Raw genomic sequence first — 53,599 nt, 5'->3', positions numbered from 1 at the left:
GGAGGATCTGGTTGCCGAGGCGCTCGGTGAGCTGGCGGGCGGGCTGCAGCGGGGTTTCCACGGCGACGTCGTAGACGCGCGAGGTCAGGGTCTTCTTCACGTATTCTTCGAGCATCGCGGCTTCACTGGCGGCATTTCACGGGAGGACCGAGTCTACCGCAGGGATTCGTCGGGCGACCACAGAGAATGCGGGGTTTTGCCCCGGCGACGGGCTATAATTCGCGCCCTCGACACTCCTCCAATCGGACCTCCACAGCATGACCCAGGACCAGCTCAAGCAGGCCGTCGCCCAGGCCGCCATCGACTTCATCCTTCCCAAGCTCGGTGAAAAGAGCATCGTCGGCGTCGGCACCGGCTCCACTGCCAACTTCTTCATCGACCTGCTTGCCCAGCACAAGATGGCCTTCGACGGTGCCGTGGCCAGCTCCGAAGCCACCGCCCAGCGTCTGAAGGGCCACGGCATCCCGGTCTACGACCTGAATGGCGTCAGTGACCTGGAGTTCTATGTCGACGGCGCCGACGAGAGCAACGAGCGCCTCGAACTGATCAAGGGCGGCGGTGCCGCCCTGACCCGCGAGAAGATCGTCGCGGCGGTGGCCAAGACCTTCATCTGCATCGCCGACGAGAGCAAGCTGGTTCCGCTGCTCGGCACCTTCCCGCTGCCGGTGGAAGTCATCCCCATGGCCCGCAGCCATGTGGCGCGCCAACTGGTGAAGCTGGGCGGTGACCCGGTCTACCGCGAAGGCGTGCTGACCGACAACGGCAACATCATCCTCGATGTGTACAACCTGCAGATCGACAGCCCGGTACAGCTCGAAGAGCAGATCAACAACATCGTCGGCGTGGTCACCAACGGCCTGTTCGCCGCCCGCCCGGCCGACCTGCTGCTGCTGGGCACCAAGGATGGCGTCCGGAGCCTGACCGCCTGACGCGGACTCCCGGCCTGCGGGAAACCGTCTAGATTTGTTGGCTACGGCGCCGTTCGGCGCCGTCCACTGCCACGAACTAGGAGGTGCCCCATGGCTGGGAAATTCCACCTGAAGAAGGCCAACGATGGCCAGTTCCACTTCAACCTGAACGCCGGCAACGGCGAAACCATCCTCACCAGCGAGCTGTACAAGGCCAAGGATTCAGCCTTGAACGGTATCGAGTCGGTGCGCAAGAACGCCGCTCGCGACGGCGCCTTCGAAAACAAGACCGCCAGCAACGGCAAGTTCTACTTCGTGCTCAAGGCCACCAACGGCCAGGTCATCGGCCAGAGCCAGATGTACGCCAGCGCCTCCAGCGCCAGCGCAGGCATCGACTCAGTCAGAAACAATGCCCCCGGCGCCACCCTCAACGACGAAAGCTGATCAGTCGCTCGCCTGTTTGCGGAACACGTAGAACAGGTTCGGCTCGCTGACCAGATAGAGGTTGCCGTCGTTATCCATGGCCACCCCCTCGGCCTGCGGCACCCCCCGCTGCAGGCCGTGCATGCCGCGCAGCAGCGAAAGCGTGCTGATGGGGCGGCCATCGGCGTTCAGCTCCAGCACCAGCCGCGACTCGTCCGACAGCGCCAGCAAATGGCCGCTGCGCTCCTCGTACTGCAGGCTGGAAAGATCGCGCAGGAAGAGCCTGGCGTCACGCTTCGGGTCGTCCACCACGTGCACCGCGAAGGGCTTGTCCGGGTTGGTGTGGGGGAAACCGTGGATCTCGTAAATGCGCACCGGATCGCGCTCCTTGGCCACGAACAGGCGCTGCCCGACGGAATCGTAGGCCAGGCCCTCGAAACCTTTGTTTCCGGAAAGGCCGATACCCAGGGACAGCTGCTGCGACTCGCTGGCATCGATGGAGGTGGTGTCCTCATCGACACGCACCTTGATGAGGCGCTGCAGGCGCTCGTCGGTAATCACGTAGACGCCCTTGCTGATGTACTCGATGGCCTCGGGGTCGCCAAATCCCACCAACTGGATGCGGCGGATCAGGTGCCCGTCCAGGGACAGTTCGATGATCTCTGGGCGCTGGTTAGTGACGGTGAAGAGGCTGTGCCGGTCAGGGTCGTAAGTCAGCGCGGAGACGTCGTCCGACAGGCCCTCGATGGGCTTGGCCTCGATGGCCACCTGATAGTCCGGGAGCCAGAGGGATCGTTCCCGCCATTCGGAGGCGTGGCGCCATTCTTGCAGTGCGAACAGGCCGCGCTCGAACAGCCGGAACTGCTGGGCGGCAATTCCGAGCAGCACCAGCAGCAGCACCAGGAACGCGGTGACCAGGCGCCACGGGGTCAGGAATGAACGCATCGATCAGGACTCGGGGATTCAGGACGCGGCGAAGGATACAGAGCGCACCGGACTTCTACCTGAATTGAAGCTTAAAGCCTGGGCACATGCTGGAAGGACGTTACAAAAGGGGACGGACATGGCCACCGCGCTGCTACCGGAAGCACGTGCACTCACCACCTTGCACACCATCGCTCTGGCCGTGGCCACATTGGCCAGCAGCGGCACCGACCGCATGGTCCTGCTGGATGGCAGCGGCGTCTGCTGCGCCGATCTCGACACCCCCGATAAATTGATCTCGCATGCTCAGGAGCTGCGCGTCTTCGCCAATGCCCTGGCCAGCACCCGCGATCCGGCCCTGGGCCTGTCCCTCGGCCTGCGCATGCACGTATCCGCCTACGGCATGCTCGGCTACACCATGCTCGCCAGCCGCACCTTGCGCGATGCCCTGACCATCGCCCTCGGCCAGTCGGCATTGCTGGGCACCTACTTCAAGCTGAGCCTTGAGGAGGACCGCGACGAGGCGCGCCTCGTCGCAGTCGGCTACCGCTACGCACCGGAGCTGACCGTGTTCAACAGCGAGCTCTGCCTGACCTCGCTGCTCACGGTGTTGCAGGATCTGCTCGGCACCAGCATTCGCCCGATGCGTGTCTGCCTCTCCTATCGCCCGCCTCTGCACGCCGCTACCTATGAACAGATACTCGGCTGCCCGGTGGAATTCGGCGCCTCGCGCAATGCTCTCTGCTTCGACGCCGCCCTGCTCGACCGCACCCTGCCCCTGGCGGACCCGGTGACTTGCCACTACGGCCTGCAGCAATGCCTGAAACTGGACGCCCAACTCAACAGCCGCCATGACGTGCTCGACCAGATCCGCCATCACCTGGCCGGCAATCTGCGCGATGCGTGCGACCTGGACAGCGTCGCGCGCCAGCTGCACCGCTCCGAGCGCACCCTGCGCCGTCACCTGCGGCAGCTGAACACCAGCTTCCAGCGCCTGCTGGATGAAGTGCGCTACGACAAGGCGCGCCAGCTGCTGGTGCAGACCGACCTGCCCATCTACCTGATCGCCGAACAGCTTGGCTACAGCGAAACGGCGAGCTTCCGGCATGCCTTCCAGCGCTGGAGCGGGCAGTCGCCGAGTCTGTATCGGCGTTAGCTATTTCTCTGACCTGCCCTTTCTGTGGAGGCGAATTCATTCGCCAAAGACAGCGCAGCTGTCCCGGCTGACCTTGTAGGGCAGACCTTCGGCCTGCTTGGCGATTGAAATCGCCCCTACAGGCAAGCACCCAGCGCCGCTACTGCGACCTCATAACCACTCACAAATTGGCCGAAAATATCCCCTTTTGACCTGATCTATCGTTCTGCACCTACTAGGCTGCTGACAGAATCGCGACAAACAAGGGCCGCTTCACCAGCGAAAAAAGAAAAGCCCAATAAGAACAAATTCTTAGAGCTTGTGATCAGCATGACTAGCGCGATCAGCGTCGAACGTGTGTGCATGGAGTTCGGTGATCCGGGGCAGGGCGTGAAGGCCCTCGACGATGTTTCCCTGGAAATCCGCGCCAACGAGTTCTTCACCCTCCTCGGCCCATCCGGCTGCGGCAAGACCACCCTCTTGCGGCTCATCGCGGGCTTCGAGCAACCCAGCTCCGGCGCCATCCGCCTGTACGGCGAGCCCATGCAGGGCCTCCCGCCGTTCCGCCGCCCGGTCAACACCGTGTTCCAGAGCTACGCCCTGTTCCCGCACATGACCGTGGCGCAGAACATCGCCTTCGGCCTGGAGATGCGCGGGCTCTCCCGCAGCGACATCGAGCAGACGGTGCAGCGCATGCTGGAACTGGTGAAGCTGCCGGATGTGGGCAAACGCCGCGCCGACCAGCTTTCCGGCGGCCAGCAGCAGCGCATCGCCCTGGCCCGCGCCCTGGCCAACAAGCCCAAGGTGCTGCTGCTGGACGAGTCGCTCTCGGCGTTGGACCAGAAGCTGCGCAAGGACATGCAGATCGAGCTCAAGCGCCTGCAGCACGAGACCGGCATCACCTTCATCTTCGTCACCCACGACCAGGAAGAAGCCCTGACCATGTCCGACCGCATCGCGGTGATGAGCAAGGGCCGCATCCTCCAGGTCGGCACCCCGACGGAAATCTACGAAGCACCGCTGAACCGCACGGTGGCGGACTTCATCGGTGAAACCAACTTCCTCGAAGGCGAAGCGCTGGAACGTGGTGTCCTGCTGCCCGATGGCCAACTGCTCAGCGCCTACAGCCCCCGCCGTGGCGCCGTCACCCTGGCGATCCGCCCGGAGCGCACCTGCCTCGACGAACAGGGCAACCTGGCCGGCGAGATCGAGAACGTGGTCTACGTCGGCACCGACACCGTGTACCACCTCAACATCGCCGGACAGAGCGGCTTCCGCGTACGCCAGCAGAACCGCAACGGCGCACTGAACGCCTACGCGACCGGCGAGAAAGTGCGAGTGCAGGTACCCAGCGAAGCCATCCGGGTGCTGGTCGAATGAGCACCCTGCGCGCCCAGGCGGAACGCCGCCAGCTGCGCCGCCGCCTGGCGCTGACCAGCCCAGCGATGATCGCCCTGCTGGTGTTCCTGGTGTTGCCGCTGGGAATCATGTTCCTGGTGTCGATCCTGGCGCCGGGCGACTACGGCGGCGTGAAGTGGGACCAGTATTCGCTGGAGGCCTACGTCAACTTCCTCTACGAGCGTGACCTGGACGACAGCCTGGTGTTCAACACCGACTATCTGCAGATTTTCCAGCGCTCGTTCTGGCTGTCGGTACTGACCACGGTCGGCTGCCTGCTGATCGGTTTCCCCACCGCGCTCTACCTGGCACTGCAGAGCGAGCGCAAACGCAACCTGCTGCTGTTCCTGGTCACCGTGCCCTTCTGGACCAACCTGCTGGTGCGGGTCTACGCATGGATCCTGCTGCTGCGCAATGGCGGCCTGGTGGACAGCGGCCTCGGCGTGTTCGGGCTCTCGGACGGTGCCCTGGGTCTGCTCTACACCGACGTGGCGGTGGTAATCGGCCTGCTCTACACCTTCCTGCCGTTCATGGTGCTGCCCATCTACACCAGCCTCGAAAAGCTCGACTGGCGCTTGGTGGAAGCCGCCTTCGACCTCGGCGCCAACCGCTTCCAGGCGCTGCGCCGGATCATCGTGCCGCTGGCCATGCCAGGCATCGTCGCCGGCGCGATCCTGGTGTTCATTCCCTCGCTCGGCAACTACATCATTCCCGAGCTGCTGGGGGGCGGTAAGTCGCTGATGATCGGCAACCTGATCCAGCTGCAGTTCGGTGCATCGCACAACTGGCCGCTGGGCGCGGCGCTGTCGTTCGCCCTGCTCGGCTTCGTGCTGCTGGCGATGCTGCTCTATAGCCTGCGTTTCAAGCAGGCCGCCGGCGGAGGCCACCCATGAACATGCAGAACCCGCTCTGGCGATTCACCGGGGTACGGCCCACTGCCTGGCTGTTCTTCGCCTTCCTCTATGTGCCGATCCTGGTGCTGGTGGCGCTGAGCTTCAACGGCGGACAGTCGGCGACCATCTGGGAAAGCTTCAGCCTCAAGTGGTACTCGGTGGTGGCCAACGATCCGGAAATCGTCCGCGCGGCGAAGAATTCGCTGATCGTCGCCACCTTCGCCACCCTGATCGCCACCTCCCTGGCCACCCTCGCCGCCCTGGGCATGCGCGGTCGCGCCTTCCGTGGGCAGACGCTGATGAACGGGGTACTCGGCCTGCCGCTGCTGGTGCCGGAGATCGTCACCGCCGTGGCCACCCTGATGTTCTTCGCCTTCATCGGCCTGAAGCTCTCGCTGTTCACCATCCTCATCGCCCACGTGGTGTTCTGCATTCCCTTCGCCTACCTGCCGATCCGCGCCCGCCTGGAAGGCATGGACCCGCGCCTGGCCGAAGCCGCCGCCGACCTCTACGCCTCGCCCTGGAAAGCCTTCTGGAAGGTGACCTTCCCGCTACTGATGCCCGGCATCCTTTCCGGTGCGATGCTCGCCTTCATCATTTCCATGGACGACTTCGTCATCACCTACTTCGTCGCCGGTGCCGGGGCCACCACCCTGCCGGTGTACATCTTCAGCTCGATCAGGATGGGCATTTCGCCGAAGATCAACGCGATTTCCTCGATCATCCTCGTGATTTCTATAGCTTTCGTTGCATTGTCCTACTACGTCGGGCAGCGCAAGCGCTGACCCGAACTCGACCAGCAAGGAGCTTGACCATGACCCGTCGTACCCCGCTCGCACTTGCCATACTGCTCGCCTCCGGCCTTGCCGGCTCGGCCCAGGCGGCAGGGACCCTGCACTTCGCCAACTGGTCGGACTACTACCCGCCGGAGCTGTTGAAGAAGTTCGAGAAGGACACCGGCATCAAGGCCACCCTGGATGCCTACGACAGCAACGAGACCCTGTTGGCCAAGCTCAAGGCCGGTGGCGGTGCCTACGACGTGGTGGTCCCGTCTGACAGCTTCATCCAGATCATGGCCGGCGACGGACTGCTGCAGAAATTCGACAAGAGCAAGCTGCCCAACCTGAAGAACCTCAAGGCCAACTTCCAGACGCTCGACTTCGACCCCGGCCACGACTACAGCGTGCCTTACCTGTGGGGCACCACCGGCTACAGCTACGACAGCAAGCAGGTACCGGGCGGCAAGCTGGATGAGAGCTGGAAACCCTTCTTCGAGCCGCCGACCGAACTGAAAGGCAAGGTCGTCGCGCTGAACTCCATCGAAGACCTGTACATCGCCGCCTCCCACTACCTGTCCGTCGACCAGTGCACCGAAGACCCGAAGGAAGCGAAGAAGATCCAGGACCTCCTGCTGGCACAGAAGCCGCTCCTGGCGATGTACAACAGCGATGGCACCATTGAGCGCATGGCCGCCGGCGAAGTCGCCATGCACATGCAGTGGAACGGCGCCTTCCACCGCGCCCACGCCCAGCGCGATAGCCTGGTCTACGTCTATCCGAAGGAAGGCATCCACGTCTTCATCGACAACCTGGTGATTCCCAAGGACGCGGTGAACGTCGAGGAGGCCCACGCCTTCATCAACTGGATGATGTTGCCAGAGAACATCGCCGCCGCCTCCAACTTCGCCAAGTACAACAACGCCATCGAGGGCTCGGACAAGTTCATGGAGAAGGAACTGTTCGATGACCCGGCCATCAACACCCCGCAAGACAAGCTCGATCGCCTGCGCACCTTCAAACTCTGCTCGCCCAAGGCCCTGAGCCTGCGCAGCAAGGTGTGGACCAAGCTGAAGAAGTAAGCGACGCACTTGTCCCCCTCTCCCTCCGGGAGAGGGGCCGGGGGTGAGGGAAGCCTGGCTAAAGCACCAATGCCGCAGGATCGGACGGGTAGCATTCCTGCGGCCGAGGTGATGGGTTTCGCTGCGCTCTACGCCATCCTACGGATCCCCGCGCCACCAGAAAGTCTTCCACCCAATTGACAGAGACTAGAAAAAGCCGGCCAACCATGTTGGCCATTTCGATCCCTTTTTGACCCTTTGCGGGGTTCTGCGGCCTGCCGGGCGCTGACAGAATCGGAAATGCATGCCACTAGCAGGCGCCCCATGGCGGCGCCGATTCAACAAGAAAAATGGCTAGAGAGATACGACGATGTCCCGTGCACTTGCGCCTCGAATCACCCTTCCCCACTTCGTCCTGCGGACCCCGCAACTCCACCTTTACTGACTGCCCGCGCACAGCCGGATGCGCAACGGACCCGGCCTCGCACGCGCATGGATGGCTCGCATAGCGACCCAGGCGCCGCCCAGCGGCGCGCAGTAGATTGGAGAGAAGAATAAATGCCCACCCCGTCCGCCAGCCTCGAAAACAGCGGCAGCCTGCCCAACGATTTCACTCACAGCGCCCAGGGAACCGCCCTGCGCCGGATACTCGGGCTGCCCGCCCTGGTGTTCTTTGGCCTGGTCTACATGGTGCCGCTGACCATCTTCACCACCTACGGCGTGGTCACGCAGATGACTGGCGGCCGCACCGCCCTGGCCTATGTGGTGACTCTGCTGGCGATGATCTTCACCGCCCTGTCGTACAGCTTCATGGTCCGCCGCTACCCCATCGCTGGCTCCGCGTACTCCTATACCAGCCTGAGCTTCGGCGCTGGCGCGGGCTTCCTCACCGGCTGGTCGCTGCTGCTGGATTACCTGTTCCTGCCGATGATCAACTACCTGGTGATCGGCCTGTTCCTCAACGTGGCCTTCCCCGACGTACCGGCGTGGGTCTTCGTGGTCAGCGCCATTGCCCTGGTCACCGCGCTGAACGTTCGCGGCATCAATTCGGTGTCGAGCATGAGCAACCTGATCGTGGCCGCCCAGGTGGTGTTCGTCGTGGTGTTCCTGGCCATGGCCGGCAAGAGCCTGTTCGGCGCACCGATCGACTTCACCGCTCCCTTCATCGGCGACGGCAGCCAGCCGGGACTGGCACCGCTGATGGCTGGTGCGGCGGTGCTCTGCCTGTCCTTCCTCGGCTTCGACGCGGTATCGACCCTGGCCGAGGAAGCCCGCGATCCGCGGCGTGACATCCCGCGCGCCATCGTCATTACTACCCTGATTGCCGGTGCGCTGTTCTTCGTCCTGGCGCTGGTTTCCCAGTTGGTATTCCCCGGTAGCGTCTTCCAGGACGTCGACGCCGCTGCGAACGAAGTGATGCTGAAGGCTGGCGGGCAGTTCCTCGCTGCATTCTTCACCGCCATCTATGTCGCCGGCTCCGTCGGCTCGGCCCTGGCTTCCCAGGCCTCGGTGTCGCGCATCCTCTACAGCATGGGCCGCGACGGCATTCTTCCGCGCCGCCTGTTCGGCACCCTGTCTGGACGCTTCCAGACCCCGACCACCGCCATCCTGATCGTCTCGGCCGTGTCGCTGCTGGCGGTGGTGATCGACCTCGCTACCCTGGCATCGATGATCAGCTTCGGCGCCCTGGTGGCCTTCTCCGCCGTGAACCTGGCGGTGATCCGCACCCACCTGTTCGACGGCCGTCCGCGCCAGCCGGCTGACCTGCTGCGCTATGGCCTGATTCCGGCGATCGGTTTCGCCCTGATTGCCTGGCTCTGGACCAGCCTGTCGGGCCTGACCCTGGCCATCGGCCTCGGCTGGTTCGCCATTGGCCTGGCCTACCTGGCGGTTCAGACTGGCGGCTTCCGCCGCAAGGCGCCGCAGGTGCAATTCTCTGAGTTCGAATGACCCCGACTGACCCCTAGCCGCCCAGGAGACGCTGATGCTGACGATCTATTCCGACGACCACCACCTGCACCACGGCAAGCATGAGCTGATCGGTGGCCAGTTCACCCCCTGCTTCGAGAAACCGAGCCGCGCCGACATGGTGCTGGACCGCGCCAAGGCAGTGAACCTGGGTGCCATCCAGGCACCGACCGATTTTGGTCTGTCGCCCATCCTGCGGGTGCACAGCGAGGGGTTCGTAAACTTCCTGAAGACGGCCTGGAGCGAATGGCAGGCCAAGGGCCGCAGCCACGATATGCTGCCCATCGCCTGGCCGACCCGCCGCCTGCGCCAGGTGGAGCCGACCGATATCGACGGCCGCCTGGGCTATTACTCCTTCGATGCCGGTGCGCCGATCACTGCCGGCACCTGGCAGGCCATCACCAGCTCGGCCAATGTCGCCCTCAGCGGTCAGGCCGAACTGCGCAAGGGCGCCCGCGGCATCTTCTCCCTCTGCCGTCCGCCGGGCCACCACGCTGCCGCCGACTACATGGGCGGCTACTGCTACCTGAACAACGCGGCCATTGCCGTGCAGGCCATGCTGGACGCTGGCGCAAAGCGAGTCGCAGTACTGGACGTGGACTACCACCACGGCAACGGTACCCAGGACATCTTCTACGACCGCGCCGACGTGCTCTTCACCTCGATCCACGGCGATCCGCGCTTCGAGTACCCCTACTACCTGGGCTTCGCCGACGAGAAAGGCGTGGGAGCGGGAGAGGGCTTCAACTTCAACTACCCGCTGGCTTCAGGCATCGACTGGTCCGTCTGGAGCCTCGCCCTCGCCGACGCCTGCCGGCAGATCGCCGAATACGCCCCGGACGCGCTGGTGGTTTCACTGGGCGTGGATACGTTCAAGGAAGACCCGATTTCGCAGTTCAAGCTGGACAGCCCGGACTACCTGCGCATGGGCGAGATCATCGGCAAGCTCGGCCTGCAGACGCTGTTCGTGATGGAAGGGGGTTATGCGGTGGAGGAGATCGGCATCAACGCGATCAATGTGCTGCAGGGGTTCGATAGCGTGGCTTGAAGCGCTTTTCTTGTAGGGGCGAATTCATTCGCCAAGCAGGCCAAAGGTCTGCCCGGGCGTCCGCAGGGGGCTGCGTTGCAGCCCTTGGCGAATAAATTCGCCCCTACAGGTCCCGAGCAATTCCCTCTTGTCCTCGATCAGTTCACCCGCTCAACGAATTCCACATCCACTTCGCGGCCCATCAGGTCGCGGTCCACTTCGCCGGTCAGCTTGACCGTGGCCTTGTCGTCGATGGACATCGGCGGCCAGTCCTCATCGTCGATTTCCACCTTCATGGTGCCGGTGGCGTCCTTGAACTCGTAGATATCGCCCTTGATGCGGCGAACGATCTGCCCCTTCAGCACCACCGGAGCATCGTCGGTGGCTTCGAGGGCGGCGGCGACGGTACTGATCTGGGCATTGGCGCCCGGGCCTGTGTAGCTGTTGGCCATGACGGCGGTGGAGAACAGCGGTACGGCGAGCAGAGCGAGGTATTTGGCTTTCATGGAGATGATCCCGTGTGTTTGTAGATGACGGGATCAGGCTAAGGCGGCTAGCTGAAACGAGGCTTACAAGCGCCTTAAGCGAAGCTTAATGGCGCACCCTGCAGAGCGCGTCAGCTCGGATCGACGCTGGCGACCAGGTTCTTGCGGAATACGTAGAACAGGTTGGGCTCGCTGACGACGTAGATGTCACCGCTCTCGTCCATCGCCACGCCTTCAGCTCGGGGAATACGGCTGTCCAGGCCGTTCATGCCGCCGAGCAGGCTGATGAAGCTGACCGGTTCGCCCTGTTCATTCAGCTCCAGCAGCAGATTGGACTGGGCCGAGAGCACCAGCAGATGGCCGGTGCGCGGGTCGATGCTCAACGCCGAAAGGTTGCGCATGCCCAGGCCATAGCTGGGTAACGGACGCAGCGCTTCACCAAGGGTCTCGTTGCCATCGCTGCCCAGACTGAACAGGGCGACGGGGCCACGCTCCTTGCCGAGGATCAACTGGCCGTTGAGCGGGTCCCAGGCGATGCCTTCAAAGCCCTTGTTGCCCGAGTCCGGGAAGCCGAGGTCGAACTCGTTCGTCGCATCGGCGCTCAGTTCACGGGTTTCCGGGTCCAGTTCGAAGATCGACAGCGTACGGCGGCGCTCGTCGGTCACCGCCACATGGCCGCCTTCGAGTACGGCCACGCCTTCGGGGTTGGAGAAGCCCTTCAGCGGAATCTTGCGCAGCACCTCGCCCTCACGGCTCAGCTCCACCAGGGTGGGCGACTTGCCGGTGACGGTGAACAGGGTCCCGGTAACGGGGTTGTAGGCCAGGTCGGAGGTTTCGTCGTTCTCCAGACCGGCCAGGGGCTTGCCCTGCAGCACGGCCTTGTAGCCCGGCAGCCAGATGCTGGCGGCGCGCTGTTCCTGACTCGCCTGCTGCTCGCCGACCCACACCAGGGCACGGTCATCCCAGTGCATGTACCGGGTCAGCGCGGTGGCGCCGGCGGCAATGGCGACCAGGCCCAGCATCAGTCGGCGACGGCTAACGAACGACAGGAGGCGGCGCGGCATCAGGTACTACTCAAAAAAAGGGTCGGCAATAGATAGCCAAATGCCAGTGAAAGTTCCGTGAAACCCCGACCGGCGGTCGGCTGGGTCAGATGACCCGGCTTTCGAAGCGACTGTGCCCTACCAGTTCCAGCACAAGTTCGTCGCCCTGGTTCAGCGGGCCGACGCCCACCGGCGTGCCGGTGAGGATGACGTCGCCCGGCTGCAGGCTGAAGTGGCCGGCCATGTGCTGGATCAGCGGGAGGATGGCATTGAGCATGTCGCGGCTGTTGCCGTCCTGGCGGACTTCGCCGTTGACGCTCAGGCGGATGCCGATGTCGTCGAGACGCTCCGGGGCGTCGCCGGGCACGAAGGGCGCCAGTACACAGGCACCATCGAAGGACTTGGCGATTTCCCAGGGCAGGCCCTTCTCCTTCAGCTTCGCCTGCACGTCTCGCAGGGTCAGGTCCAGGGCCGGGGCGAAGCCGGAAATGGCGTCGCGCACTTCCTCTTCATCAGGACGGCGCGACAGCGGCTTGCCGATCAGCACGGCGATTTCCGCCTCGTAGTGCACCGAACCGCGATCCAGCGGAATGCTGAAGCCACCCACCAGCGGCACCGTGCAGGAGCCCGGCTTGATGAACAGCAGCGGTTCGGTCGGCACAGGGTTGTTCAGTTCCTTGGCGTGCTCGGCGTAGTTGCGACCGACGCAGACCACCTTGCCCAGGGAAAAGTGGATCGAGGTGCCATCGACATACTGGTGCTGGTAGCTCATTTACCGACTCCTGAACGGTGCATAAAGCAAACGGCGGATGATCCTTCCGGAGTCATCCGCCGCCTTCGCGCTTAATTAAAGATTTTCCCGGGGTTCATGATCCCGTTCGGATCAAACACCGCCTTGATCGCCTTCATCACCGCAATCTCAGGCTCCGAACGGCTGTAGCCGAGGTAATCGCGCTTGGTCATGCCCACGCCGTGCTCGGCGGAGATCGAGCCGTTGTACTTCTGCACGGTCTCGAACACCCACTTGTTCACGGTGGCGCACTTGGCGAAGAACTCGTCCTTGGACAGGTTGTCCGGCTTGAGGATGTTCAAATGCAGGTTGCCGTCGCCGATGTGGCCGAACCAGACCACTTCGAAGTCCGGGTAATTGGATTCGACGATGGCGTCGATGTCGTGCAGGAAGGCCGGCACCTTGGAAACGGTGACCGAAATGTCGTTCTTGTACGGCGTCCAGTGGGAGATGGTCTCGGAGATGTACTCGCGCAGCTTCCACAGGTTCTGCAGTTGTTGCTCGCTCTGGCTCATCACGCCATCCAGCACCCAGCCCTGCTCGACGCAATGCTCAAAGGTGGCCAGGGCGTCGTTGGCGATCTCCTCGCTAGCGGCTTCGAACTCCAGCAGCGCATAGAAGGGGCACTCGGTCTCGAAGGGCGCCGGCACGTCACCACGGGCCAGGACCTTGGCCATGGCCTTGTCGGAGAAGAACTCGAAGGCGGTGAGATCCAGCTTGCTCTGGAAAGCGTGCAGCACCGGCATGATGGAGTCGAGGTCCGGGGAACCCAGCACCATCGCAGTGAGGTTCTTCGGCGCGCGGTCAAGGCGCATCGTGGCTTCGACCACGAAGCCCAGGGTGCCTTCAGCGCCGATGAACAGCTGACGCATGTCGTAGCCGGTGGCGTTCTTGATCAGGTCGCGGTTCAGCTCCAGCAGGTCGCCGGCGCCGGTGACCACCTTCAGGCCGGCCACCCAGTTACGGGTCATGCCGTAGCGAATCACCTTGATCCCGCCGGCATTGGTGCCGATGTTGCCGCCAAGCTGGCTGGAACCTGCGGACGCGAAGTCCACCGGGTAGTACAGGCCCTTTTCCTCGGCGAAGTTCTGCAGCTGCTCGGTGATCACGCCCGGCTGGCAGACCACGGTGCGGTCGAACTCGTTGAATTCGAGGATCTGGTTCATGTAATCGAAAGCGACGACCACTTCGCCATTGGCCGCTACGGCCGCGGCGGAAAGGCCGGTACGACCGCCGGACGGTACCAGCGCCACCTTGTGCTGGTTGGCCCAGCGAACGATGGCCTGAACCTGCTCGATGCTCTTGGGAAAGACGATGGCGCTCGGCGCGGGGGCGAAATGCTTCGTCCAGTCCTTGCCATAGGCGTCCAGGGAAGCGGCATCGGTCAGTACCTTGCCGGGTTCAACCAGGGTCTTCAGCTCTTCGATCAGGGCAGCGTTGGTCATCAGCGAAACTCTCAAATCATTCATGGTCGCCCTGAGAACGTTTCAGGTCGCAACCGAGCAAGGAAAAAGGAGATCATGCTAGCATACGCACCCCGTGAATCGTGCGCTCCAGCCGATATTCCGGGTAGCAGCCCGCGCTCCCCCACGGCCCGCTTCTGACATTTTTACCGGGATACATAGGTACGCAGATGAGCAAGACCTCTCTCGAAAAGAGCAAGATCAAGTTCCTTCTCCTCGAAGGCGTCCACCAGAACGCCGTGGACACCCTGAAGGCCGCCGGCTACACCAACATCGAGTACCTCAAGGGCGCCCTCTCGGGTGACGAACTGAAGGAAAAGATCGCCGACGTGCATTTCATCGGCATTCGCTCGCGCACCCAGCTCACCGACGATGTGTTCGACTGCGCCAAGAAGCTCATCGCCGTCGGCTGCTTCTGCATTGGCACCAACCAGGTCAACCTGAGTGCCGCCCGCGAGCGAGGCATCGCCGTATTCAACGCTCCTTATTCCAACACCCGCTCGGTAGCCGAGCTGGTGCTGGCTCAGGCCATCCTGTTGCTGCGCGGCATTCCGGAGAAGAACGCCTCCTGCCACCGCGGCGGCTGGATCAAGTCCGCAGCCAACTCCTTCGAAATCCGCGGCAAGAAGCTGGGTATCGTCGGCTACGGTTCCATCGGCACCCAGCTCTCCGTGCTGGCCGAGGCCCTGGGCATGCAGGTGTTCTTCTATGACACCGTGACCAAGCTGCCGCTGGGTAACGCCACCCAGGTGGGCAACCTGCATGAGCTGCTGGGCATGTCCGACATCGTCTCCCTGCACGTGCCCGAGCTGCCGTCCACCCAATGGATGATCGGCGAGAAGGAAATCCGCGCCATCAAGAAAGGCGGCATCCTGATCAACGCCGCCCGCGGCACCGTGGTCGAGCTGGATCACCTGGCCGCCGCCATCAAGGATGAGCACCTGATCGGCGCCGCCATCGACGTGTTCCCGGTCGAGCCCAAGTCCAACGACGAAGAGTTCGAGAGCCCGCTGCGTGGCCTGGACCGCGTGATCCTGACCCCGCACATCGGCGGTTCCACTGCCGAGGCCCAGGCCAACATTGGCCTGGAAGTGGCCGAGAAGCTGGTGAAGTACAGCGACAACGGTACCTCGGTGTCCTCCGTGAACTTCCCTGAAGTGGCCCTGCCGTCCCACCCGGGCAAGCACCGCCTGCTGCACATCCACGAGAACGTGCCGGGCGTGATGAGCGAGATCAACAAGGTGTTCGCCGACAACGGCATCAACATCTCCGGTCAGTACCTGCAGACCGACGAGAAAGTTGGTTACGTGGTGATCGACGTCGATGCCGAGTACTCGGACCTCGCCCTCGAGAAGCTGCAGCACGTGAGTGGCACCATCCGCAGCCGCGTCCTGTTCTAACGCGGGGCTGCTGCGCGTCGGCGATCATTCGCCAGACATGAAAAAGGGAGGCCTCGGCCTCCCTTTTTCTTTTCCAGCGTCTTTACTTGACCGTCACGGTGATGGATTGCGAGATCACCGGCGGCTCCAGCGGTACGTGGTTCTTGTCCCCCACCAGCAGTTGCAGGGTGTGCTTGCCGGGCGGCAGGGTGACCTGGGTTTCGGTCTGACCCTTGCCGAAGTGGCGGATGCTGTCGGTCATGGGCAGCGGCCGGTCCATTTCCGGCTGTTCGGCGAGGCCGATCAACAGATGGTGGTGGCCGGTTGCGGGCACATCCACGCCAGCCGGCGCGACGCCCATGCCCTTGAGACCGAACTTCACGGTAAAGGTCTGGCCGACGGCGGCACCGTCAGCCGGTTCGATGAAGTACACCTGCGCGCCTTCGGGCGCCGGGGTCCGTGGAAGAGCGGCCAAGGTGGCGGTGGCGGCGCCAAGCAGCAGGGCGCCAAGGCTCAGGAAAGACAAAGTCCTCATTACACATCTCCATGTTTTGTGAGCCAGATACCAGACCCTATGCAACCAGTTAGGTTCACCTGCTGTCCGAGCAAGGCGCCGTATCTGCGCCAGCGGAAAAACCATAACGAATCGAGGAAGTCCCCCATGCGTCTGCTTTACTGCCTGCCCACCCTGTTCGCCCTGCTGAGCCCGCTGGCCCAGGCCGAATTGCTCGATGATGTCTGGGAGCGCGGCAGCCTGCGAATCGCCCTGGAGGAGAACAACCCGCCCTACAGCTACCGGGAGAACGCCAAGCTGACCGGCTTCGACGTGGCCTTGGGCCGCGCCCTGGCTGCGGAAATGAATGTGGATGCGGAGTTCGTCGTGGACGACGACGGCAAGATGCTCGAAGGCTTGCAGAGCGGTCGTTATGACATCGCCCTGGACCGGGTCGCCGCACCCGCCGATGGCGAGCAGACCCTGGAGTTCAGCGAACCCTACGTCTTTCCCGTGAGCGAGACCGAGGGCAATCTGGCGCAGCCCATGACGATTCCCTTCCAGAAAGGCAATCCCGCCTTCCGCGACACCCTCAACCGCGCCCTGATCAAGCTGCGCAGCGAGGGCAAGCTCGGCGCGCTGTCGACGCAATGGCTGGGCAAGGACCTGAGCCAGCCACCGACTGCCGCCAAGCGCTGAGGCTCAGCCTTCGTCCAGTTCGGCCAGGCGCGCAGCGGCCTGGGCCAGCTCCTCTTCGCTGAAGACCTCGACACCGGCGCGGCGCAGAGCTGCGGCGGTCACGCCTTCGCCGGCGACACGAACGCCGCTGAAACTGCCGTCGTAGTTCTCCCGATTACCGCACGAAGGACTGCGGGCCTTGAGCAACGCGATACGGATCCCGTTGCGCGCCATCAGATCCAGGGCAATGCGTGCACCGGCGACGAACTCGTCGGTCACGTCCTGGCCGTCGTCGGTGAGCACCGGCAGTTCGCCGTCCAGCACGGCGCCGCCGCGGCCACCGTCGATCTCGGCTGGCGCCCGGGGCGTCGGCAGGCCGCCGGCCACTTCCGGGCATAGCGGCACGATGCGCCCCTCCGCCTGCCAGCGCTCCAACAGGTCGAACGGCCCGTGGGCGCCGCCGTCATAACGGACCTTTTGCTCGAGCAGGCAACGGCTGACCAGGATCTTCTGCATCTTCATCTCCAGAGGGGAACCGTCGTAGTCACCCCGGGTAACACCGGTGGCGCCCGCGCGAATCGGCGCCTGATCGAAGGTAGGGCCTTGGCCCGTTAACTGCCAAGCCGTTCTCGGAGGCAGGCGACGAGCTTCCCCATCCTTCGGCTGGAAGCGCCCCGCGCCACTGGCTGTGGCGCCTGCGCCCCTCCAGACTGCGCGCAACCTGCACAGGAGCGTGCCATGCCCAGAACAACCCACAACCTGCGCCTCGCACTGGCTTGCGGCACCGCCCTGCTCAGCGGCACCGGCCAGGCCGCCCTCGAATCCCTGGACAACCAGGCCCTCAGCGAAATCAGCGGCCAGGCTGGAATCAACCTGCGCCTGGACGTCATGGCGCGCATCGACAGCATCAGCTGGAACGACGATGGCGGCAGCCTGTCATTGCGCAATGTGCGCATCGACAACGGCTGCCTCAAGCCCGGCGACTGCCCCAATGGTGCCGGTGGCAGCTTTCCCCTGGGAGCTGCGCAGCTCGGCCTCACCCTGCCCATCTTCGGCGTCGATCAACCGACCCTGAAGGTCGACGTGGTGAAGAATTCAACCGGTACCCAGCAAGTCCGCCTGGAGCTGCCCGACCTCACCACCATCAACGACCAGCTCCAGGGCAGCGGCATTCCGGCCCAACGCATCCGCGTACGGGTCGCCGCCGACATGCACATCGGCGAAAGCCGGATCGGCAGCCTGGAAATTCGCGATATCACCGACCTGCGCGGCAACTTCCGAGTCTGGGGCCACTGACGGACCCCGGCTTCAGAGCGGGCCGCCGCGGCGCCGGAACCACCCGGTGAGGGACAGCCGCTCGCGGTTCGCCGGCAGGACCTCGTGGGGCACTTCAGCAGACAGGAACACCACCAGGCTGCCGCCCTCGGGCAGCACATCTCGTTCACCTTGAGTCAGGTACAGGCGCAATTCACCGCCCTGCTCCGGCTGCCAGTCGGCGTTCAGATAGGCCACCACCGACACGGCCCGGCGGTCATCGTCGCGGAAACGGTCCAGGTGCTTCTGGTAGAAGGCCCCGGGCGGATAGCAGGCGAAGTGGCATTCGAAATCTTCCAGGCCCAGGTAGAGCTCACGGTTGAGCAGTTGGCGCAGCTCGTCCATCAACGCCAGATAGGCATCGCTGGCGGCCGACTGGCCGGGCTCCAGCCACTGGATACGGTCGCCGCGCACCCCTTCGCGAACCTGCTGCCCGTCTCCACGGCCGATGGAAGCCGGCGCGAGCGCGCCCGCTGCTTCGCGAGCGCGGCATTCATCGGCCAGGGCAAGGGTAAGGTCGGCAGGCAGCATCAGGCACTGGTGGGACCAGCCCTGGCTGGCCAGGTCGTCGGCGATCGGAGTGAGCACGGGGCGTTCTGCGGGTAGCGGCATGATCGCGGAATTCTACCAGCGAGCAGGAAATTACCTACATGCACTGATGAAGATTCCGACACCTCGACAATAAAGCCCGAGTCCGCTGAGAATAGCCGCACGCTCAACCCCGCAACGCCCAACCCGCCGCCACCGCCTTGCCCGCCGAACCGATGCCGTACGCGTGGGTCCGATACGAACAGCGGACTGCGTCATCAAGGAGACTCCATGCGCCTGCTCTTCGCCGTCACCCTCCTCCTCTTCGGTTTGCCTGCCCTGGCCGACGACCACGCCAGCCTCTACCAGGTGGCCGGCTGGCCGGAGCAACGCGCGCACTTCAACGACGCCCTGACGGCGGCCCAGCAGCGTTACCAGAAGACTTTGCCGCCGGCGGTCTACCAGGCACTGGTCGAAAACAGCAACCGTCGTTTCCAGCCCCAGGCCATCGACCAGCGCGCCCAGGTTGCGCTGCGTAATCAGCTTCAGGACCCGCGTCCGGCACTGGCCTTCTTCCAGTCGCCGCTGGGCAAGAAGATCATCGCTGCGGAAACCCTGGCGACCCGCCGCGACCAGCTGGCGAAGCATGCCAATGGCCTGCCGCGCATCGAGGCTGAATCCACCCGCCGCCTGCTGATCGGCCACCTGGCGCAAGCCCTGCCGGCCCGCGAAGCCGGCGCGGAAGTCAGCCTGGCCCTGGCCGGCGTTGCTGCCGACAGCCTGAGCCAGATGCTTCCCGGCCTGCTCGGTGGCGGCCAGGCCCAAGGCATGATCGATGGCCAGCGTCAGCGGCTGATGGAGCAGATCGGCAACGACCTGGATAACACCCTGCTCTACGTCTACCGCGACCTCTCCGATCCGGAGCTGGAAGAGTTCGTCACCTTTGCCGAATCCACCGACGGCAAGGCCTACTACCAGGCCGCCCTGGCCGCCGTGCGCGCCGGCCTCGCGGTGGGCCAGGACGCTTCCGCCCAGCAGGGGCTCTGAATGCTTTTCGTAGGTTGGTGCTGAGCGAAGCCCAACAAGGGGCCTTCAAGGCGGCTACGGATGTGGGGCCGGCTCCTACCTACGAAAACTACCCCAACCTTTCCCGCAAGAAGCCAAAGTACCGGTCCCGATAGGCCGGCGCCTCGTTCACCAGATGATGCCCGGCGCCTTCCAGCATCAGCACTTCAGGCTGATCGAACTTCTCCGCCAGCACGGCGAGGTTGTGCCGCCAGTCCACCGTCATGTCGCCATCGCCCTGGATCACCAGTGGCCGGCGACGGCTGCGTTGCGCCTTTTCGATCCGCGGCACCCAACGCGCCAGGGCCCCGACCCAGGCCGTAGGCAGGGTTTGCGGCTGCAACGGGTCCTTGTGGTGAACGAACTCGATGAACTCGGCATCGCTGGAATTGACGCTGAATCGACGGGGAATTCCCTCGACGAAGTGCCGTATCAATTGGTAGCTGAATTTCGACCAGGCCCAGGCGCGCGGCCGCACCAGTGGTGCGAACAGCAGGGTCTCGCCCAGCTCCGGACGTGGCGTGCCGGTGAGCAGGTAATCCAGCAGGATGGCGCCGCCGGTGCTCTGTCCGGCCAGATGCCAAGGCTGCGGCAAGTCCAGCGCCGCCGCCTCGCCCAGCAAGGCCTGGAGGGTGGCCTGATACTCGGCGAAATCACCGATGCTGGCCCGCGTGCCGCTGGACAGCCCATGGCCGGGCAGGTCGCAGGCGATCACCGCGAAGCCCATGCCCAGCGCCCAGTCCACCAGGTGGCCGTAAAGCCCCATGTGGTCGTAGTAGCCGTGCAGCATCACCAGGCTGGCCCGTGGCTCGGGCGGCAGCCAGAGCTGGGTCACCAGTGAATACCCGGCCGCCTCGACGCAGCCCAGACGTGCCTGAACGCCAGGATGGCGCGCAGCGAAGTCCAGCCGGTAGAAGGTCCGATAGGTCTGGGCCTGACGCAGGTCAGCGGCGCCTGCGGCCAAGGGTCGCAATAACGGACGCAGGAGATCGGGATGGAACTGGTCTGGCATCGGGCTTTCCCTGGAGGAGGCAAATCTGTCCACAGGACCGTACGGGGCCCTGACCGGCTGCCGATATTCTGCTGCCCGAGGCAACGTGGCAAGCTACGCGCCCCCGCACAGGCCCTTGATCATGCGTGCACTCAATCCCAAGACCCTGCTTACCAGCCTCGCCCTCCTCGCCTGCGTCGGCGCCATCCTGCTGGCTCTGCGCTGGTACGAGTCGCGCTATGTGCGCCCCTTCAATAGCCAGGCGACGGTGTTCTCCGGCGAACAGCTGCGCCTGCCGGCCGAACTGGCCGGCCCGGGCCCCATCCGCCTGGTGCACTTCTGGGACCCGGCCTGCCCCTGCAACGCCGGCAACCAGCAGCACCTTGCCGAACTGATCCAGCGCTTCGCGTCCCAGGGCGTGACCTTCCACGCCTTGCAGAAACCGGGCAGCAAGGGTCAGCTGCCGCCAGGCCTGGAAGCCCTGCAGCCGCTGGCCACGATGCCCGGCTCCGAGCAGTTGCCGGCGGTGCCCGCGGTGGGCATCTGGGACCGCGACGGCCGCCTGGCCTACTTCGGCCCCTATAGCGAAGGGGCGGTGTGCAACTCGGCCAATAGCTTCATCGAGCCGATTCTCGAAGCCTTGATCGACAATCGTCCGGTCAGCGCCAGCAGCACCCTGGCGGCAGGCTGCTTCTGCGCCTGGCGCGAGCCGACCTAGCCGACTCCGAGACGCGCCCGCCAGGCCTCCGGCGGCATTCCGTACCAACGGCGAAAGGCCCGGTAGAAAGGCGACAGCTCGGAGAACCCGCAATCCCGAGCGACCTCGCGCATGGTTCGACCCTCCTGCAACAGTTCGATGGCGCGCGCCTGCTGCACCGACTCACGTATCCGCCGCAGGTTGCTGCCCTGGCCGGCCAGCGCCCGCTGCAAGCCGCCAGCGCTGAAGCCCAATTCCGCCGCGCAGGCTTCCAGCGAGCATTCCGCCTTGCCCAGGCGAACACCCAGCAGGTAGCGCAGACGGTTGAGCAGGTCGTTGCCCACCAGCGCGTCCAGCTGCGCCTCGGCGTGCTGCCAGAGCAGTTGGTGCATCTCCGGATTGGCAGTGCGCGACGGGCGCTTCAGCAGGGCCGCCGGGAACAGCAGGGCGTCATGCTCACGGCCGAATACCGGCAGCAGGCCGAACAGCCGCTGGTGCTCGCTCACCCGCGCCGGGCGGGCATGGCGGAACTGCACGCCATCCAGGCGGAAATCGCCATCGGTGATAAATCCCAGCAGCTTGGTGAAGAGCAGCGCCAGGCATTCCATCTGCTGGCGCAGGGAAGAGAAGCCCAAATAGTTGAGGTCAATGACCAGGCGCGCCACCGCGCCCTCCACATGCAGCTGGGCGACGAAACCGCCGGACAGGATGTGTTGGAAACGCACGAAGCTGGCCAACGCCTCGCCGAGGTCACGGCTGGCCAGCAGCAGATAGCCCACCACATCGAGCAGGCGCGGCTTCATGACCTCGCCCAGGTGCAGGCCGACGTCGGGGTCGCCGACCAACGAGTCGGCGGCCAGCCAGAACTGCGGCGCATCGTCATGGCGCAGGCGGCCGTCCACCGGCGGCGGTCCCGGGCGACGGTGCTGGTTCACGCCGAGGTAGATTCGGCCCGGGTCCAGGCCGAGTTCCGCCAGCGCTTCGTAAAGCAGGCGGCGCAAGGTGGCGGAGTGGGTCAGCGGAACGAAGCTGTTGGTGTCTGGCTCGGTGGCGGACATGGCGATTCCTCGAAATTGACCGAAGACTTTCAGCTCGCGTGTATTTGGTCAATGCCTGCCACGCCTGCCTTGGGGAGAATGCCGCGACCAAAACAACAAGGAATTTCGTGCATGAAACGCACCCTGACTGTCCTGGCCGTGGTCATCGCAGCGGCCGCTGGCGGCGCCACCTGGTACAGCGAGAGCAAGAAGCCCGTGCGCGACGGCGAGCTTGCCATGGCCCACCTCCAGGCGCCGGTGACCGTACGCTACGACGAGCGCGGCGTACCCCATATCCAGGCCGCCAACGAAGCCGACATGTACCGCGCGCTGGGCTTCGTCCATGCCCAGGACCGCCTGTTCCAGATGGAAATGCTGCGCCGCCTCGCCCGTGGCGAACTGGCCGAAGTCCTCGGCGCTCGCCTGGTGGACACCGACCGCCTGTTCCGCACCCTGGGGATTCGCGCCCACGCCGACGAGTACGCCAGCAAGATGGACAAGGACAGCCCGGCCACCAAGGCCCTGCAGGCCTACCTCGACGGCATCAACCAGTACCAGGACAGCCGTCCGGCGCCGGTGGAATTCGACCTGCTGGGCATCGAGAAACGCCCCTTCACCATCGCGGACACCCTCTCAGTGGCCGGCTACATGGCCTACAGCTTCGCCGCCGCGTTCCGCACCGAGCCGGCGATCACCTACGTGCGTGACGAACTGGGCGCCGACTACCTCAAGGCCTTCGATCTCGACTGGCACCCCGAAGGGGTGATCGGCCAGCCGCTCGCCCAGGGCGACTGGCAGGACCTCAACCGCCTCGCCCAGCTCAGTCAGCAGGCGCTGGTCGAAGCCGGCCTGCCACAGTTCGAGGGCAGCAACGCCTGGGCGGTTGCCGGCAGCCACACCGCCAGCGGCAAACCGTTGCTGGCCGGCGACCCGCATATCCGTTTCGCCGTACCGGCGGTGTGGTATGAGGCGCAGCTGAGCTACCCGGGCTTCGAGCTCTATGGCCATCACCAGGCACTGAACCCGGTCGCCTCCCTCGGGCACAACCGCCAGTTCGCCTGGAGCCTGACCATGTTCCAGAACGACGATCTCGACCTGATCGCCGAGAAGAGCAACCCGGACAACCCGAACCAGGTCTGGTACCAGGGCCAGTGGGTGAATCTGGAAAGCCGCGAGGAAACCATCCAGGTCAAGGATGGCGAGCCGGTGAAACTGACGCTGCGCCGCTCGCCCCACGGCCCGATCATCAACGACGCGCTGGGCGCGGCGGCCGGCAAGACGCCGATCGCCATGTGGTGGGCCTTCCTGGAAACCGAGAACCCGATCCTCGACGCCTTCTACCAGCTCAACCGGGCCGACAGCCTGGACAAGGCCCGCGCCGCCTCCGAGAAAATCCACTCGCCTGGCCTGAACATCATCTGGGCCAACGCCAGCGGTGACATCGGCTGGTGGGCGGCAGCGAAATTGCCGCAGCGCCCGGAGGGCGTGAATCCCTACTTCATCCTCGACGGCAGCACCGGCGAAGCCGACAAGCCGGGTTACCTGCCCTTCAGCGCCAACCCCCACGAAGAAAACCCGGAGCGCGGCTTCATCGTTTCGGCGAACTACCAACCGCTGTCGCCGACTGGCGTGGCCATTCCGGGCTACTACAACCTGCCGGATCGCGGCGTGCGCCTGAACCAGCGCCTGGCCGAGCCGGGCGTGAAGTGGAATGTGCAGAACAGCCAGGCACTGCAACTGGATACCGCCACCGGCTATGGCCCGCGCCTGCTCGCACCGATCCTCGACGACCTGCGCGCTGCCGCCAGCGATGATGCCGAGCGCGCCCTGGTGGAGCAGCTCGCCAGCTGGCAAGGCGACCACCCGCTGGAGTCCACCGCCGCCACGCTGTTCAACCAGCTCACCTATGAACTGGCCAATGCGCTGATGCGCGACGAGCTGGGTGACTCCTTCTTCGACAGCCTGCTGCAGACGCGCATCCTCGACTCCGCCCTACCGCGCCTGGCCAGCGACCCGGCCTCGCCCTGGTGGGACAAGCGCGATACGCCGCAGAAGGAAAGCCGCACGGAGGTGGTCAAGACGGCCTGGCAGGCCAGCCTGGCGCACCTGAAGAAAACCCTGGGTGAGGACAGCTCGAAATGGCAATGGGGCAAGGGCCACACCCTGACCCACGCCCATCCGCTGGGCCAGCAGAAGCCGCTGAACCTGCTGTTCAACGTCGGCCCCTTCGCCGCTCCGGGTGGCCACGAGGTGCCCAACAACCTGTCCCACCGCGTCGGCCCGGCGCCCTGGGAAGTGTTCCACGGCCCCTCGACGCGCCGCCTGGTGGACATGGCCGACGCCGAACATGCCCTGGGCATCAACCCGGTGGGCCAGAGCGGCGTGCCCTTCGACCGTCACTACAAGGACCAGGCCGAGCCGTACATGCGCGGGGAGTACGTGCCGATGCACTACGCCGAGGATGAGGTGAAGGCGAATAGCCAGGAGACGCTGAAGTTGGTGCCAGCGAACTAACGGACCCACTCGGACACACTTGTAGGGGCGAATTCATTCGCCAAGGGCAGCAAAGCTGCCCCAGGGAGCTCGCAGGGCAGACCTTCGGTCTGCTTGGCGAATGAATTCGCCCCTACAGTGGAACCCTGTTGGATCAAACCCTCCCCAATGCCTGCCCCAGGTCCGCGCGCAGGTCGTCCACGTCTTCCACCCCCACCGACAACCGCACCAGCGAATCGCCAATGCCCAGCTCCGCGCGAATCTCCGCCGGGATGCTGGCATGGGTCATGATCGCCGGGTGCTCGATCAGGCTCTCCACGCCACCCAGGCTTTCGGCCAGGGTGAAGATACGCACCGCTTCGAGGAAGCGCCGGGTGCCCGCCAGGTCGGCGCGCAGGTCGAGGGAGATCATGCCGCCGTAACCCTGCATCTGCCGCCGCGCCAGGGCGTGCTGGGGATGGGATTGCAGGCCGGGGTAGTAGACCCGCGCCACCTGCGGCTGCTGTTCCAGCCAGTAGGCCAGTTCCTGGGCGTTGTGGCAGTGGCGCTCCATGCGCAGGGCGAGCGTCTTCACCCCGCGCAGGGTGAGGAAGGCATCGAAGGGCCCGGCGATGGCACCCACGGCGTTCTGCAGGAAACCCAGGCGCTCGCGCAACGGGTCGCAGCGGCTGTCGCTGGAAACGATGGCGATGCCGCCGATCACATCGGAGTGGCCATTGAGGTACTTGGTGGTGGAATGCACCACCAGGTCGAAGCCGAGTTCCAGGGGCCGCTGTACCCAGGGACTGGCGAAGGTGTTGTCGGCCACCAGGATGATGTCCCGGCCCTGGCACAGCTCCGCGATGGCTTCGAGGTCGGCCAGGCGCAATAGCGGATTGCTCGGGGTTTCCACCCAGAGCATGCGGGTGTCGTCCTGGATCGCGGCGCGAATTGCGCCGATATCACTGAAGTCGACGAAGCTGAAGCGATGCCCGGCGCTGACCCGGCGTACCCGCTCGAACAGGCGGAAGGTGCCGCCGTAGAGATCGTTACTGGCGACGATGTGCGACCCGCTGTCGAGCAGCTCCAGCACCGTGGAGATCGCCGCTAGGCCCGAGGCGAAGGCAAAGGCCTGGGCACCGCCCTCGAGGTCCGCGACGCAGCGCTCCAGCGCCCAGCGGGTGGGGTTGTGGGAGCGGCCGTAGTCCAGCCCCTTGTGCACGCCAGGGCTTTCCTGGGCATAAGTGGAGTTGGCGTAGATCGGCGGCATGATGGCGCCGGTGGACGGGTCGGGCGCCTGGCCGGCGTGGATCACGCGGGTGGCGAAGGCGCGCGCTTCGGCGTCTTCCTGCTGGCTCATGCAAGGGTCCTCCGCAGGTGGTTGAGCAGATCAGAGCGGGTGATCAGGCCGTGGAAGCCGGACGCGTCGGCAATGATGGCGACCAGTCCACGGTCGAGTTCAGCCTGCAGCTCCGCCAGGCTGGCATCGGGCGCCAGCGTCTCCAGGCGGGCGGTCATGACGCTCGCCACCGGCTGGCGGAAGTGCGTGGCATCGGCATGAACGCCGAGCAGGATGTCGGACTCGTCCACTACGCCCGCCAGGTGTCCATCGCGCAGCACCGGCAGCTGCGAGACATCCGCCAGGCGCATGCGCTGGAAGGCGGTGAGCAGGGTGTCGTCGGGGCCGACGCTGATCACTCGGCCGTCTTCGTAGCGCCGCGCAATGATGTCCCGCAAGTCGCCGTAACGCTTGCGCGCCAGCAAGCCCTGGTCGGTCATCCACTGGTCGTTGTAGATCTTCGAGAGGTAGCGGGTGCCGGTGTCGCAAACGAAGCTGACCACCCGCTTGGGTACCTTCTGTTCGCGGCAATAGCGCAGCGCGGCGGCCAGCAACGTGCCGGTGGACGAGCCGCCGAGGATGCCTTCGTTGCGCAGCAGTTCGCGGGCGTGGCCGAAGCTTTCCTCATCGCTGATGGAGTAGGCCCGGCCCACGCTGGAGAGATCGGCAATCCCCGGGATGAAGTCTTCGCCTATGCCCTCCACCGCCCAGGAACCGGGCGTGCCGAGGGTGCCGCTGCGGGTGTATTCGGCAACGATGGACCCCACCGGATCGGCCAGGACCATTTCCAGGTCGGGCTGCACCCGGCGGAAGTAGCGGGTCAGGCCGGTCAGGGTGCCCGCCGAGCCGACACCGACGACGATGGCGTCCACATCCTGGCCGGTCTGCTGCCAGATTTCCGGGCCGGTGGTGCACTCGTGAGCAAGCGGGTTGGCCGGGTTGTTGAACTGGTCGGCGAAGAAGGCGTCGGGAATCTGCGCGGCGAGACGACCGGCCAGGTCCTGGTAGTACTCCGGATGGCCCTTGCCGACGTCCGAGCGGGTGATATGTACCTCAGCCCCCATGGCCTTCAGGTGCAGCACTTTTTCGGTGGACATCTTGTCCGGCACCACCAGCACCACCCGGTAGCCCTTGGCGCGCCCCACCAGCGCCAGGCCCAGGCCGGTATTGCCGGCGGTGGCCTCGACTATGGTGCCGCCGGGTTTGAGCCGGCCGTCACGCTCGGCGCTGTTGATCATGGCGATGCCGATGCGGTCCTTGATGGAGCCGCCGGGATTCTGGGATTCGAGCTTGAGGAAGAGCGTACAGGGGCCGGTATCGAAGCGGGTGACCCGCACCAGTGGTGTGTTGCCGATCAGGTCGAGAACTGCAGGACGAACGTCTTTGACACTGTTCATGGCGTCACCTCCTTGCGCGACCAGGCAGGGGGCGAAGCGGGCGCCCCACGCTGGAACATAGGCTGCAAGGCGAGGTGCCGCCATGGGTTCCGACGAAGGGGGGGGTAGAACAGGCGATGCAATGATGTAGGGGCGAATTCATTCGCCAAGGGGTGCGCAGCACCCCCGATCAGGCCTCGCAAGTCGGACCTGGCGGCCCGATTGGCGAATAAATTCGCCCCTACAAGAAAAAACGCAGGATCAGCGGGCGTTGAGCACCGAAACCTGGGTGTTCAGGGTCCAGAAGTCGTAGAGCACGCCGAGCAGGAAGAAGCCGCCAGTCAGCAGGTAGAGGATGCCGCTGATCCATTTGCCCTGGTACATGCGGTGCACGCCGAAGACGCCGAGGAAGGTCAGCAGGATCCAGGCGACGTTGTAGTCGTACTGGCCGGCGTTGAAGCGCAGGGCGGCCTCGCGGTCCATGGAGGGAATCAGGAACAGGTCGATGATCCAGCCGATGAAGAACAGGCCCAGGGTGAAGAACCAGATAGTTCCGGTCACAGGCTTGCCGTAGTAGAAACGATGGGAACCGAGGAATCCGAAGATCCAGAGCAGGTAGCCGATGGCCTTGCTGTGGGTGTCCTGACGGGTGTTCATGCTGCCTCCTGCAGGGGTGATGTATCCGGTCAAGAAGAAGCCCGCCTAGGGCGGGCTTCTTCAGGGGGTGCGAGCTTAACGGAAGCGGCGCCCCGGGTCTTCTTCGGTCACCTGCAGCGACAGGCCGTCGCTCATGTGTTGCAGGTGCTCGCCATCGGTCTCGGAGCCGAGCTTGATCATCAGGCGCAGGTCGTTCGCCGAGTCGGCGTAGAGCAGCGCATCTTCGTAAGTGATCTCGCCCTGGGAATAGAGGTTGTAGAGCGCCTGGTCGAAGGTCTGCATGCCGTGTTCGGTAGAGCGCTTCATCAGGCCCTTGAGCTCGTGGACCTCGCCCTTGCGGATAAGGTCGGCGGCCAGCGGCGTGTTCAGCAAGACTTCGATCACCGCGCGACGGCCCTTGCCGTCAGGGGTCGGCACCAGTTGCTGGGCGACGATGGCCTTGAGGTTCAGCGACAGGTCCATCCACACCTGCTGCTGCCGGTCGGCGGGGAAGAAGTTGATGATGCGGTCCAGCGCCTGGTTGGCGTTGTTGGCGTGCAGGGTAGCCAGGCACAGGTGGCCGGTTTCGGCGAAGGCGACGGCGTGGTCCATGGTTTCGCGGGTCCGCACCTCGCCGATCAGGATCACATCCGGCGCCTGGCGCAGGGTGTTCTTCAGGGCCACCTCGAAAGACTCGGTGTCGATGCCCACTTCACGCTGGGTGACGATGCAGCTCTGGTGCTGGTGGATGAACTCGATCGGGTCTTCGATGGAAATGATGTGGCCGCTGCTGTTCCTGTTGCGGTGGCCGATCATCGCCGCCAGCGAGGTGGACTTGCCGGTACCAGTGGCGCCCACGAAGAGCACCAGGCCGCGCTTGGTCAGCGACAGCTTCTTGAGGATTTCCGGCAGCTTCAACTCTTCGATGGTGGGGATGGTGGTCTCGATCCGGCGCAGCACCATGCCCACCAGGTTGCGCTGGTAGAAGGCACTGACCCGGAACCGGCCGATGCCCCGCGCGCTGATGGCGAAGTTGCACTCGTGGTTCTCGGCGAAGTCGCGGCGTTGCTGTTCGTTCATCACGCCCAGCACGGTTTCCCGCGTCATTTCCGGCGACATGGGGTTCTTGGTCACCGGCATGATCTTGCCATTGACCTTCATCGACGGCGGCACACCCGCCGTGACGAAGAGGTCGGAGCCACCTTTTTCCACCATCAGGCGCAACAGTTTCTCGAATTCCATGATGTTCTCGCTGGCCGCTCAGGCGAATCAGAAGTTTTCCGGGCTCTTGGCCTTTTCCCGGGCGCTCTCGCGGCTGACCAGGCCCTTGGAAACGAGCCCCTTGAGGCACATGTCGAGGGTCTGCATGCCGAGCGAGCCGCCGGTCTGGATGGCGGAATACATCTGCGCCACCTTGTCTTCGCGAATCAGGTTACGGATGGCCGGGGTACCGATCATGATCTCGTGGGCCGCCACCCGGCCGCCGCCGATCTTCTTCAGCAGGGTCTGGGAGATCACCGACTGCAGCGATTCGGAGAGCATGGAACGGACCATGGACTTTTCCTCGGCGGGGAACACGTCGACCACCCGGTCGATGGTCTTGGCCGCGGAGGTGGTGTGCAGAGTGCCGAATACGAGGTGGCCGGTTTCCGCGGCGGTGAGCGCCAGGCGGATGGTTTCCAGGTCACGCATCTCGCCCACCAGGATGATGTCCGGGTCTTCACGCAGGGCCGAGCGCAGGGCTTCGTTGAAGCCGAGCGTATCGCGGTGCACTTCCCGCTGGTTGATCAGGCACTTCTTCGACTCGTGGACGAATTCGATCGGGTCTTCCACGGTGAGGATGTGGTGGTACTTGGTGCTGTTCAAGTAGTCGAGCATCGCCGCCAGGGTGGTGGACTTGCCCGAACCGGTGGGACCGGTGACCAGCACCAGGCCACGAGGAACGTCGGAGATCTTCTTGAAGATCTCGCCCATTCCCAGGTCTTCCATGCTCAGGACCTTGGAGGGAATGGTCCGGAACACGGCGCCGGCACCGCGGTTCTGGTTGAAGGCGTTGACCCGGAAACGTGCGACGCCGGGGACCTCGAAGGAGAAGTCCGTCTCGAGGAACTCCTCGAAGTCCTTGCGCTGCTTGTCGTTCATGATGTCGTAGATCAGCGCGTGGACCTGCTTGTGGTCCAGGGCCGGCAAGTTGATCCGGCGCACGTCGCCATCGACGCGAATCATGGGTGGCAGGCCGGCCGAGAGATGCAGGTCCGAAGCGCCCTGCTTGGCGCTGAAGGCAAGCAGCTCAGTAATGTCCATGGGGCTCCCCAATTCGAAGCAAACGGTTTGCAGACCGCTGAATGATCACTGCGCCGGGCTCGCGGCTGTCGAAGCCGACCGACCTGGCCGTCGCTCGCTACATTTTTCAGCGGCAGTTAGAATGCCGCAGACCCCACTCAGGCCGGGCTGTAGAGCGCAGGTAATGTCCACGATAGCAGACAATATTGCAAAGGTTCGCGCGCGTATCCGTGAGGCGGCGCAAGCCTCCGGGCGAGAATTTTCCAGTATCGGCCTGCTGGCCGTGAGCAAGACCAAACCCGCAGTCGCGATCCGCGATGCGTTCGCGGCAGGAATCGTAGATTTCGGCGAAAACTACCTGCAGGAAGCCCTGACCAAGCAAACCGAGCTGACTGACCTCGCGCTGACCTGGCATTTCATCGGTCCGATCCAGTCGAACAAGACCAAATCCATTGCCGAACATTTCCACTGGGTGCACTCGGTGGACCGCCTGAAGATCGCAGAGCGCCTCTCCGCCCAGCGCCCCGTCGGGATGCCGCCGCTGAACATCTGCCTGCAGGTGAACGTCAGCGGCGAGGCCAGCAAGTCCGGCTGCACGCCCGAAGAGCTGCCGGCCCTGGCCGCCGCTGTGAGCGCACTGCCGAACCTGCGCCTGCGCGGCCTGATGGCCATCCCGGAACCGACTGATGATCTGGCGGAGCAGCATGCCGCCTTCGCCCGCCTGCGCCAGTTGCAGGCAGCACTGAACCCCTCCCTGGACACCCTGTCCATGGGCATGAGCCATGACCTCGAAGCGGCCATCGCCGAAGGCGCCACCTGGGTGCGGATCGGCACCGCGCTGTTTGGCGCGCGCGATTACGGCCAGCCCTCGCATTCATAAGGAAGCATTGATGAGCACTCCCCGCATTGCATTCATCGGCGCCGGCAACATGGCCGCCAGCCTGATCGGCGGCCTGCGCGCCCAGGGCGTCGCCGCCGACCATATCCGTGCCAGCGACCCCGGCGCGGAGCAGCGCGCCAAAGTCGCCGCCGAGCACGGTATAGAAGTGGTGGAAAGCAACGCCGACGCCGTTAAAGGTGCGGACGTGGTGGTTCTGGCGACCAAGCCGCAAGTCATGAAAACCGTTTGCCAGGCCCTTGCCCCCAGCCTCGAGGACGGCCAGTTGGTGGTCTCCATTGCTGCCGGCATCACCTGTGCCAGCCTGTCCACCTGGCTCGGCGCGCGCCCGATTGTGCGCTGCATGCCCAACACCCCGGCATTGCTGCGCCAGGGCGTCAGCGGCCTGTACGCCAACGCCGAAGTCAGCGCAGCCCAGCGCGAGCAGGCCGAGCAGCTGCTGTCCGCCGTGGGCATCGCGCTCTGGCTGGAAGAAGAAAAGCTGATCGACGCCGTCACCGCCGTTTCCGGCAGCGGCCCGGCCTACTTCTTCCTGCTGATGGAGGCGATGACCGCCGCCGGCGAAAAACTCGGCCTGCCTCGTGCAACCGCCGAACAGCTGACGCTGCAAACCGCGCTGGGCGCTGCGCGCATGGCAGTTTCCAGCGACGTCGACGCCGCCGAGCTGCGCCGTCGCGTCACTTCGCCCAATGGCACCACCGAAGCGGCGATCAAGACTTTCCAGGCCGGCGGCTTCGAAGCCCTGGTGCAACAGGCCCTGAACGCCGCCGACCGGCGTTCGGCCGAGCTGGCAGAACAATTGGGCCAATAAGGAGCTTTCGATGACCGGACTCAACACCGCCGCCATCTACGTGATTCAGACCCTCGGCAGCCTCTACCTGCTGATCGTCCTGCTGCGTTTCATCCTGCAGCTGGTGCGCGCCGACTTCTACAACCCCCTGAGCCAGTTCGTGGTGCGCGCCACCAAGCCGCTGCTCAACCCGCTGCGCAAGATCATCCCCGGATTCGGCGGGCTGGACCTCGCCTCCCTGGTACTCGCCATCCTGGTCCAGCTGCTGCTGATGGTCATCACCCTGACGCTGATGGGCTACGGTGTCGGCGGCTACCTGCTGCAACTGCTGATCTGGTCGATCATCGGCGTCACCTCGCTGTTCCTGAAGGTGTTCTTCTTCGCCCTGATCATCAGCGTGATCCTCTCCTGGGTCGCACCGGGCAGCTACAACCCCGGCGCGCAGTTGGTGAACCAGATCTGCGAACCGCTGCTGATGCCATTCCGCAAGCTGCTACCGAACCTCGGCGGCCTGGATATCTCGCCGATCTTCGCCTTCATTGCACTGAAACTGCTGGACATGCTGGTGATTGGCAATCTGGCCGCCATGACTGGCATGCCGCAGATCCTCAGCCCGTTCCTGTGACCTGGTACCGCTGGGCAGGCGAGGATTTGATCCTCGACTGCCATCTGCAGCCCAAGGCGAGCCGTGATGAGTTCGCCGGGCTGCATGGCGAGCGCCTGAAGATCCGCCTTACCGCTCCGCCGGTGGAAGGCCGGGCCAATGCCCACCTGATGGCCTTCCTGGCGGAGGCCTTCGGGGTCGCCAAGAGCCAGGTGAGCCTGGAAAGCGGTGAACTGAATCGCCAGAAGCGGGTGCGCATCCAGCGTCCGCGAACCCTCCCTGACCTGCCCGGATTGACCGCTCGGCAACCCTGACCGACCTTAAGGCGGGCATCGCCTGCCCGGCAATTGACGGCCATTCCCCAAGGCGCATAATGCCGATCAATGACAGGCTGGCACTGTGCCTTTACCTCGCCCCGGAGCCGATCTCCGACGGGCGTGGTGTGACCACCCGCGTCGCAACAACCCGATCCGAGTTTCATCCATTCCCGTAACGCAGGAAGCGTGTCCGCGAGGAGAGCCTGAATGAGCATGGAGCGTCTCAGTCAGCAAGTCGACGCCTATGTCGCCTGGAAGCGTGAGCTATTGCGGGAGATCACCCGCTATAGAAGCTGGCTGGAACACAACCGGCTGAACTCCGACGCGCTCTCCGCCAAGCTGGAACGTGCCCAGCGCATGCTCCGCACCGATCACATCACCCTGGCCTTCGTCGGCGAGTTCTCCCGCGGCAAGACCGAGCTGATCAACTGCCTGTTCTTCTCCGAGTTCGGCCAGCGCATGCTGCCGTCCCAGGCCGGGCGCACCACCATGTGCCCCACCGAGCTGTTCTTTGACCCGCGCTCCGAACGCTCCTACATCCGCCTGCTGCCGATCGAGTCGCGCATGGCCGAGGCCAGCGTCTCCCAGTTCAAGCGCGCGCCCCGGCACTGGGTAAACATCCCGCTGGACCCGAGCGACCCGGACAACATGATCCAGGCCTTCACCCAGGTGGCGCGGACCAAGCCGATGCCAGTGGAACAGGCCATCCAGCTCGGCTTCCACCCGGACATGCTCGACCCCACCGGCCGCCCCGGCGAAGTGCTGGTGCCAGCCTGGCGCCACGCCATGGTCAACTTCGATCATCCGCTGCTGCGCCAGGGCCTGCGCATCCTCGACACCCCCGGCCTGAACGCCCTCGGTAGCGAACCGGAACTGACCCTGTCGATGCTGCCCGCCGCCCAGGCCATCGTCTTCCTGCTCTCGGCGGATACCGGCGTCACCGCCAGCGACATGGACGTCTGGCAGCAGCACATCCGCCAACTGGACGAAGACACCCAGTCCCACCTGTTCGCCGTGCTGAACAAGATCGACGTGCTCTGGGACGACCTCGCCGGCGAGAGCTTCGTGCAGAACGCCATCCGCCGCATCCAGGAAACCACCGCCCGCCAGCTCGGCATCCGCAGCGATGAAGTGCTGCCGCTGTCGGCCAAGCAGGCGTTGCTGGCCAAGGTGCGCAACGATGGGGAGCTGCTCCAGCGCAGCCAGATCGGCGCCCTGGAAGAGTTGCTCTGCGACCGGATCGTCACGCAGAAGGAGCGCCTGATCGAAGATCACGTGGCGCACCAGATGATGACCCTGCTGCAGAACAGCCTGCACGTGCTCAACCTGCGCCTGGAAAAAGTGCGCGAGCAGCAATCGATGCTCGACAGCCACCAGCAGGACAACGGTCAGATGCTCTTCGAGCTGACCGCGCGCACCAAGCAGGATCACGCCCAGCACCACCGTCGCCTGCTCGGCCTGAAGACCAACCAGCGCCTGCTCAAGCGCCAGGGCGACGCCCTGCGCAACGCCGCCCGCACGGAGCGCCTGGAAGAACACCTGGCGCGGCTGCGCCGCGAGCTCACCGGCAGCTGGACCACCGTCGGCATCAACCAGAGCATCCTGCACTTCTTCCGCTCCGTCGCGCTTGATCTGCACAACCTCGAACACGAGGCCGAAATGGCCAACAAGATGGTTGCGGCCATCTACCGCCGGCATAACGAAGAGAACCCGCTGAACGGGGTCGACGCCCCGCAGTTCAACGTGCAGCGCTATCTTCGCGAGCTCGGCCAGCTGCGCTCCAAGGCCGACCAGTTCCGCCTGCATCCCAAGACCCTGCTGACCGAGCAACGCCAACTCGGCAAGCGCTTCTTCGACACCCTGGTGCAGGAAGTCATCGGCATGCACCAGCGCCTGCGCCTGGAAGTCGCGCAATGGGCCGGGGATGCACTGATGCCGCTGATGCAACACACCCTGGAGCACAAGCAGCTCCTGGAAACCCACATGCTGCGCCTGAAGGCCCTGGCCCAGGAAACCCAGCTCACCCGCCAGCGCGGCCAGCAACTGGAGCGCTACACCGAGGAATTGGAGCAGCAGATCAGCGAAGCCAACGAAATGCTCCGGACCTTCCGCCTGCCCTCGCCGATGCAACGCATGGGCAAGGTGGTCAACCTGCCGGTGGGCACCCGCAAACAGCAGGGTGGCGAATCCGCCTGAACGCCCGCCGCGCCTGATTATTCAACGCTTTAGCCGCCGCCCCCTGCGCTTGCCGCAGGGGGCGGCGCTCTTTAGACTGGCGCCCTTCCCAGATTGAGAGCAGGGTCGCGATGCCCACCGCCATTCCCGCAGATTCCGTCGGCCTGGTCAGCCCCCAGGTGCAGCGCTTCAGCGAACCGCTGGCACTGGCCTGCGGCCGCAGCCTCGCCGACTATGAACTGGTCTATGAAACCTACGGCGAGCTGAATGCCGACCACAGCAACGCAGTGCTGATCTGCCATGCGCTCTCCGGCCACCACCACGCTGCCGGCTACCACAGCATGGAAGAGCGCAAACCGGGCTGGTGGGACAGCTGCATCGGCCCGGGCAAGCCCATCGACACCCTGAAATTCTTCGTCGTCAGCCTGAACAACCTCGGTGGCTGCAACGGCTCGACCGGTCCCTCCAGCATCAACCCGGCCACCGGCACCGCCTTCGGTGCCGACTTCCCGGTGATGACGGTGGAAGACTGGGTACACAGCCAGGCGCGCCTCGCCGATGCCCTGGGCATTCAGCAATGGGCCGCCGTCGTAGGCGGCAGCCTGGGCGGCATGCAGGCCCTGCAATGGACCATCACCTACCCGGACCGCGTGCGCCACTGCCTGGCCATCGCTTCGGCGCCCAAGCTTTCCGCGCAGAACATCGCCTTCAACGAGGTGGCGCGCCAGGCCATCCTTACGGACCCGGACTTCCATGGCGGGCACTTCAAGGACCAGGGCGTGATCCCCAAGCGCGGCCTGATGCTGGCGCGCATGGTCGGCCACATCACCTACCTGTCGGACGACGCCATGGGTGAGAAATTTGGCCGAGGCCTGAAGAGCGAAAAGCTCAATTACGACTTCCACAGCGTGGAATTCCAGGTGGAAAGCTACCTGCGCTATCAGGGCGAAGAGTTCTCCGGGCGCTTCGACGCCAACACCTACCTGCTGATGACCAAGGCGCTGGATTACTTCGACCCGGCCGCCGCGCATGACGGCGACCTGGCACGCACGCTGGCCGGCGCCAAGGCGGATTTCTGCGTGATGTCCTTCACCACCGACTGGCGCTTCTCCCCGGCCCGCTCGCGGGAAATCGTCGACGCCCTCATGGCGGCGCGGAAGAACGTCAACTACCTGGAAATCGATGCCCCCCAGGGCCACGATGCCTTCCTCATGCCGATTCCGCGCTACCTCCAGGCCTTCAGCAGCTACATGAACAGGATTGCGGTGTAACCCATGCGTGCCGACCTAGAAATCATCCAGGACTGGATTCCCGCCGGCAGCCGGGTACTCGACCTCGGCTGCGGCCGTGGCGAGTTGCTGGCCTGGCTGCGCGACAACAAGCAGGTCAGTGGCTATGGCCTGGAGATCGATCCGGAAAACATCGCCCACTGCATCGACCGGGGCGTGAACGTGATCGAGCAGGACCTGGACAAGGGCCTGGGCAACTTCGCCAGCAACAGCTTCGACGTTGTGGTGATGACCCAAGCGCTGCAGGCCGTGCACTACCCCGACCGCATCCTCCAGGAAATGCTGCGGGTCGGCCGCGAATGCATCATCACCTTCCCCAACTTCGGCCACTGGCGCTGCCGCTGGTACCTGGCGCGCTACGGCCGCATGCCGGTGTCGGAGTTCCTGCCCTACACCTGGTACAACACGCCGAACATCCACTTCTGCACCTTCAAGGACTTCGAGGCGCTGTGCCGCGAAATGCAGGTGAAAGTGCTCGACCGGCTCGCCGTGGACAACGAGCACCGGCACAACCTGCCCAGCCGCGTTTGGCCTAATCTGTTGGGTGAGATCGGTATCTATCGCGTCAGCGGTCCGAGCCTGACGGATCACCGCGTCGCGGTCTGAATCAAAGGAGGCAAAACCATGCGTCGTCTAGCCCTGTTCCTTTTCGCCCTTTGCCTGGCGCTGCCGGCAGCCGCTGAGCGCAAGCAGACGTTCGGCGACCTGGACGTGCACTACAACGCGTTCAACTCCAGTTTCCTGCAGCCGGACATCGCCGCCGCCGTGGGCCTGACCCGCAGCAAGACCCAGGGCGTGGTCAACGTGGCCGTGCTCAAGGCCGGCAAGGCCAGCACCGCGCAGGTCAGTGGCCAGGTGAAGAACTTGCTGGGCCAGGTTACGCCGCTGCAGTTCAAGCAGATCAGCGAGGGCGAGGCCATCTACTACCTCGCGCAGTTCCCCTTCAACGAGCGTGAAATGCTCAATTTCACCCTCAACGTCCAACGTGGAGACGAAGCCGCCCACAGCTTCAGCTTCGACCAGGAATTCTTCCCCGACGAATGATGCCTTTCAACGAACTGGTGCTGGCCAGCCACAATGCCGGCAAACTCAAGGAACTCCAGGCCATGCTCGGCGACAGCGTGAAAGTGCGCTCCATCGCCGAGTTCAGCGACGTCGAGCCCGAAGAAACCGGCTTGTCCTTCGTTGAGAATGCCATCCTCAAGGCGCGCAACGCGGCAAGGGTGTCCGGCCTGCCGGCACTGGCCGACGACTCCGGGCTGGCGGTGGATTTCCTCGGCGGCGCACCGGGTATCTATTCGGCACGCTACGCGGACGGCAAGGGTGATGCGGCGAACAACGCCAAGCTGCTCGACGCCCTGCGCGATGTCCCCGAGGCCGAGCGCGGCGCGCAGTTCATCTGCAGCCTGGCCCTGATGCGCCATGCCGATGACCCGCTGCCGATCCTCTGTGAAGGCATCTGGCGTGGCAGCATCCTGTTCGAAGCCCGTGGCGAGCACGGTTTCGGCTACGACCCACTGTTCTGGGTTCCCGAATGCGACTGTTCCAGCGCCGAACTGTCCCCCATCGACAAGAACCAGCTCAGCCACCGCGCCCGCGCCATGGCCCTGCTCAAGCAGCGGCTGGGGATATGAAAAGCACGGCGTCGCACCCGGAAACCGGAAACCAGGCCATCGGTTTCCAGCTCCCGCCCCTGGCACTCTATGTCCATATTCCCTGGTGCGTGCGCAAGTGCCCCTACTGCGACTTCAACTCCCATGCCGCCGGCTCCGAGCTGCCTGAAGAGGCCTATATCGATGCCCTGCTGGCGGACCTGGACCAGGACCTCGGCCATGTCCACGGTCGTTCGCTGACGTCGATCTTCTTCGGTGGTGGCACACCCAGCCTGTTCAGCGCCAATGCCATTGGCCGGTTGCTGGATGGCGTGGAACAGCGAGTGCCCTTCGCCCGCGATATCGAGATCACCCTCGAAGCCAACCCCGGCACTTTCGAGCAGGCCAAATTCGCCGCCTACCGACAGCTCGGCATCAACCGCCTCTCCATCGGCGTGCAGAGCTTCCAGGAAGCCAAGCTCAAGGCCCTGGGGCGCATCCACAACGGCGACGAAGCCGTGCGCGCTGCCGACATGGCGCGCAAGGCCGGGTTCGACAATTTCAACCTGGACCTGATGCACGGCCTGCCCGACCAGTCCATGGAAGATGCCCTCGAAGACCTGCGCACGGCCATCGCCCAGGGACCTACGCATCTCTCCTGGTACCAGCTGACCATGGAGCCGAACACCGTGTTCTGGAACCAGCCGCCGGAGCTGCCCGAGGACGACATCCTCTGGGACATCCAGGAGGCCGGCCAGGCACTGCTGGCCGAACAGGGTTATGCGCAATACGAGGTGTCCGCCTATGCCCGCGACAGCCATCGCGCACGGCACAACCTCAACTACTGGAGCTTCGGCGACTTCCTTGGCATCGGCGCCGGCGCCCACGCCAAGATGAGCAGCCCGGAAGGCCGCATCATCCGCAGCTGGAAAACCCGCCTGCCGAAGGACTATCTGGATTCCGCCAAGCGCTTCCAGGCCGGCGAACGCCACCTCGACCACGACGAGCTGCCCTTCGAATTCCTCATGAACGTGCTGCGCCTCACAGACGGCGTGCCCGCGGATCTGTTCACTCAGCGCACCGGCTTGCCGCTGGCCAGCCTGGCGGCAGCGCGCAGCGAAGCCGAGGCCCGAGGCCTGCTGCTGAAGGACCCGCAACGCCTGGTTGCCACCCGTGAAGGCCAGCTGTTCCTCAACGACCTGCTGCAGCATTTCCTGCCTTGACGGGCGCACCACGGATTTGGAATCGTCTGCCCCCGAACTATTTCGCCAAGGACCCTCTGGATGGAAGTCGTACTGGATCTGATCGCCACTCTTTCGCGCTGGAGCCGCGGCCACTTGCACGATATCGCCCTGGCCATCATGGCCACCGTCCTGGTGCTGTTCGGGCCCGCTCTGAACGCCTGGGTACAACAGCGCATCGGTAGCCTCAACTTCCTCTTCCGGACCCTGCTCTTCGTGCTGCTCTGCGCGGTGGGCTACGGCCTGGCGATGATCTACCTGACGCCCTGGCTGGCCCAAGGGCTGGGCTACTTCAACAACTACACCCTGGCACCCGTCCTGCTACTAGTCTTCTTCGTGATCGGTGTGATCGCCGATCGCAACTAGGATCGGCGGCTCCCGGCCGCCACCTCCGGGAGCACGCCAATGAAACCGATCAAGCACCTCTACCTGCACTTCCAGGACGGCCAGCGCCTGGCCCTGCGCTTTCCCCAGCAAACCGCTGACCCGGTCGAAGTGGCCAGGGGCTTGCGCCGCCAACTGGAGTCCCCTTTCCTCAGCATCGAGGTGGACGGCGACCTGCTGCTGATTCCACGGGAAAGCATCAAGTACATGCAGATCAGCCCCGCCCCCCCGGCCCTGCCGGATTCGACGCTGACTGGGGCCGAGCTGATCAATTAGCGGCGCCTTCCAGATGGGTGGAGCACGCTTCGCCGCTCGGGGTCTGGAAAGACTCCGCTGGTGGATGTGAAAGGCGACATCCACCCTACATCGAGTCCGTGCCTCGCTCTGTAGGGGCGAATTCATTCGCCAAGGGTCGCGCAGCGGCCCCGTAGGGTGGAAATCGCTCTTCATTTCCACCATCGGCGTTCGGCTGGGCCCCACCAGTGGATGAAAAAAGCGACATCCACCCCACGAACTGCCCCCTGTGGGAGCGAGTTCATTCGCGATTGAAATCGCGCAAAAAGGGCTGCGGCGCCTGGAAGACGCCCATTAAAAAGCCGCCCCTAGGGGCGGCTGGGATGGCCAGGCAGGCCGGAATCAGTTGCCTTCGCGCCGTAGCGCCTGGGGAGTGAAATCCCTCGGGCTGAGCGGGGCGTTGAAATCATACATGGGTTCGTTGTTGTCGAGACCGTCGACAAAGTAACGATCGCCCACGAAATCGTAGATGGTTTCCAGCGTACTGCCGAACATCGGTGCATCGTAGTAGCTGATCGGATGGCTTTCCTGCATGCCGCTCAGGTGTCCGTCCTTGTCATAAAGATCAACGGCCAGAATCTGCCAGCTGTCCTCGTCCAGGTAGAAACGACGCTTGGCGTAGGGATGGGTGAAGCCCTTGCGCAAGGTCGCTTCCACCACCCAGACACGATGCTGCTCGTAACGCAGCAGGTCAGGGTTCACATAGCTGGACTTGAGGATCTGCTCGTAGGGGATGCCCTTCTGGTGCACGGCGTAGCTGTTGTAGGGCACCAGCATTTCCTGCTTGCCGAGCAACTGCCATTCGTAGCGATCCGGCGCGCCGTTGTAGGAGTCCACCACGTCGGCGGTGGCCAGGCCATTGGTGTCGGGCTGCAGGGTGTCGTATGCCAGCATTGGCAGACGACGGACACGCCGCTCGCCGCGATTGAAGCGCCAGGCCTTGCGGATCGACAGCACCTGGTCGAGGGTTTCCTGAACCACCAGCGCCGAACCGGACAGCTTGGCCGGAGCGACGACGCGGTACTTGTAGAAGAACAGCGTGTTCTCCAGGTTGCCCGGAGTCATGCCGTCGCGGCCATAGACGAAATAGATGTCCCGCTCCAGCTTCAGCAGGTTGTAGCTGCCATTGGCCAGGACCGCCGCCTGGTTGGTGGTGAAGTGAATCTGCTCGCCGCGATAACGCAGGATGTGGTTCCAGATGGCCTCAAGGCCACTCGCCGGAATCGGGAAGGGAATACCGGCCGCAGCGCCCTCGACGCCGTTGCCACCGGCGATCAGCGAACCGTTCACGGCATTCGAGCGGGTGGCGTCATAGATGCGCTGCGGCGCCGCGGCGCTGCGATGGGTCGGGAAGACCCGCAGCTTGTATTCGGGATGCTCCTGCAGCAGGGCCTTGTATCCCGGCGTCAGGATCTGCTCGTACTGGGCGAGGTTGCTGCCGTCGATGACGAAGCGCGGGGCCTCACCGGCATAGGGATCAGGGTGGTGCATGCCCGGCTGGTAGCCAGCCGGCGGGGTGGCCAGGCCACCGTCCCAGGCCGGGATGGTGCCGGCGGTATTGCCAGCTCGCTCACCGCCCAGGGGCGTGAGGTCCTGCCCAAGACGGGCGGCCTGGGTAGCGTCGACCTTGGCCTGGGCTTGCAGGGCGCAGCCGGCCAGGAGCAGATATCCGAAAGTTCTCAACAACACAGCCTTCTCCTCACGACGTAATGGGCATTACGCCGCTCTTATTCTTATGCCGCCCGCTCAATGGGCAGGCGTTGCTATCGTCGGATCAGGTGAGGTGCCGGGTTAGCCCGGTCTAGTCAGGTGTACCGGTGCGCCGCTGTCGCGGCGCCCGATCAATCGATGCGCTGGAACTTGAGATCCCAGACGCCATGGCCAAGACGCTCGCCGCGGCGCTCGAACTTGGTGATGGGGCGTTCTTCCGGGCGCGGAACGTAACGGCCGTCCTCGGCCAGATTGCGGTAACCCGGCGCAACGCTCATGACTTCCAGCATGTGCTCGGCGTAGTGCTCCCAGTCGGTGGCCATATGCAGAACACCACCAACCCTGAGTTTCTGCCGCACCAGTTCGGCGAATGCCGGCTGGACGATCCGCCGCTTGTGGTGGCGGGACTTGTGCCAGGGATCGGGGAAGAACAGCAGCACGCGGTCCAGGCTTGCATCCGCAACGCAGTCACGCAGCACTTCCAGAGCATCGCAACTGTATACGCGAATGTTGGACAACCCCTGGGTCATGGCGCCATTCAGCAGGGCACCAACTCCCGGACGGTGCACTTCGACACCGATGAAGTCCTGCTCGGGCGCGGCGGCGGCCATCTCCAGGGTGGCATGGCCCATGCCGAAACCGATTTCGAAGGTGCGCGGTGCACGGCGACCGAACAGGGCGTCGAAGTCCTGCGTGCCGTCGGCCAGCTCCAGGCCGTACTTCGGCCAGCCCTGGTCGAGGCCGCGTTGCTGGCCTTCGGTCATGCGCCCGGCACGCATCACGAAACTCTTGATGGTGCGATGGTGGCGCGTTTCGTCGGCGGCAGCCGGCGAGCCCTGTTCTTCAATCATTGCGAAAACCTGTTAGTGAAACTTGCAGAACCTGATCACGATCTTGCGATCGTGATCGACTCTCAGCGGATCAGACCATCCAACGGCGAGGAAGCGCTGGCGTAGAGTTTGCGCGGCATACGCCCGGCCAGGTAGGCGAGGCGACCGGCAACGATGGCGTGCTTCATGGCCTCGGCCATCATCACGGGGTTCTGCGCGTGGGCGATGGCGGTGTTCATCAGCACGGCTTCGCAACCCAGTTCCATGGCGATGGTGGCGTCGGACGCAGTGCCGACACCGGCGTCGACCAGCACCGGAACCTTGGCTTCTTCGAGGATGATGCGCAGGTTCCAGGGGTTGCAGATGCCCATGCCCGATCCGATCAGGCCGGCCAGGGGCATCACGGCGATGCAGCCCATCTCGGCCAGTTGGCGGGCGATGATGGGGTCGTCGCTGGTGTAGACCATCACGTCGAAGCCGTCCTTGACCAGTTGCTCGGCGGCCTTGAGGGTTTCGACGACGTTGGGGAAGAGGGTCTTCTGGTCAGCCAGGACTTCCAGCTTGACCAGGTTGTGGCCATCCAGCAGTTCGCGGGCCAGGCGGCAGGTACGCACGGCTTCTTCGGCGTTATAGCAGCCGGCGGTGTTCGGCAGGATGGTGTACTTGTCCGGCGAAATCACGTCCAGCAGGTTCGGTTCGCCCGGGTTCTGGCCGATGTTGGTACGGCGCACGGCCACGGTAACGATTTCAGCACCGGAAGCCTCGATGGCAACGCGGGTTTCTTCGAGGTCCTTGTACTTGCCGGTGCCCACCAGCAGACGCGATTCATAGGTGCGGCCCGCGAGGGTGAAGGGCTTGTCGATCGGCGTTTGGCTCATGCTGGACTCCTGGCGGGCAGAGGGAATTGCTTGATACGCAGAACAGGTGCTGCGGATGGCGCGGCTGGGCAGGTTCGAAACCCGCTCGACTAGCCGCCGCCTATGGCGTGGACCACCTCGACGCGGTCGCCTTCGCACAGGGCGATGGCGGCGTGCTGGCTGCGCGGCACGATATCGAGGTTAAGCTCGACCGCGACGCGGCGGCCGGCCAGGTCCAGGCGGGAAATGAGGTCCGCGACGGTCTGGCCATCGGGTAGCTCAAAGGATTCGCCGTTCAACTGAATGCGCATGACGGATCAGTCACAACTGGAAAAGGGGACGGCATTCTAGCCCGATAGCCGCGCGGCACCAAGGCAAAAGGGCGCCATTCGTCCCGCAATTTGACGCCACGGTCAAGTTAGCGATTCGCCAGGTTCCAGGCTGAGAGGCCCAGGCACAGCCAGCCGACGAGGAAGGCCAGGCCGCCAAAGGGCGTGATGATGCCGAGTTTGCCGATACCGCTGAGGGTCAGCAGGTAGAGGCTGCCGGAGAACAGCAGGATACCGAGGGCGAAGAAGCCGCCCGCCAGGTTCACCAGGCGACCGGGAGCATGCAGCGCCAGCAGGGCCACGCCGAACAGCGCCAGGGCATGAATCAACTGGTAGTGGGTGCCGGTCTGGAACGCCGCCAGGTACTCGGGCGTCAGCCTGCTTTTCAGCCCGTGGGCGGCAAAAGCGCCAAGGGCCACCCCGGTGAAACCGGCGAATGCGGAAAGCAGCAGGAACAGACGCGCCATGGGGACTCCAGACAGAGGAAGGACGGCCGCTATAATGGCGCGCAAATTTCCCTGGGCCAAGCCAGCATGTTCAGCACCATTCGCCGCCGCCTGTTCAAATTGCTGCTCTGGTTCGCGGCGGCATCCGTGTTACTGGTGATCCTCTTCCGCTGGGTGCCGCCGCCCGGCTCGATGCTGATGGTGGAACGCAAGATCGAGTCGTGGATCGACGGCAAGCCGATCGACGTCAAGCGCGACTGGGTGTCCTGGGATGAACTGCCGAATGATTTGAAGATCGCGGTAATCGCCGCCGAAGACCAGAAGTTCGCCGAGCACTGGGGCTTCGACATCCCGGCCATCCGCAAGGCCTTCGCACACAACGAGCGCGGCGGTTCGGTCCGTGGCGCCAGCACCCTCAGCCAGCAAGTGGCGAAGAATCTATTCCTCTGGTCCGGCCGCAATTGGGTCCGCAAGGGTCTGGAAGTCTGGTTCACCGGCCTGATCGAATTGTTCTGGCCGAAGCACCGAATCCTCGAGGTCTACCTGAACAGCGTCGAGTGGGGCAATGGCGTGTTCGGCGCCGAAGCCGCAGCCCGCCAGCATTTCGGCGTCCACGCTACGCGCCTGTCCCGCCAGCAGGCAGCCTTGCTGGCAGCGGTTCTACCCAACCCGCGCAAATGGAGTCCTTCCAGGCCAAGCGGTTATGTCGCGACCCGCGCCGGCTGGATTCGCCGGCAAATGAGCCAGCTCGGCGGCAGCAGCTACCTGCAACAGCTCTGACCGTAGGGCCGCGGCCTTACCCTCCACCGTTCAGTGTTTCATCGCCGCGCGCGGCACCAGGTGCAGGAGCTGCACCTTGCCTTCCAGCAGGTGTGCGCTGAGTCCCTGCTGGGGATAGATCCACGCCTCGCCCTCACCGGTACGCAGACGCAGCCGGGGAGGCCCGATGCTGGCGGCCAGCCGCGCGGCCGATACTTCGGCCATGGGCACCATGTTCAGCACGGCTACCCGGTGTCCGCCCAACTGCTCCAGCATCTCGCCACTCAGGGGTTGCTCGTTGGTGCCTGTGCCCAGGGCCTTGGACAGGCTGTTACGCTCGCCATCGCTAAGCTCCAGCTCGCCTTCAAGGCGCCAGACGCCCTCTTCCCGTTCCTGTTCGGTGCGATAGACCAGACGCGGACCTTCCGCCTGCGGTTGCAACCAGAGTTCTCCTGGCGCGAGCTCCGCCAGCTTCTCCAGAGACAGGTCACCTTCGGCCATGGGCACGATCACCGATTCCTGCCAATCCACCAACCAGGGCAGCGGCTCGGCGCGGTCGGACTGCTTGCTCATCCATAGCGACAGGGAAAAGAACAGCACGGCGACCGAGGCGAACAGCAGCCAGTGGCTGGTGCGCAGGGACGGCATGGGCATGGTGGTTTTCTCCAGACAGAAAAAAGCCGCACCGAAGTGCGGCTTTCCCGGGTTTCAGCGTCACGCCTGAATGAAGCCCTTGAGCTTGTTCATGGCGTTCTTCTCCAACTGGCGAATACGCTCAGCGGAGACGTTGTACTTGGCTGCCAGGTCGTGCAGCGTCGCCTTCTCCTCGGCCAGCCAACGCTGGTGGAGGATGTCGCGGCTGCGATCGTCCAGACCATCCAGCGCTTCGTGCAGGTTGGCGGTGGAACTGTCGCTCCAATCCGCTTCCTCCAACTGGCGCGCCGGGTCGTAGCGATGGTCTTCCAGGTAGTGCGCCGGTGCCTGGAAGGCAGCGTCGTCGTCAGCGTCTGCCGCCGGGTCGAACGCCATGTCCTGGCCGGTCAGCCGGCTTTCCATCTCGCGCACTTCATGGGGCTCGACACCCAGGGTGTTGGCCACTGCATGGACTTCATCGTTGTTCAGCCAGCTCAGACGCTTCTTCTGGCTGCGCAGGTTGAAGAACAGCTTGCGCTGCGCCTTGGTGGTGGCGACTTTGACGATTCGCCAGTTGCGCAGGATGAATTCATGGATCTCGGCCTTGATCCAGTGCACAGCGAAGGACACCAGGCGCACGCCCATTTCGGGGTTGAAGCGCTTGACTGCCTTCATCAGGCCGACGTTGCCTTCCTGGATCAGGTCGGCCTGGGCCAGACCGTAGCCGGAATAACTCTTGGCGATGTGCACGACGAAGCGCAGGTGCGCCAACACCATCTGCCGTGCCGCTTCCAGATCTTGTTCATAGAAGAGGCGTTCGGCCAGTTCGCGCTCCCGCTCGACAGTCAGCAGCGGGATGCCGTTGACCGCATGCACGTATGCCTCCAGGTTCGCACCGGGGGCCAGGGCATAGACAGGTTGCAGGGAAGTGGTCATGCGAATCCTCCGATTCACTAAAGCTCGCGCAGTGTAGCACTGGCCTATATGACTGCAAGGGGGTGTAAAAGTTTCCTTACACCCCTCGCAACACCCGCGAAAACCGATGGGTTCTAACGCGGCGCCAGCTCACTGAGATGACGGGCGACGGCCAGCCAGGCGCCAATGTAGCCCAGCAGGACCGCGCCCAGAAGCAGGGATAGACCATCGGCTAGTGGTACGCCCACGAGCGCGAAGTCGCTACCGTAGAGACCGGCCAGACGGACGACGGCATCGTTCAGCCAGTCCAGGCCATAGGCGAGCACCAGCCAGGCCAGCAGGCCCGCGCCGGTACCGTAGAGCGCGCCCATATAAAGGAAGGGACGACGCACATAGCTATCGGTACCGCCCACCAGCTTGATCACCTCGATCTCGGTGCGGCGGTTCTCGATATGCAGACGAATGGTGTTACCGATGACCAGCAGCAAAGCCAGGATCAGCAGCACCGCCAGGCCGAAGACGAAACGCTCGCCCAGCTTCAGGATCGCCGACAGGCGCTCGACCCAGACAAGATCCAGCTGGGCCTGTTCGATGCCGGACATTTCCGACAGACGTTGACGCAACGCCTCAAGGGCAGCCTTGTCGACTTCCTTGGGGGTCACCAGGATCACGCCGGGCAGCGGGTTCTGCGGCAGCTCCTTGAGCGCCTCGCCCAGACCGGATTGCTGCTGAAGCTCGGCCAATGCCTGCTCGCGACTGATCCATTCGGCCTCGGCCACATCCGGCATGCCGGCGATTTCGTCCCGCAGCTTCTGCCCCTGGGACTCGCTGGCATCCATTTTCATGAACAGGGAAATCTGTGCCGCGCGCTGCCAGGAACCGCCCAGCCGCTCCACGTTGCTGAGGAGCAGGGACAGTCCCATGGGCAGGCTGAGGGCGATAGCCATCACCAGGCAGGTGAAGAAGCTGCCGACGGGCTGGCGACCCAGACGACGCAGGCTGTCCACCAGGCTGGCGCGGTGGCTCTCCAGCCAGGCATGCAGCAGGGTTTTGAAATCCGGGCCGTCGTCGCCCTTCTCCGGCGAATCGACGTGCCGGGGAGAAGCCCCAACGCGTTCGGCGGGCTTCGGCGGCGGCATCTGCTTGGCGCTCATCAGACCGCCTCCCCGTCGCCGATCAGGCGGCCACGTTGCAGGGTGAGCAGACGGTGGCGCATGCGCGCAATCAGCGCCAGGTCGTGACTGGCGATCAACACGGTGGTGCCCAAGCGATTGATGTCCTCGAATACACCCATGATCTCGGCGGCCAGACGCGGGTCCAGGTTACCCGTGGGTTCGTCCGCCAGCAGCAAGGCCGGGCGGTGAACGACGGCGCGGGCGATGCCAACGCGCTGTTGCTGGCCGGTGGACAGGTCGGCGGGGTAAAGCTCGGCCTTGTCGGCCAGGGACACGCGCTCCAGCGCCACGCTCACGCGCTTGGCGATTTCTGGCTTGGAGAGGCCGTGGATCTGCAGCGGCAGGGCAACGTTGTCGAACACGCTGCGGTCGAACAGAAGCTGATGGTTCTGGAAGACGACGCCGATCTGGCGGCGCAGGAAAGGGATCTGCGAGTTGGTGATGGTCGACAGGTCCTGCCCGGCCAGCAACAGCTTGCCGGTGGTGGGACGTTCCATTGCCAGCAGCAGGCGCAACAGGGTGCTCTTGCCGGCACCGGAATGGCCGGTGACGAAGAGGAACTCGCCGCGGCGTACGCGGAAGCTCAGTTCGTGCAGGCCGACATGGCCGTTTGGATAGCGCTTGCCGACCTGCTCGAATCGAATCATGCGGACTCCCGCTCTGCGAAGAGGGCCTTGACGAAAGCGTCGGCTTCGAAGGTACGCAGGTCGTCGATGCCTTCACCCACACCGATGTAGCGGATCGGCAGGCTGAATTGCTTGGCCAGGGCGAAGATCACCCCGCCTTTTGCGGTGCCGTCCAATTTGGTCAGCGCCAGGCCGGACAGGTTGACTGCCTGGTGGAACTGCTTGGCCTGGTTGATGGCGTTCTGGCCAGTGCCGGCATCCAGCACCAGCAGCACTTCGTGGGGAGCGGTCTCGTCCAGCTTGCCGATCACGCGGCGCACCTTCTTCAGCTCCTCCATGAGGTTGTCCTTGGTGTGCAGTCGGCCGGCGGTGTCGGCGATCAGCACATCGACGCCCCGGGCCTTGGCGGCCTGCACGGCGTCGAAGATCACGGAAGCGGAGTCGGCGCCGGTGTGCTGGGCGATCACGGCGATATTGTTGCGTTCGCCCCAGATCTGCAGCTGCTCGACTGCAGCGGCGCGGAAGGTGTCACCAGCGGCCAACATGACCTTCTTGCCGTCCAGCTGCAGCTTCTTGGCCAGCTTGCCGATGGTGGTGGTCTTGCCGACGCCGTTCACGCCGACCACCAGGATCACGTAGGGCGCGTTGCCGCTCTCGATCTTCAGCGGCTGCTCGACCGGACGCAGCAGTGCCGCCAACTCGTCCTGCAAGGCCTTGTAGAGGGCATCGGCGTCAGCCAGCTGCTTGCGTGCGACCTTCTGGGTCAGGCTCTGGACAATGGCGGTGGTGGCTTCCACACCCACGTCGGCAGTCAGGAGACGGGTTTCGATTTCATCCAGCAGGTCGTCGTCGATGGCCTTGCGGCCAAGGAACAGGCTGGCCATACCTTCGCCAATGCTGGCGCTGGTCTTCGACAATCCCTGCTTGAGGCGGGAGAAGAAGCCGGCCTTGGCGGGCTCGGTCTGGACGGCGGGAACGGGGGCTGGCTCGACGACAGGAGCAGGCGCGACCACCGGCACCGGCTGTTCTGCCACGGGGGCAGGTGCAGGTGCAGGTGCAGGTGCAGGTGCAACAGGCTCGGCGGCGACCGGCGCCTCGGCAATCACGGGGGCGGGCGCTTCGGTCACGACCGGAGCGAGCTCGGGCGCGGGGACGTCGACCGGCGCGGGCGTCGATGCCGGGACTTCAGCAACTACCGGAGCCGTTTCGGGTGCCGGGGCGGGAGCAGTTACGGGCTCAGCAACAGGCTGGGCAACCGGATCAATTTCAGGCGTGGGCGCAGGTGCGGCCGGCGCCTCTGCCTCGACAGGGGCAACCGGTTCCGCCGGAGCGACGGGAGCGGTTTCCTGGGGCTTTTTGCGCAGCCAGCCGAACAAGGATTTCTTTTCCCCGGCCTGAGCCGGAGCTTTCTTGTCGTCGTTGGAACCAAACATGAGTCGATTGCATCTCAAGGGAGCGGCCGTACTGGCTCTATGCCGGCCAGCTTCGCCGCCCCGGGAAAGGATGGGGTATCCTAGCACCTCTTCGCCCGCAGGCGGTACGACCGCCGGGGCCGTCCGACAGGTCAAGAACATCAATGAAAGCCATTGCCCGACAAGCCGCCGGCTTGCTGTATTGCGCTCTCTGTCTGCCCGTTTTGGCTATCGCCGCAGACAATCAGCCAACTCACGAGTTCACCCTGGACAACGGCCTCAAGGTCGTCGTCCGTGAAGACCATCGCGCCCCCGTGGTGGTGTCCCAGCTCTGGTACAAGGTCGGCTCGAGCTACGAAACGCCCGGCCAGACCGGTCTCTCCCACGCTCTCGAACACATGATGTTCAAGGGCAGCCGCAAACTCGGCCCCGGCGAAGCCTCGCGCATCCTGCGGGAGCTCGGTGCCGAGGAGAACGCCTTCACCAGCGACGACTACACCGCCTATTACCAGGTGCTGGCCCGCGACCGCCTGGGCGTCGCCTTCGAGCTGGAAGCCGATCGCCTCGCCAGCCTCAAATTGCCGCCGGAAGAGTTCACCCGCGAGATCGAAGTGATCAAGGAAGAACGCCGCCTGCGCACCGACGACAAGCCCACCGCCAAGGCCTTCGAGCGCTTCAAGGCGATGGCCTACCCGGCAAGCGGCTACCACATCCCCACCATTGGCTGGATGGCCGACCTCAACCGCATGAAGGTCCAGGAGCTGCGTCACTGGTACGAATCCTGGTACGTGCCGAACAACGCCACCCTGGTGGTGGTCGGCGACGTCACCCCGGACGAGGTCAAGGGCCTCGCCGAGCGCTATTTCGCCAACATTCCCAAGCGTGACGTGCCGCCCGCGAAGAAGCCGCTGGAGCTGGCCACCCCCGGCGAGCGCCGCCTCAACCTGCACGTGCGCACCCAGCTGCCGAGCCTGCTCATGGGCTTCAACGTGCCGGGCCTCGCCACCGCCAAGGACGCCCGCCAGGTCCACGCCCTGCGCCTGATTTCCACCCTGCTCGACGGCGGCTATAGCGCACGCCTGTCCAGCCGGCTGGAACGCGGCGAGGAGCTCGTCAGTGGCGCCTCGGCCTGGTACGACGGCTTCCCCCGTGGCGACAGCCTGTTCGTCATCAGCGCCACCCCCAACGTGCAGAAGGGCAAGACCCTGGAGCAGACCGAGGCCGGCATCTGGCGCCAGCTGGAAGACCTGAAGAACACCCCGCCGAGCGCCGACGAACTCAAGCGCGTACGCGCCCAGGCCATTGCCGACCTCGTCTACCAGCGCGACTCCATCACCAGCCAGGCCACCACCATTGGCCAGCTGGAAACCGTCGGCCTGTCCTGGAAGCTGATGGACCAGGACCTCGCGGCCCTCGAAGCCGTGACGCCTGCCGACATTCAGGCCGCCGCCAAGACCTTCTTCACCCGCGACCGCCTGAGCGTCGCCCACATCCTTCCCGAGGAGGCCCGCAATGAGTGAGCGAAACGGCCTGCGTTACGGCCTGCTCGGCCTGGCCCTGATCGTCCTGCTCGGCGTACTCGGCTTCGTCGCCAACCGCCCGGACACCACCGCCACCGCCGAAACCGCCACCCCGGCACCGGCCGAGGGACTGCAATCCCTGGCAGAGCTGGGCGGCAAGGCACCCAGCCGCCGTAGCCTGGACATCCAGAGCTGGACGACCGCCGAAGGCGCCAAGGTGCTCTACGTCGCCGCGCCCGAGCTGCCGATGTTCGACCTGCGCCTGACCTTCGCCGCTGGAAGCAGCCAGGACGGCGGCACATCCGGCCTGGCGACCCTGACCAACGCGATGCTCAACGAGGGCGTGAAAGGCAAGGACGTCACCGCCATCGCCCAGGGCTTCGAGAGCCTGGGTGCCGAGTTCGGTAACGGCGCCTACCGCGACATGGCCATCGCCAGCCTGCGCAGCCTCACCGCCCCCGAGCAGCGCGAGCCGGCTCTGGAACTGTTCACCCAAGTGATCGGTGCGCCGACCTTCCCTGAAGATTCCCTGGCGCGGATCAAGAACCAGATGCTCGCTGGCTTCGAGTACCAGAAGCAGAACCCCGGCAAGCTCGCCGGCCTGGAGCTCTTCGAGAAACTCTACGGCCAGCATCCGTATGCGCACCCCAGCGAAGGCGACGAGAAGTCCGTACCCGGCATCACCGTCGCCCAGATGCGCGAGTTTCATCAGAAGGCTTACGCCGCCGGCAACGTGGTGATCGCCGTCGTTGGCAATCTCACCCGAGCCGAAGCCGAAGCCATTGCCAAGCAGGTATCCAGCGCACTGCCGAAGGGCCCTGCCCTGGCCAAGCTGCCGGAGCCGGATGCGCCCAAGGCCGGTATCAATCACATCGAGTTCCCGTCGAAGCAGACCCACCTGATGCTGGCCCAGCTCGGCATCGACCGGAATGATCCGGATTACGCCGCGCTTTACTTGGGCAACCAGATCCTCGGCGGCGGCGGTTTTGGCACGCGGCTGATGGAAGAGGTGCGCGAAAAGCGTGGCCTGACCTACGGCGTCAGCTCCGGCTTTACCGCCATGCAGGTACGCGGCCCGTTCATGATCGGCCTGCAGACCCGCGCCGAGATGAGCCAGGGCACCCTCAAGCTGATCCAGGACATCGTTCGCCAGTACCTGGCAGACGGTCCGACCCAGAAGGAGCTGGACGATGCCAAGCGTGAGCTGGCGGGCAGCTTCCCGCTGTCCACCGCGAGCAACGCCGACATCGTCGGCCAGCTGGGTGCCATCGGCTTCTACAACCTGCCACTGACCTACCTGGAAGACTTCATGGCCAAGGTCCAGGCGCTGGACGTTGCCCAGGTGAAGGCCGCCATGGCCAAACACTTGAACCCCGACCAGTTCGTCATCGTCACCGCCGGCCCGACCGTTCCCCAGAAGGACCTGCCGCCCCCCACCGACAAGCCCGCCGAAATGCCCAGCGGCGTACCGGAGCACTGATGCGCAAGCCGACCCCCAGACCCGCCACGCCGAAACACGGCGGCCAGGGCCAACTCCGCATCATCGGCGGCGAATGGCGCTCGCGGCGTTTCGCCTTCCCCAACGGTCCCAGCCTGCGCCCCACCCCCGACCGGGTACGCGAGACGCTGTTCAACTGGCTTGCACCCTACATGGAAGGCGCGCGGGTCCTGGACCCCTTCGCCGGTAGCGGCGCCCTCTATCTGGAAGCGCTGTCCCGTGGTGCCAGCGAGGCTCTGGCGCTGGACCTGAACCCCGACTCGGTCGCCGCCTTGCGCGGCCATCTGGATACGCTGCGCTGCGGCAGGGGCCAGCTACTGCAAAGCGACGCCCTGCGCTACCTCGACACCCAGTCCCCGAGCGCTTTCGACGTCGTATTCCTCGATCCGCCCTTCAACCAGGGCCTGCTGCAGCCCGTTTGCGACCTCCTGGAGAATCGCGGCTGGCTCGCCCCCCGCGCCTGGGTCTATACCGAAAGCGAGAACGCGCCCTCCGCGCTCGGTCTACCGGGTAACTGGCGCCTGCACCGCGAGAAGAAAGCCGGCCAGGTGTACTACGCCCTGTGGCAACGCTCGGCCGGGGAAACCTCCGACGCCTGATCGACGGCACACCGATGAACCAGTTCCATTCGCCCGTGACCACCCGCGCCGGCTTCCAGCCGGCCTGGTGGTTGCCGGGGCCACATTTGCAGACCCTGTGGTCACCCTTCTGTCGCAAGCCACC

The 53,599-nt window shown here is 64.6% G+C and carries 57 protein-coding genes and 1 pseudogene (2 of these 58 only partly in view); 32 read left to right on the top strand and 26 right to left on the bottom strand.

The window, feature by feature from the left end; all coding sequences use genetic code 11:
• Positions 1-118, bottom strand: a pseudogene (ilvA, locus tag MnOB_RS10590) (threonine ammonia-lyase, biosynthetic); its annotated part reaches 1,400 nt to the left of the window's first position; the annotation flags it as partial.
• Positions 119-257: 139 nt separating this feature from the next.
• On the opposite strand from ilvA, the gene rpiA reads away from it, so the two are divergent.
• Together rpiA and MnOB_RS10580 are read left to right on the top strand one after the other, a co-directional pair.
• Positions 258-929: a ribose-5-phosphate isomerase RpiA gene (rpiA, locus tag MnOB_RS10585; protein ID WP_077524179.1), complete on the top strand. Its 672-nt coding sequence runs from the start codon at positions 258-260 to the stop codon at positions 927-929.
• 90 nt (positions 930-1,019) lie between these two features.
• Complete coding sequence (locus MnOB_RS10580; protein ID WP_077524178.1) at positions 1,020-1,352, top strand: YegP family protein; 333 nt, start codon at positions 1,020-1,022, stop codon at positions 1,350-1,352.
• Here the strand turns inward: MnOB_RS10580 and MnOB_RS10575 are convergent, their stop codons facing one another.
• Positions 1,353-2,276, bottom strand: coding sequence for an SdiA-regulated domain-containing protein (locus MnOB_RS10575; RefSeq protein ID WP_077524177.1), 924 nt, complete (start codon positions 2,274-2,276; stop codon positions 1,353-1,355).
• Positions 2,277-2,394: 118 nt separating this feature from the next.
• Here MnOB_RS10575 and MnOB_RS10570 point away from each other — a divergent pair, with 118 nt between their 5' ends.
• The 7 genes from MnOB_RS10570 to MnOB_RS10540 all read left to right on the top strand — a co-directional run bounded on the left by MnOB_RS10570 (position 2,395) and on the right by MnOB_RS10540 (position 10,534).
• Positions 2,395-3,411, top strand: coding sequence for an AraC family transcriptional regulator (locus tag MnOB_RS10570; RefSeq protein WP_077524176.1), 1,017 nt, complete (start codon positions 2,395-2,397; stop codon positions 3,409-3,411).
• A gap of 309 nt (positions 3,412-3,720) precedes the next feature.
• On the top strand, positions 3,721-4,770 hold the full coding sequence (locus MnOB_RS10565; protein ID WP_077524242.1) for an ABC transporter ATP-binding protein: 1,050 nt from the start codon (positions 3,721-3,723) through the stop codon (positions 4,768-4,770).
• Positions 4,767-5,681 (top strand): ABC transporter permease, encoded by a 915-nt coding sequence (locus MnOB_RS10560; RefSeq protein ID WP_077524175.1) that lies wholly within the window; start codon positions 4,767-4,769, stop codon positions 5,679-5,681. The genes MnOB_RS10565 and MnOB_RS10560 overlap by 4 nt, the downstream gene beginning before the upstream one ends.
• Positions 5,678-6,466 (top strand): ABC transporter permease, encoded by a 789-nt coding sequence (locus tag MnOB_RS10555; protein ID WP_077524174.1) that lies wholly within the window; start codon positions 5,678-5,680, stop codon positions 6,464-6,466. The genes MnOB_RS10560 and MnOB_RS10555 overlap by 4 nt, the downstream gene beginning before the upstream one ends.
• A 29-nt stretch (positions 6,467-6,495) precedes the next feature.
• Positions 6,496-7,539 (top strand): ABC transporter substrate-binding protein, encoded by a 1,044-nt coding sequence (locus MnOB_RS10550; RefSeq protein ID WP_077524173.1) that lies wholly within the window; start codon positions 6,496-6,498, stop codon positions 7,537-7,539.
• 537 nt (positions 7,540-8,076) lie between these two features.
• On the top strand, positions 8,077-9,468 hold the full coding sequence (locus tag MnOB_RS10545; RefSeq protein WP_077524172.1) for an APC family permease: 1,392 nt from the start codon (positions 8,077-8,079) through the stop codon (positions 9,466-9,468).
• 34 nt (positions 9,469-9,502) lie between these two features.
• Entirely contained in the window at positions 9,503-10,534 is a 1,032-nt protein-coding gene (locus MnOB_RS10540) for a histone deacetylase family protein (RefSeq protein WP_077524171.1), read from the top strand.
• 137 nt (positions 10,535-10,671) lie between these two features.
• On the opposite strand, the gene MnOB_RS10535 is transcribed toward MnOB_RS10540, so the two are convergent.
• From MnOB_RS10535 to MnOB_RS10520, 4 genes are all read right to left on the bottom strand, one after another.
• Positions 10,672-11,019 carry a NirD/YgiW/YdeI family stress tolerance protein gene (locus tag MnOB_RS10535; RefSeq protein WP_077524170.1) on the bottom strand — a complete coding sequence of 116 codons (348 nt, stop codon included), beginning with the start codon at positions 11,017-11,019 and terminating at the stop codon, positions 10,672-10,674.
• A 110-nt stretch (positions 11,020-11,129) separates the two neighbouring features.
• Positions 11,130-12,062: an SdiA-regulated domain-containing protein gene (locus MnOB_RS10530; RefSeq protein WP_077524169.1), complete on the bottom strand. Its 933-nt coding sequence runs from the start codon at positions 12,060-12,062 to the stop codon at positions 11,130-11,132.
• Between the two features lie 85 nt (positions 12,063-12,147).
• Complete coding sequence (locus MnOB_RS10525; protein WP_077524168.1) at positions 12,148-12,813, bottom strand: fumarylacetoacetate hydrolase family protein; 666 nt, start codon at positions 12,811-12,813, stop codon at positions 12,148-12,150.
• A 71-nt stretch (positions 12,814-12,884) separates the two neighbouring features.
• Positions 12,885-14,276 carry an FAD-binding oxidoreductase gene (locus MnOB_RS10520; protein WP_077524167.1) on the bottom strand — a complete coding sequence of 464 codons (1,392 nt, stop codon included), beginning with the start codon at positions 14,274-14,276 and terminating at the stop codon, positions 12,885-12,887.
• A gap of 188 nt (positions 14,277-14,464) precedes the next feature.
• Between MnOB_RS10520 and serA the strand changes: the two genes are divergently transcribed.
• The gene (gene serA, locus MnOB_RS10515; RefSeq protein ID WP_077524166.1) at positions 14,465-15,694 is read left to right on the top strand and encodes a phosphoglycerate dehydrogenase; all 1,230 of its coding nucleotides are present in this window, start codon (positions 14,465-14,467) and stop codon (positions 15,692-15,694) included.
• Between the two features lie 82 nt (positions 15,695-15,776).
• On the opposite strand, the gene MnOB_RS10510 is transcribed toward serA, so the two are convergent.
• Positions 15,777-16,208, bottom strand: a complete 432-nt coding sequence (locus MnOB_RS10510) for a DUF4399 domain-containing protein (protein ID WP_077524165.1) — start codon at positions 16,206-16,208, stop codon at positions 15,777-15,779.
• Between the two features lie 126 nt (positions 16,209-16,334).
• Between MnOB_RS10510 and MnOB_RS10505 the strand changes: the two genes are divergently transcribed.
• The gene (locus tag MnOB_RS10505) at positions 16,335-16,865 is read left to right on the top strand and encodes a transporter substrate-binding domain-containing protein (protein WP_077524164.1); all 531 of its coding nucleotides are present in this window, start codon (positions 16,335-16,337) and stop codon (positions 16,863-16,865) included.
• A gap of 3 nt (positions 16,866-16,868) precedes the next feature.
• On the opposite strand, the gene MnOB_RS10500 is transcribed toward MnOB_RS10505, so the two are convergent.
• Positions 16,869-17,360, bottom strand: coding sequence for a 2-thiouracil desulfurase family protein (locus MnOB_RS10500; protein ID WP_077524163.1), 492 nt, complete (start codon positions 17,358-17,360; stop codon positions 16,869-16,871).
• A 222-nt stretch (positions 17,361-17,582) separates the two neighbouring features.
• Between MnOB_RS10500 and MnOB_RS10495 the strand changes: the two genes are divergently transcribed.
• On the top strand, positions 17,583-18,140 hold the full coding sequence (locus MnOB_RS10495; protein WP_107504058.1) for a DUF6160 family protein: 558 nt from the start codon (positions 17,583-17,585) through the stop codon (positions 18,138-18,140).
• Positions 18,141-18,152: 12 nt separating this feature from the next.
• Here the strand turns inward: MnOB_RS10495 and MnOB_RS10490 are convergent, their stop codons facing one another.
• On the bottom strand, positions 18,153-18,770 hold the full coding sequence (locus MnOB_RS10490; RefSeq protein ID WP_077524162.1) for a 2OG-Fe(II) oxygenase: 618 nt from the start codon (positions 18,768-18,770) through the stop codon (positions 18,153-18,155).
• 207 nt (positions 18,771-18,977) lie between these two features.
• Here MnOB_RS10490 and MnOB_RS10485 point away from each other — a divergent pair, with 207 nt between their 5' ends.
• A complete protein-coding gene (locus tag MnOB_RS10485) occupies positions 18,978-19,733 on the top strand; it encodes a DUF2059 domain-containing protein (RefSeq protein WP_077524161.1) in 756 nt (251 codons plus the stop codon).
• An 88-nt stretch (positions 19,734-19,821) separates the two neighbouring features.
• Here the strand turns inward: MnOB_RS10485 and bipL are convergent, their stop codons facing one another.
• Positions 19,822-20,763: a phospholipase BipL gene (gene bipL, locus MnOB_RS10480; protein WP_077524160.1), complete on the bottom strand. Its 942-nt coding sequence runs from the start codon at positions 20,761-20,763 to the stop codon at positions 19,822-19,824.
• Positions 20,764-20,884: 121 nt separating this feature from the next.
• On the opposite strand from bipL, the gene MnOB_RS10475 reads away from it, so the two are divergent.
• Positions 20,885-21,460 (top strand): DUF6436 domain-containing protein, encoded by a 576-nt coding sequence (locus MnOB_RS10475; RefSeq protein ID WP_077524159.1) that lies wholly within the window; start codon positions 20,885-20,887, stop codon positions 21,458-21,460.
• Here the strand turns inward: MnOB_RS10475 and MnOB_RS10470 are convergent.
• On the bottom strand, positions 21,457-22,497 hold the full coding sequence (locus MnOB_RS10470; protein WP_077524158.1) for an AraC family transcriptional regulator: 1,041 nt from the start codon (positions 22,495-22,497) through the stop codon (positions 21,457-21,459). The two genes, MnOB_RS10475 and MnOB_RS10470, sit on opposite strands and share 4 nt — an antisense overlap.
• A 111-nt stretch (positions 22,498-22,608) precedes the next feature.
• Between MnOB_RS10470 and MnOB_RS10465 the strand changes: the two genes are divergently transcribed.
• Positions 22,609-24,990 carry a penicillin acylase family protein gene (locus tag MnOB_RS10465; RefSeq protein WP_077524157.1) on the top strand — a complete coding sequence of 794 codons (2,382 nt, stop codon included), beginning with the start codon at positions 22,609-22,611 and terminating at the stop codon, positions 24,988-24,990.
• A gap of 133 nt (positions 24,991-25,123) precedes the next feature.
• On the opposite strand, the gene MnOB_RS10460 is transcribed toward MnOB_RS10465, so the two are convergent.
• The 5 genes from MnOB_RS10460 to pilT all read right to left on the bottom strand — a co-directional run bounded on the left by MnOB_RS10460 (position 25,124) and on the right by pilT (position 30,603).
• Positions 25,124-26,308, bottom strand: coding sequence for a trans-sulfuration enzyme family protein (locus MnOB_RS10460; protein WP_077524156.1), 1,185 nt, complete (start codon positions 26,306-26,308; stop codon positions 25,124-25,126).
• On the bottom strand, positions 26,305-27,684 hold the full coding sequence (locus MnOB_RS10455; protein ID WP_077524155.1) for a pyridoxal-phosphate dependent enzyme: 1,380 nt from the start codon (positions 27,682-27,684) through the stop codon (positions 26,305-26,307). Before MnOB_RS10455 ends, MnOB_RS10460 begins: the two co-directional genes overlap by 4 nt.
• Before the next feature lie 240 nt (positions 27,685-27,924).
• The gene (locus MnOB_RS10450; protein WP_077524154.1) at positions 27,925-28,320 is read right to left on the bottom strand and encodes an NINE protein; all 396 of its coding nucleotides are present in this window, start codon (positions 28,318-28,320) and stop codon (positions 27,925-27,927) included.
• 75 nt (positions 28,321-28,395) lie between these two features.
• Positions 28,396-29,541, bottom strand: a complete 1,146-nt coding sequence (locus tag MnOB_RS10445) for a PilT/PilU family type 4a pilus ATPase (RefSeq protein WP_077524153.1) — start codon at positions 29,539-29,541, stop codon at positions 28,396-28,398.
• 27 nt (positions 29,542-29,568) lie between these two features.
• A complete protein-coding gene (gene pilT / locus MnOB_RS10440; RefSeq protein ID WP_077524152.1) occupies positions 29,569-30,603 on the bottom strand; it encodes a type IV pilus twitching motility protein PilT in 1,035 nt (344 codons plus the stop codon).
• Positions 30,604-30,766: 163 nt separating this feature from the next.
• Here pilT and MnOB_RS10435 point away from each other — a divergent pair, with 163 nt between their 5' ends.
• The 12 genes from MnOB_RS10435 to MnOB_RS10380 all read left to right on the top strand — a co-directional run bounded on the left by MnOB_RS10435 (position 30,767) and on the right by MnOB_RS10380 (position 40,148).
• A complete protein-coding gene (locus MnOB_RS10435) occupies positions 30,767-31,462 on the top strand; it encodes a YggS family pyridoxal phosphate-dependent enzyme (RefSeq protein WP_077524151.1) in 696 nt (231 codons plus the stop codon).
• Between the two features lie 10 nt (positions 31,463-31,472).
• The gene (gene proC, locus MnOB_RS10430; protein WP_077524150.1) at positions 31,473-32,291 is read left to right on the top strand and encodes a pyrroline-5-carboxylate reductase; all 819 of its coding nucleotides are present in this window, start codon (positions 31,473-31,475) and stop codon (positions 32,289-32,291) included.
• Between the two features lie 10 nt (positions 32,292-32,301).
• Positions 32,302-32,895: a YggT family protein gene (locus tag MnOB_RS10425; RefSeq protein WP_077524149.1), complete on the top strand. Its 594-nt coding sequence runs from the start codon at positions 32,302-32,304 to the stop codon at positions 32,893-32,895.
• Complete coding sequence (locus MnOB_RS10420; RefSeq protein WP_077524148.1) at positions 32,892-33,188, top strand: DUF167 domain-containing protein; 297 nt, start codon at positions 32,892-32,894, stop codon at positions 33,186-33,188. Before MnOB_RS10425 ends, MnOB_RS10420 begins: the two co-directional genes overlap by 4 nt.
• A 210-nt stretch (positions 33,189-33,398) precedes the next feature.
• A complete protein-coding gene (locus tag MnOB_RS10415; protein WP_077524147.1) occupies positions 33,399-35,387 on the top strand; it encodes a dynamin-like GTPase family protein in 1,989 nt (662 codons plus the stop codon).
• Positions 35,388-35,497: 110 nt separating this feature from the next.
• Complete coding sequence (gene metX / locus MnOB_RS10410; RefSeq protein WP_077524146.1) at positions 35,498-36,637, top strand: homoserine O-succinyltransferase MetX; 1,140 nt, start codon at positions 35,498-35,500, stop codon at positions 36,635-36,637.
• Positions 36,638-36,640: 3 nt separating this feature from the next.
• Entirely contained in the window at positions 36,641-37,261 is a 621-nt protein-coding gene (metW, locus tag MnOB_RS10405) for a methionine biosynthesis protein MetW (protein WP_077524145.1), read from the top strand.
• A gap of 18 nt (positions 37,262-37,279) precedes the next feature.
• Positions 37,280-37,699 carry a DUF4426 domain-containing protein gene (locus tag MnOB_RS10400; protein ID WP_077524144.1) on the top strand — a complete coding sequence of 140 codons (420 nt, stop codon included), beginning with the start codon at positions 37,280-37,282 and terminating at the stop codon, positions 37,697-37,699.
• Positions 37,696-38,289, top strand: coding sequence for an RdgB/HAM1 family non-canonical purine NTP pyrophosphatase (rdgB, locus tag MnOB_RS10395; protein ID WP_077524143.1), 594 nt, complete (start codon positions 37,696-37,698; stop codon positions 38,287-38,289). The genes MnOB_RS10400 and rdgB overlap by 4 nt, the downstream gene beginning before the upstream one ends.
• Positions 38,286-39,470 (top strand): radical SAM family heme chaperone HemW, encoded by a 1,185-nt coding sequence (gene hemW / locus MnOB_RS10390; RefSeq protein WP_077524142.1) that lies wholly within the window; start codon positions 38,286-38,288, stop codon positions 39,468-39,470. Before rdgB ends, hemW begins: the two co-directional genes overlap by 4 nt.
• A 60-nt stretch (positions 39,471-39,530) precedes the next feature.
• The gene (locus MnOB_RS10385) at positions 39,531-39,854 is read left to right on the top strand and encodes a DUF3392 domain-containing protein (RefSeq protein WP_077524141.1); all 324 of its coding nucleotides are present in this window, start codon (positions 39,531-39,533) and stop codon (positions 39,852-39,854) included.
• Positions 39,855-39,893: 39 nt separating this feature from the next.
• Positions 39,894-40,148, top strand: a complete 255-nt coding sequence (locus tag MnOB_RS10380) for a hypothetical protein (protein ID WP_077524140.1) — start codon at positions 39,894-39,896, stop codon at positions 40,146-40,148.
• A 360-nt stretch (positions 40,149-40,508) separates the two neighbouring features.
• Here MnOB_RS10380 and MnOB_RS10375 read toward each other — a convergent pair whose 3' ends face one another.
• From MnOB_RS10375 to MnOB_RS10355, 5 genes are all read right to left on the bottom strand, one after another.
• Positions 40,509-41,852, bottom strand: a complete 1,344-nt coding sequence (locus MnOB_RS10375; protein ID WP_077524240.1) for a DUF1329 domain-containing protein — start codon at positions 41,850-41,852, stop codon at positions 40,509-40,511.
• Positions 41,853-42,007: 155 nt separating this feature from the next.
• Positions 42,008-42,727 (bottom strand): tRNA (guanosine(46)-N7)-methyltransferase TrmB, encoded by a 720-nt coding sequence (gene trmB, locus MnOB_RS10370; RefSeq protein ID WP_077524139.1) that lies wholly within the window; start codon positions 42,725-42,727, stop codon positions 42,008-42,010.
• A 62-nt stretch (positions 42,728-42,789) separates the two neighbouring features.
• A complete protein-coding gene (locus tag MnOB_RS10365) occupies positions 42,790-43,584 on the bottom strand; it encodes a thiazole synthase (RefSeq protein WP_077524138.1) in 795 nt (264 codons plus the stop codon).
• Between the two features lie 89 nt (positions 43,585-43,673).
• On the bottom strand, positions 43,674-43,874 hold the full coding sequence (gene thiS / locus MnOB_RS10360; RefSeq protein WP_077524137.1) for a sulfur carrier protein ThiS: 201 nt from the start codon (positions 43,872-43,874) through the stop codon (positions 43,674-43,676).
• Between the two features lie 107 nt (positions 43,875-43,981).
• Positions 43,982-44,359, bottom strand: coding sequence for a DUF423 domain-containing protein (locus MnOB_RS10355; protein WP_077524136.1), 378 nt, complete (start codon positions 44,357-44,359; stop codon positions 43,982-43,984).
• Positions 44,360-44,425: 66 nt separating this feature from the next.
• Between MnOB_RS10355 and mtgA the strand changes: the two genes are divergently transcribed.
• Positions 44,426-45,118, top strand: a complete 693-nt coding sequence (gene mtgA, locus MnOB_RS10350) for a monofunctional biosynthetic peptidoglycan transglycosylase (protein ID WP_077524135.1) — start codon at positions 44,426-44,428, stop codon at positions 45,116-45,118.
• A 30-nt stretch (positions 45,119-45,148) separates the two neighbouring features.
• On the opposite strand, the gene MnOB_RS10345 is transcribed toward mtgA, so the two are convergent.
• From MnOB_RS10345 to ftsY, 5 genes are all read right to left on the bottom strand, one after another.
• Entirely contained in the window at positions 45,149-45,751 is a 603-nt protein-coding gene (locus MnOB_RS10345) for a hypothetical protein (RefSeq protein ID WP_077524134.1), read from the bottom strand.
• 60 nt (positions 45,752-45,811) lie between these two features.
• Positions 45,812-46,666 carry an RNA polymerase sigma factor RpoH gene (gene rpoH, locus MnOB_RS10340; RefSeq protein WP_077524133.1) on the bottom strand — a complete coding sequence of 285 codons (855 nt, stop codon included), beginning with the start codon at positions 46,664-46,666 and terminating at the stop codon, positions 45,812-45,814.
• 113 nt (positions 46,667-46,779) lie between these two features.
• Positions 46,780-47,799 carry a permease-like cell division protein FtsX gene (ftsX, locus tag MnOB_RS10335; protein ID WP_077524132.1) on the bottom strand — a complete coding sequence of 340 codons (1,020 nt, stop codon included), beginning with the start codon at positions 47,797-47,799 and terminating at the stop codon, positions 46,780-46,782.
• Complete coding sequence (gene ftsE, locus MnOB_RS10330; protein WP_016490212.1) at positions 47,799-48,467, bottom strand: cell division ATP-binding protein FtsE; 669 nt, start codon at positions 48,465-48,467, stop codon at positions 47,799-47,801. The genes ftsX and ftsE overlap by 1 nt, the downstream gene beginning before the upstream one ends.
• Positions 48,464-49,879 (bottom strand): signal recognition particle-docking protein FtsY, encoded by a 1,416-nt coding sequence (gene ftsY / locus MnOB_RS10325; RefSeq protein WP_077524131.1) that lies wholly within the window; start codon positions 49,877-49,879, stop codon positions 48,464-48,466. The genes ftsE and ftsY overlap by 4 nt, the downstream gene beginning before the upstream one ends.
• Before the next feature lie 143 nt (positions 49,880-50,022).
• On the opposite strand from ftsY, the gene MnOB_RS10320 reads away from it, so the two are divergent.
• The 4 genes in view from MnOB_RS10320 to MnOB_RS10305 are tightly spaced (at most 14 nt apart) and all read left to right on the top strand, a layout consistent with a single transcriptional unit that may run on beyond the window.
• Positions 50,023-51,378, top strand: coding sequence for a M16 family metallopeptidase (locus MnOB_RS10320; RefSeq protein WP_077524130.1), 1,356 nt, complete (start codon positions 50,023-50,025; stop codon positions 51,376-51,378).
• Positions 51,371-52,858 (top strand): M16 family metallopeptidase, encoded by a 1,488-nt coding sequence (locus MnOB_RS10315; protein WP_077524129.1) that lies wholly within the window; start codon positions 51,371-51,373, stop codon positions 52,856-52,858. Before MnOB_RS10320 ends, MnOB_RS10315 begins: the two co-directional genes overlap by 8 nt.
• Positions 52,858-53,475 carry a 16S rRNA (guanine(966)-N(2))-methyltransferase RsmD gene (gene rsmD / locus MnOB_RS10310; protein ID WP_077524128.1) on the top strand — a complete coding sequence of 206 codons (618 nt, stop codon included), beginning with the start codon at positions 52,858-52,860 and terminating at the stop codon, positions 53,473-53,475. Before MnOB_RS10315 ends, rsmD begins: the two co-directional genes overlap by 1 nt.
• 14 nt (positions 53,476-53,489) lie before the next feature.
• On the top strand, positions 53,490-53,599 hold the 5' portion of the coding sequence (locus tag MnOB_RS10305; RefSeq protein WP_077524127.1) for a hydrolase. Its footprint extends 910 nt past the window's final position; 110 of the gene's 1,020 nt are visible here — the first part of the coding sequence; the start codon lies at positions 53,490-53,492; its stop codon lies off the right edge, out of view.

This window comes from Metapseudomonas resinovorans (genome assembly GCF_002003485.1).
Lineage (GTDB): Bacteria > Pseudomonadota > Gammaproteobacteria > Pseudomonadales > Pseudomonadaceae > Metapseudomonas > Metapseudomonas resinovorans_D.
This window is presented reverse-complemented; position numbering and strand designations above follow the sequence as displayed.

What these genes read in the sequence shown, in the direction of transcription:
- rpiA (WP_077524179.1), top strand. Translation starts at nt 258, where the DNA reads ATGACCCAGGACCAGCTCAAGCAGGCCGTCGCCCAGGCCGCCATCGAC.
- MnOB_RS10580 (WP_077524178.1), top strand. Translation starts at nt 1,020, where the DNA reads ATGGCTGGGAAATTCCACCTGAAGAAGGCCAACGATGGCCAGTTCCAC.
- MnOB_RS10575 (WP_077524177.1), bottom strand. Translation starts at nt 2,276, where the DNA reads ATGCGTTCATTCCTGACCCCGTGGCGCCTGGTCACCGCGTTCCTGGTG.
- MnOB_RS10570 (WP_077524176.1), top strand. Translation starts at nt 2,395, where the DNA reads ATGGCCACCGCGCTGCTACCGGAAGCACGTGCACTCACCACCTTGCAC.
- MnOB_RS10565 (WP_077524242.1), top strand. Translation starts at nt 3,721, where the DNA reads ATGACTAGCGCGATCAGCGTCGAACGTGTGTGCATGGAGTTCGGTGAT.
- MnOB_RS10560 (WP_077524175.1), top strand. Translation starts at nt 4,767, where the DNA reads ATGAGCACCCTGCGCGCCCAGGCGGAACGCCGCCAGCTGCGCCGCCGC.
- MnOB_RS10555 (WP_077524174.1), top strand. Translation starts at nt 5,678, where the DNA reads ATGAACATGCAGAACCCGCTCTGGCGATTCACCGGGGTACGGCCCACT.
- MnOB_RS10550 (WP_077524173.1), top strand. Translation starts at nt 6,496, where the DNA reads ATGACCCGTCGTACCCCGCTCGCACTTGCCATACTGCTCGCCTCCGGC.
- MnOB_RS10545 (WP_077524172.1), top strand. Translation starts at nt 8,077, where the DNA reads ATGCCCACCCCGTCCGCCAGCCTCGAAAACAGCGGCAGCCTGCCCAAC.
- MnOB_RS10540 (WP_077524171.1), top strand. Translation starts at nt 9,503, where the DNA reads ATGCTGACGATCTATTCCGACGACCACCACCTGCACCACGGCAAGCAT.
- MnOB_RS10535 (WP_077524170.1), bottom strand. Translation starts at nt 11,019, where the DNA reads ATGAAAGCCAAATACCTCGCTCTGCTCGCCGTACCGCTGTTCTCCACC.
- MnOB_RS10530 (WP_077524169.1), bottom strand. Translation starts at nt 12,062, where the DNA reads ATGCCGCGCCGCCTCCTGTCGTTCGTTAGCCGTCGCCGACTGATGCTG.
- MnOB_RS10525 (WP_077524168.1), bottom strand. Translation starts at nt 12,813, where the DNA reads ATGAGCTACCAGCACCAGTATGTCGATGGCACCTCGATCCACTTTTCC.
- MnOB_RS10520 (WP_077524167.1), bottom strand. Translation starts at nt 14,276, where the DNA reads ATGACCAACGCTGCCCTGATCGAAGAGCTGAAGACCCTGGTTGAACCC.
- serA (WP_077524166.1), top strand. Translation starts at nt 14,465, where the DNA reads ATGAGCAAGACCTCTCTCGAAAAGAGCAAGATCAAGTTCCTTCTCCTC.
- MnOB_RS10510 (WP_077524165.1), bottom strand. Translation starts at nt 16,208, where the DNA reads ATGAGGACTTTGTCTTTCCTGAGCCTTGGCGCCCTGCTGCTTGGCGCC.
- MnOB_RS10505 (WP_077524164.1), top strand. Translation starts at nt 16,335, where the DNA reads ATGCGTCTGCTTTACTGCCTGCCCACCCTGTTCGCCCTGCTGAGCCCG.
- MnOB_RS10500 (WP_077524163.1), bottom strand. Translation starts at nt 17,360, where the DNA reads ATGCAGAAGATCCTGGTCAGCCGTTGCCTGCTCGAGCAAAAGGTCCGT.
- MnOB_RS10495 (WP_107504058.1), top strand. Translation starts at nt 17,583, where the DNA reads ATGCCCAGAACAACCCACAACCTGCGCCTCGCACTGGCTTGCGGCACC.
- MnOB_RS10490 (WP_077524162.1), bottom strand. Translation starts at nt 18,770, where the DNA reads ATGCCGCTACCCGCAGAACGCCCCGTGCTCACTCCGATCGCCGACGAC.
- MnOB_RS10485 (WP_077524161.1), top strand. Translation starts at nt 18,978, where the DNA reads ATGCGCCTGCTCTTCGCCGTCACCCTCCTCCTCTTCGGTTTGCCTGCC.
- bipL (WP_077524160.1), bottom strand. Translation starts at nt 20,763, where the DNA reads ATGCCAGACCAGTTCCATCCCGATCTCCTGCGTCCGTTATTGCGACCC.
- MnOB_RS10475 (WP_077524159.1), top strand. Translation starts at nt 20,885, where the DNA reads ATGCGTGCACTCAATCCCAAGACCCTGCTTACCAGCCTCGCCCTCCTC.
- MnOB_RS10470 (WP_077524158.1), bottom strand. Translation starts at nt 22,497, where the DNA reads ATGTCCGCCACCGAGCCAGACACCAACAGCTTCGTTCCGCTGACCCAC.
- MnOB_RS10465 (WP_077524157.1), top strand. Translation starts at nt 22,609, where the DNA reads ATGAAACGCACCCTGACTGTCCTGGCCGTGGTCATCGCAGCGGCCGCT.
- MnOB_RS10460 (WP_077524156.1), bottom strand. Translation starts at nt 26,308, where the DNA reads ATGAGCCAGCAGGAAGACGCCGAAGCGCGCGCCTTCGCCACCCGCGTG.
- MnOB_RS10455 (WP_077524155.1), bottom strand. Translation starts at nt 27,684, where the DNA reads ATGAACAGTGTCAAAGACGTTCGTCCTGCAGTTCTCGACCTGATCGGC.
- MnOB_RS10450 (WP_077524154.1), bottom strand. Translation starts at nt 28,320, where the DNA reads ATGAACACCCGTCAGGACACCCACAGCAAGGCCATCGGCTACCTGCTC.
- MnOB_RS10445 (WP_077524153.1), bottom strand. Translation starts at nt 29,541, where the DNA reads ATGGAATTCGAGAAACTGTTGCGCCTGATGGTGGAAAAAGGTGGCTCC.
- pilT (WP_077524152.1), bottom strand. Translation starts at nt 30,603, where the DNA reads ATGGACATTACTGAGCTGCTTGCCTTCAGCGCCAAGCAGGGCGCTTCG.
- MnOB_RS10435 (WP_077524151.1), top strand. Translation starts at nt 30,767, where the DNA reads ATGTCCACGATAGCAGACAATATTGCAAAGGTTCGCGCGCGTATCCGT.
- proC (WP_077524150.1), top strand. Translation starts at nt 31,473, where the DNA reads ATGAGCACTCCCCGCATTGCATTCATCGGCGCCGGCAACATGGCCGCC.
- MnOB_RS10425 (WP_077524149.1), top strand. Translation starts at nt 32,302, where the DNA reads ATGACCGGACTCAACACCGCCGCCATCTACGTGATTCAGACCCTCGGC.
- MnOB_RS10415 (WP_077524147.1), top strand. Translation starts at nt 33,399, where the DNA reads ATGAGCATGGAGCGTCTCAGTCAGCAAGTCGACGCCTATGTCGCCTGG.
- metX (WP_077524146.1), top strand. Translation starts at nt 35,498, where the DNA reads ATGCCCACCGCCATTCCCGCAGATTCCGTCGGCCTGGTCAGCCCCCAG.
- metW (WP_077524145.1), top strand. Translation starts at nt 36,641, where the DNA reads ATGCGTGCCGACCTAGAAATCATCCAGGACTGGATTCCCGCCGGCAGC.
- MnOB_RS10400 (WP_077524144.1), top strand. Translation starts at nt 37,280, where the DNA reads ATGCGTCGTCTAGCCCTGTTCCTTTTCGCCCTTTGCCTGGCGCTGCCG.
- rdgB (WP_077524143.1), top strand. Translation starts at nt 37,696, where the DNA reads ATGATGCCTTTCAACGAACTGGTGCTGGCCAGCCACAATGCCGGCAAA.
- hemW (WP_077524142.1), top strand. Translation starts at nt 38,286, where the DNA reads ATGAAAAGCACGGCGTCGCACCCGGAAACCGGAAACCAGGCCATCGGT.
- MnOB_RS10385 (WP_077524141.1), top strand. Translation starts at nt 39,531, where the DNA reads ATGGAAGTCGTACTGGATCTGATCGCCACTCTTTCGCGCTGGAGCCGC.
- MnOB_RS10380 (WP_077524140.1), top strand. Translation starts at nt 39,894, where the DNA reads ATGAAACCGATCAAGCACCTCTACCTGCACTTCCAGGACGGCCAGCGC.
- trmB (WP_077524139.1), bottom strand. Translation starts at nt 42,727, where the DNA reads ATGATTGAAGAACAGGGCTCGCCGGCTGCCGCCGACGAAACGCGCCAC.
- MnOB_RS10365 (WP_077524138.1), bottom strand. Translation starts at nt 43,584, where the DNA reads ATGAGCCAAACGCCGATCGACAAGCCCTTCACCCTCGCGGGCCGCACC.
- thiS (WP_077524137.1), bottom strand. Translation starts at nt 43,874, where the DNA reads ATGCGCATTCAGTTGAACGGCGAATCCTTTGAGCTACCCGATGGCCAG.
- MnOB_RS10355 (WP_077524136.1), bottom strand. Translation starts at nt 44,359, where the DNA reads ATGGCGCGTCTGTTCCTGCTGCTTTCCGCATTCGCCGGTTTCACCGGG.
- mtgA (WP_077524135.1), top strand. Translation starts at nt 44,426, where the DNA reads ATGTTCAGCACCATTCGCCGCCGCCTGTTCAAATTGCTGCTCTGGTTC.
- MnOB_RS10345 (WP_077524134.1), bottom strand. Translation starts at nt 45,751, where the DNA reads ATGCCCATGCCGTCCCTGCGCACCAGCCACTGGCTGCTGTTCGCCTCG.
- rpoH (WP_077524133.1), bottom strand. Translation starts at nt 46,666, where the DNA reads ATGACCACTTCCCTGCAACCTGTCTATGCCCTGGCCCCCGGTGCGAAC.
- ftsX (WP_077524132.1), bottom strand. Translation starts at nt 47,799, where the DNA reads ATGAGCGCCAAGCAGATGCCGCCGCCGAAGCCCGCCGAACGCGTTGGG.
- ftsE (WP_016490212.1), bottom strand. Translation starts at nt 48,467, where the DNA reads ATGATTCGATTCGAGCAGGTCGGCAAGCGCTATCCAAACGGCCATGTC.
- ftsY (WP_077524131.1), bottom strand. Translation starts at nt 49,879, where the DNA reads ATGTTTGGTTCCAACGACGACAAGAAAGCTCCGGCTCAGGCCGGGGAA.
- MnOB_RS10320 (WP_077524130.1), top strand. Translation starts at nt 50,023, where the DNA reads ATGAAAGCCATTGCCCGACAAGCCGCCGGCTTGCTGTATTGCGCTCTC.
- MnOB_RS10315 (WP_077524129.1), top strand. Translation starts at nt 51,371, where the DNA reads ATGAGTGAGCGAAACGGCCTGCGTTACGGCCTGCTCGGCCTGGCCCTG.
- rsmD (WP_077524128.1), top strand. Translation starts at nt 52,858, where the DNA reads ATGCGCAAGCCGACCCCCAGACCCGCCACGCCGAAACACGGCGGCCAG.